General features: G+C 47.2%; 51 protein-coding genes and 1 pseudogene (2 of these 52 cut by a window edge). 35 read left to right on the forward strand and 17 right to left on the reverse strand.

Annotated features, from left to right (window positions below; translation table 11 throughout):
- The 8 genes from BUB86_RS08890 to BUB86_RS08925 all read left to right on the forward strand — a co-directional run.
- Positions 1-1,082: the 3' portion of an efflux RND transporter periplasmic adaptor subunit gene (locus tag BUB86_RS08890; protein ID WP_073208581.1), read on the forward strand. It extends 142 nt beyond the left edge of the window; the window shows 1,082 of its 1,224 coding nt (coding positions 143-1,224); the start codon falls outside the window, past its left edge; its stop codon occupies positions 1,080-1,082.
- A gap of 31 nt (positions 1,083-1,113) precedes the next feature.
- On the forward strand, positions 1,114-1,869 hold the full coding sequence (locus BUB86_RS08895) for an ABC transporter ATP-binding protein (protein WP_073208583.1): 756 nt from the start codon (positions 1,114-1,116) through the stop codon (positions 1,867-1,869).
- Between the two features lie 162 nt (positions 1,870-2,031).
- Positions 2,032-3,249, forward strand: coding sequence for an ABC transporter permease (locus BUB86_RS08900; RefSeq protein WP_073208585.1), 1,218 nt, complete (start codon positions 2,032-2,034; stop codon positions 3,247-3,249).
- A complete protein-coding gene (locus BUB86_RS08905) occupies positions 3,242-4,264 on the forward strand; it encodes a sensor histidine kinase (protein ID WP_073208586.1) in 1,023 nt (340 codons plus the stop codon). The genes BUB86_RS08900 and BUB86_RS08905 overlap by 8 nt, the downstream gene beginning before the upstream one ends.
- The gene (locus BUB86_RS08910; RefSeq protein ID WP_073208588.1) at positions 4,261-4,968 is read left to right on the forward strand and encodes a LytR/AlgR family response regulator transcription factor; all 708 of its coding nucleotides are present in this window, start codon (positions 4,261-4,263) and stop codon (positions 4,966-4,968) included. Before BUB86_RS08905 ends, BUB86_RS08910 begins: the two co-directional genes overlap by 4 nt.
- A 201-nt stretch (positions 4,969-5,169) precedes the next feature.
- Positions 5,170-6,174: a class II fructose-bisphosphate aldolase gene (locus tag BUB86_RS08915; protein WP_073208590.1), complete on the forward strand. Its 1,005-nt coding sequence runs from the start codon at positions 5,170-5,172 to the stop codon at positions 6,172-6,174.
- 363 nt (positions 6,175-6,537) lie between these two features.
- Entirely contained in the window at positions 6,538-6,945 is a 408-nt protein-coding gene (locus tag BUB86_RS08920) for a cupin domain-containing protein (protein WP_081373188.1), read from the forward strand.
- On the forward strand, positions 6,945-7,166 hold the full coding sequence (locus tag BUB86_RS08925; protein ID WP_073208592.1) for a hypothetical protein: 222 nt from the start codon (positions 6,945-6,947) through the stop codon (positions 7,164-7,166). Before BUB86_RS08920 ends, BUB86_RS08925 begins: the two co-directional genes overlap by 1 nt.
- A gap of 304 nt (positions 7,167-7,470) precedes the next feature.
- On the opposite strand, the gene tsaA is transcribed toward BUB86_RS08925, so the two are convergent.
- Genes tsaA through BUB86_RS08945 form a run of 4 tightly spaced genes read right to left on the reverse strand, consistent with a single transcriptional unit; the run spans position 7,471 to position 11,738 of the window.
- Positions 7,471-8,154: a tRNA (N6-threonylcarbamoyladenosine(37)-N6)-methyltransferase TrmO gene (gene tsaA / locus BUB86_RS08930; protein ID WP_073208593.1), complete on the reverse strand. Its 684-nt coding sequence runs from the start codon at positions 8,152-8,154 to the stop codon at positions 7,471-7,473.
- A gap of 11 nt (positions 8,155-8,165) precedes the next feature.
- A complete protein-coding gene (locus BUB86_RS08935) occupies positions 8,166-9,812 on the reverse strand; it encodes a family 43 glycosylhydrolase (RefSeq protein ID WP_073208595.1) in 1,647 nt (548 codons plus the stop codon).
- Positions 9,813-9,834: 22 nt separating this feature from the next.
- Positions 9,835-11,061 carry an MFS transporter gene (locus tag BUB86_RS08940; RefSeq protein WP_410543938.1) on the reverse strand — a complete coding sequence of 409 codons (1,227 nt, stop codon included), beginning with the start codon at positions 11,059-11,061 and terminating at the stop codon, positions 9,835-9,837.
- A gap of 2 nt (positions 11,062-11,063) precedes the next feature.
- Positions 11,064-11,738, reverse strand: a complete 675-nt coding sequence (locus BUB86_RS08945) for an MIP/aquaporin family protein (RefSeq protein WP_073208597.1) — start codon at positions 11,736-11,738, stop codon at positions 11,064-11,066.
- A 106-nt stretch (positions 11,739-11,844) separates the two neighbouring features.
- On the opposite strand from BUB86_RS08945, the gene BUB86_RS08950 reads away from it, so the two are divergent.
- The 9 genes and pseudogenes from BUB86_RS08950 (at position 11,845) to BUB86_RS17975 (ending at position 21,446) form a co-directional block, all read left to right on the forward strand.
- Positions 11,845-12,810 carry a YqiA/YcfP family alpha/beta fold hydrolase gene (locus BUB86_RS08950; protein ID WP_139261536.1) on the forward strand — a complete coding sequence of 322 codons (966 nt, stop codon included), beginning with the start codon at positions 11,845-11,847 and terminating at the stop codon, positions 12,808-12,810.
- Between the two features lie 145 nt (positions 12,811-12,955).
- Positions 12,956-13,666 (forward strand): biotin/lipoate A/B protein ligase family protein, encoded by a 711-nt coding sequence (locus BUB86_RS08955; RefSeq protein WP_073208598.1) that lies wholly within the window; start codon positions 12,956-12,958, stop codon positions 13,664-13,666.
- Between the two features lie 20 nt (positions 13,667-13,686).
- On the forward strand, positions 13,687-14,823 hold the full coding sequence (gcvT, locus tag BUB86_RS08960) for a glycine cleavage system aminomethyltransferase GcvT (protein WP_073208600.1): 1,137 nt from the start codon (positions 13,687-13,689) through the stop codon (positions 14,821-14,823).
- 58 nt (positions 14,824-14,881) lie between these two features.
- Positions 14,882-15,262: a glycine cleavage system protein GcvH gene (gene gcvH / locus BUB86_RS08965; protein WP_073208602.1), complete on the forward strand. Its 381-nt coding sequence runs from the start codon at positions 14,882-14,884 to the stop codon at positions 15,260-15,262.
- 42 nt (positions 15,263-15,304) lie between these two features.
- Positions 15,305-16,621 carry an aminomethyl-transferring glycine dehydrogenase subunit GcvPA gene (gcvPA, locus tag BUB86_RS08970; RefSeq protein WP_073208603.1) on the forward strand — a complete coding sequence of 439 codons (1,317 nt, stop codon included), beginning with the start codon at positions 15,305-15,307 and terminating at the stop codon, positions 16,619-16,621.
- Positions 16,618-18,033: an aminomethyl-transferring glycine dehydrogenase subunit GcvPB gene (gcvPB, locus tag BUB86_RS08975; protein ID WP_073208605.1), complete on the forward strand. Its 1,416-nt coding sequence runs from the start codon at positions 16,618-16,620 to the stop codon at positions 18,031-18,033. Before gcvPA ends, gcvPB begins: the two co-directional genes overlap by 4 nt.
- Positions 18,026-19,354 (forward strand): dihydrolipoyl dehydrogenase family protein, encoded by a 1,329-nt coding sequence (locus tag BUB86_RS08980; RefSeq protein WP_073208607.1) that lies wholly within the window; start codon positions 18,026-18,028, stop codon positions 19,352-19,354. The genes gcvPB and BUB86_RS08980 overlap by 8 nt, the downstream gene beginning before the upstream one ends.
- A 112-nt stretch (positions 19,355-19,466) precedes the next feature.
- A pseudogene (locus tag BUB86_RS08985) lies at positions 19,467-21,140 on the forward strand (Na/Pi cotransporter family protein); the annotation flags it as partial.
- Positions 21,141-21,170: 30 nt separating this feature from the next.
- Complete coding sequence (locus BUB86_RS17975) at positions 21,171-21,446, forward strand: winged helix-turn-helix domain-containing protein (RefSeq protein WP_262503392.1); 276 nt, start codon at positions 21,171-21,173, stop codon at positions 21,444-21,446.
- Positions 21,447-21,485: 39 nt separating this feature from the next.
- Here BUB86_RS17975 and BUB86_RS08990 read toward each other — a convergent pair whose 3' ends face one another.
- From BUB86_RS08990 to BUB86_RS09025, 8 genes are all read right to left on the reverse strand, one after another.
- A complete protein-coding gene (locus BUB86_RS08990) occupies positions 21,486-23,129 on the reverse strand; it encodes an ATP-binding protein (RefSeq protein ID WP_073208708.1) in 1,644 nt (547 codons plus the stop codon).
- 13 nt (positions 23,130-23,142) lie between these two features.
- Positions 23,143-23,361 carry a hypothetical protein gene (locus tag BUB86_RS08995; protein ID WP_073208609.1) on the reverse strand — a complete coding sequence of 73 codons (219 nt, stop codon included), beginning with the start codon at positions 23,359-23,361 and terminating at the stop codon, positions 23,143-23,145.
- 131 nt (positions 23,362-23,492) lie between these two features.
- Complete coding sequence (locus tag BUB86_RS18235) at positions 23,493-24,335, reverse strand: sigma factor (RefSeq protein ID WP_073208611.1); 843 nt, start codon at positions 24,333-24,335, stop codon at positions 23,493-23,495.
- 195 nt (positions 24,336-24,530) lie between these two features.
- Positions 24,531-24,830: a sigma factor gene (locus BUB86_RS09005; RefSeq protein WP_073208613.1), complete on the reverse strand. Its 300-nt coding sequence runs from the start codon at positions 24,828-24,830 to the stop codon at positions 24,531-24,533.
- 449 nt (positions 24,831-25,279) lie between these two features.
- Positions 25,280-25,618, reverse strand: coding sequence for a sigma factor (locus BUB86_RS09015; protein WP_073208617.1), 339 nt, complete (start codon positions 25,616-25,618; stop codon positions 25,280-25,282).
- Between the two features lie 94 nt (positions 25,619-25,712).
- Positions 25,713-27,329: a DUF2779 domain-containing protein gene (locus BUB86_RS09020; RefSeq protein ID WP_073208619.1), complete on the reverse strand. Its 1,617-nt coding sequence runs from the start codon at positions 27,327-27,329 to the stop codon at positions 25,713-25,715.
- A 171-nt stretch (positions 27,330-27,500) separates the two neighbouring features.
- Positions 27,501-27,602, reverse strand: coding sequence for a smalltalk protein (locus tag BUB86_RS17645; RefSeq protein WP_175549467.1), 102 nt, complete (start codon positions 27,600-27,602; stop codon positions 27,501-27,503).
- A 234-nt stretch (positions 27,603-27,836) separates the two neighbouring features.
- The gene (locus tag BUB86_RS09025; protein WP_073208621.1) at positions 27,837-28,334 is read right to left on the reverse strand and encodes a DNA-binding protein; all 498 of its coding nucleotides are present in this window, start codon (positions 28,332-28,334) and stop codon (positions 27,837-27,839) included.
- Positions 28,335-28,842: 508 nt separating this feature from the next.
- Here BUB86_RS09025 and BUB86_RS09030 point away from each other — a divergent pair.
- The 14 genes from BUB86_RS09030 (at position 28,843) to BUB86_RS09095 (ending at position 41,454) form a co-directional block, all read left to right on the forward strand.
- Positions 28,843-29,280 (forward strand): hypothetical protein, encoded by a 438-nt coding sequence (locus tag BUB86_RS09030; RefSeq protein WP_073208623.1) that lies wholly within the window; start codon positions 28,843-28,845, stop codon positions 29,278-29,280.
- Between the two features lie 191 nt (positions 29,281-29,471).
- On the forward strand, positions 29,472-30,305 hold the full coding sequence (locus BUB86_RS09035) for a hypothetical protein (RefSeq protein ID WP_139261537.1): 834 nt from the start codon (positions 29,472-29,474) through the stop codon (positions 30,303-30,305).
- A gap of 3 nt (positions 30,306-30,308) precedes the next feature.
- Entirely contained in the window at positions 30,309-30,821 is a 513-nt protein-coding gene (locus tag BUB86_RS09040) for a hypothetical protein (RefSeq protein WP_139261538.1), read from the forward strand.
- A 168-nt stretch (positions 30,822-30,989) separates the two neighbouring features.
- Positions 30,990-31,265: a hypothetical protein gene (locus tag BUB86_RS09045; protein WP_073208629.1), complete on the forward strand. Its 276-nt coding sequence runs from the start codon at positions 30,990-30,992 to the stop codon at positions 31,263-31,265.
- A 10-nt stretch (positions 31,266-31,275) separates the two neighbouring features.
- The gene (locus BUB86_RS17650; protein WP_073208631.1) at positions 31,276-31,965 is read left to right on the forward strand and encodes a BRO family protein; all 690 of its coding nucleotides are present in this window, start codon (positions 31,276-31,278) and stop codon (positions 31,963-31,965) included.
- A 110-nt stretch (positions 31,966-32,075) separates the two neighbouring features.
- Positions 32,076-32,465 (forward strand): hypothetical protein, encoded by a 390-nt coding sequence (locus tag BUB86_RS09055; protein ID WP_073208633.1) that lies wholly within the window; start codon positions 32,076-32,078, stop codon positions 32,463-32,465.
- Complete coding sequence (locus tag BUB86_RS17985; RefSeq protein ID WP_254795136.1) at positions 32,462-34,948, forward strand: DUF3987 domain-containing protein; 2,487 nt, start codon at positions 32,462-32,464, stop codon at positions 34,946-34,948. Before BUB86_RS09055 ends, BUB86_RS17985 begins: the two co-directional genes overlap by 4 nt.
- Positions 34,949-35,350 (forward strand): hypothetical protein, encoded by a 402-nt coding sequence (locus BUB86_RS09065; protein WP_254795137.1) that lies wholly within the window; start codon positions 34,949-34,951, stop codon positions 35,348-35,350.
- Positions 35,347-35,772 (forward strand): hypothetical protein, encoded by a 426-nt coding sequence (locus BUB86_RS09070; protein WP_073208635.1) that lies wholly within the window; start codon positions 35,347-35,349, stop codon positions 35,770-35,772. Before BUB86_RS09065 ends, BUB86_RS09070 begins: the two co-directional genes overlap by 4 nt.
- A 334-nt stretch (positions 35,773-36,106) precedes the next feature.
- Positions 36,107-36,412, forward strand: a complete 306-nt coding sequence (locus tag BUB86_RS09075) for a hypothetical protein (protein WP_073208637.1) — start codon at positions 36,107-36,109, stop codon at positions 36,410-36,412.
- A 100-nt stretch (positions 36,413-36,512) separates the two neighbouring features.
- A complete protein-coding gene (locus BUB86_RS09080; RefSeq protein WP_073208639.1) occupies positions 36,513-38,666 on the forward strand; it encodes a DUF262 domain-containing protein in 2,154 nt (717 codons plus the stop codon).
- Positions 38,667-40,094 carry a DUF262 domain-containing protein gene (locus tag BUB86_RS09085; protein WP_073208640.1) on the forward strand — a complete coding sequence of 476 codons (1,428 nt, stop codon included), beginning with the start codon at positions 38,667-38,669 and terminating at the stop codon, positions 40,092-40,094.
- 13 nt (positions 40,095-40,107) lie between these two features.
- Entirely contained in the window at positions 40,108-41,034 is a 927-nt protein-coding gene (locus tag BUB86_RS09090; RefSeq protein ID WP_073208642.1) for a hypothetical protein, read from the forward strand.
- Positions 41,035-41,100: 66 nt separating this feature from the next.
- On the forward strand, positions 41,101-41,454 hold the full coding sequence (locus tag BUB86_RS09095; RefSeq protein ID WP_073208644.1) for a hypothetical protein: 354 nt from the start codon (positions 41,101-41,103) through the stop codon (positions 41,452-41,454).
- A 30-nt stretch (positions 41,455-41,484) separates the two neighbouring features.
- Here BUB86_RS09095 and BUB86_RS09100 read toward each other — a convergent pair whose 3' ends face one another.
- Positions 41,485-42,051 (reverse strand): phosphoribosylglycinamide formyltransferase, encoded by a 567-nt coding sequence (locus BUB86_RS09100; protein WP_073208646.1) that lies wholly within the window; start codon positions 42,049-42,051, stop codon positions 41,485-41,487.
- A 6-nt stretch (positions 42,052-42,057) separates the two neighbouring features.
- A complete protein-coding gene (locus BUB86_RS09105) occupies positions 42,058-42,957 on the reverse strand; it encodes a diaminopimelate dehydrogenase (protein WP_073208648.1) in 900 nt (299 codons plus the stop codon).
- Positions 42,958-43,157: 200 nt separating this feature from the next.
- Here BUB86_RS09105 and ruvA point away from each other — a divergent pair, with 200 nt between their 5' ends.
- Entirely contained in the window at positions 43,158-43,760 is a 603-nt protein-coding gene (gene ruvA, locus BUB86_RS09110) for a Holliday junction branch migration protein RuvA (RefSeq protein WP_073208650.1), read from the forward strand.
- 30 nt (positions 43,761-43,790) lie between these two features.
- Positions 43,791-50,873 carry a cell surface protein SprA gene (gene sprA / locus BUB86_RS09115; protein ID WP_254795138.1) on the forward strand — a complete coding sequence of 2,361 codons (7,083 nt, stop codon included), beginning with the start codon at positions 43,791-43,793 and terminating at the stop codon, positions 50,871-50,873.
- A gap of 2 nt (positions 50,874-50,875) precedes the next feature.
- On the opposite strand, the gene BUB86_RS09120 is transcribed toward sprA, so the two are convergent.
- From BUB86_RS09120 to nadB, 3 genes are all read right to left on the reverse strand, one after another.
- Positions 50,876-52,273 (reverse strand): M16 family metallopeptidase, encoded by a 1,398-nt coding sequence (locus BUB86_RS09120; RefSeq protein WP_081373181.1) that lies wholly within the window; start codon positions 52,271-52,273, stop codon positions 50,876-50,878.
- Between the two features lie 33 nt (positions 52,274-52,306).
- Positions 52,307-53,776 carry an insulinase family protein gene (locus tag BUB86_RS09125; protein WP_073208654.1) on the reverse strand — a complete coding sequence of 490 codons (1,470 nt, stop codon included), beginning with the start codon at positions 53,774-53,776 and terminating at the stop codon, positions 52,307-52,309.
- Between the two features lie 289 nt (positions 53,777-54,065).
- Positions 54,066-55,652 (reverse strand): L-aspartate oxidase, encoded by a 1,587-nt coding sequence (nadB, locus tag BUB86_RS09130; RefSeq protein WP_073208656.1) that lies wholly within the window; start codon positions 55,650-55,652, stop codon positions 54,066-54,068.
- 117 nt (positions 55,653-55,769) lie between these two features.
- On the opposite strand from nadB, the gene BUB86_RS09135 reads away from it, so the two are divergent.
- Both BUB86_RS09135 and dacB read left to right on the forward strand, forming a co-directional pair.
- Positions 55,770-56,984: a carboxypeptidase-like regulatory domain-containing protein gene (locus tag BUB86_RS09135; protein WP_073208659.1), complete on the forward strand. Its 1,215-nt coding sequence runs from the start codon at positions 55,770-55,772 to the stop codon at positions 56,982-56,984.
- An 83-nt stretch (positions 56,985-57,067) separates the two neighbouring features.
- A protein-coding gene (dacB, locus tag BUB86_RS09140) for a D-alanyl-D-alanine carboxypeptidase/D-alanyl-D-alanine-endopeptidase (protein ID WP_254795139.1) crosses the window boundary here: on the forward strand, positions 57,068-57,671 show its 5' portion. The gene runs 566 nt beyond the window's last position; only the first 604 of its 1,170 coding nucleotides appear in the window; its start codon is at positions 57,068-57,070; the stop codon falls past the right edge of the window.

The raw sequence follows: 57,671 nt of genomic DNA on the forward strand, positions 1-57,671 counted from the left end.
AGACCAGCATTACAGCTACTGGAACTATCGAGCCTGTTACCAGCGTAACCGTTGGTACTCAGGTGAGTGGTATCGTGAGTCATCTGTATGTTGACTACAATAGCGTTGTGAAGAAAGGACAGGTGATTGCTGAATTGGACCGCACCAACCTGATTAGCGAGTTGAACACCGCTAAGGCCAACCTGAGCAGTGCCCAGAGTTCGCTCAACTATCAGTTCTCTAATTATAATAGGTATAAGGAGTTACACGAGAAGGGACTGGTAAGTGCCGATGAATTCGAGAGCGCCAAACTGCAGTATCTGCAGGCTAAGGAGCAGGTGAATACCTCGCGCGAGAGTGTGCAGAAGGCACAGACCAACCTGGGTTACGCCACCATCACATCGCCTATCGACGGTGTGATCCTCTCGAAGTCAGTCGAAGAGGGACAGACTGTGGCTGCATCGTTCAACACCCCAGAGCTGTTCGTGATTGCTCAGGACCTGACAAACATGCGTGTTATTGCTGACATTGACGAGGCTGACATAGGCGGTGTAAAGGAAGGTCAGCGTGTGAGCTTCACCGTCGACGCTTTCCCCGACGACCACTTTGAGGGTCTGGTGACTCAGGTGCGCCAGCAGGCTACCACCGAGAGCAACGTGGTTACTTACGAGGTTGTGATATCAGCACCCAACAAAGACCTGAAGCTTAAGCCCGGACTTACAGCTAATGTTACCATCTTCACTCTGGAGAAGAACGACGTGCTGGCAGCTCCAGCCAAGGCTCTGCGATTCCAGCCTAACGAGGCATTCCTGCAGAAGGGCGAGACAATCGACGACTGCGAGGGCGACCACAAGGTGTGGACCAAAGAGGGAACTGTGTTTAAGGCCCACAAGGTGGAGATTGGTACCACCAACGGCATCATGACCGAGATTACCGGCGGCATAAAGGAGGGTACCGAGATTCTTACAGACTTCAATATCAGCGGTGGCGCTGGCGAGGCTGAACAGCAGCAGGGCGGTAACCCATTCATGCCACGTCCACGTAACAACAATAACAAGAGTAACAACAAGAGCGGAGGCAACGCCGCTCCCCCAGCACCCTAAAGGTGAGAAGGTGAGAAAGTGAGAAAGAAAGATGGAAGAGAATAAAAAAGTAGTCATCGAGCTGCAGAATGTGAAGCGCTACTTCCAGGTGGGCAGTGAGACGGTGAAGGCTTTGAGGGGCGTCTCGTTCAAGATCTATGAGGGCGAGTTTGTTACCATTCAGGGCACATCGGGCTCAGGCAAGTCTACACTGCTGAATCAGTTGGGCTGTCTGGACACACCTACCAGTGGTGAGTACTTCCTTGATGGTATATCCGTACGTACCATGTCGAAGACTCAGCGTGCCAAGTTGCGTAACCGTAAGATTGGCTTCGTGTTTCAGAACTATAATCTGCTGGCTAAGACCACAGCTCTGGAGAATGTGGAGCTGCCATTGATGTATAATTCCGAGATCTCGGCCAGCGAGCGTCGCCAGAAAGCGATGGACGCACTGAAGGCCGTGGGACTAGAAGACCGTATGTATCACAAGTCTAACCAGATGTCGGGCGGACAGATGCAACGTGTAGCCATTGCCCGTGCGCTGGTTAACGACCCAGCAGTGCTGTTGGCCGACGAGGCAACAGGTAACCTCGATACCCGTACGTCGTTCGAGATGCTGGTGCTGTTTCAGGAACTCTACAAGCAGGGCCATACCATTATCTTTGTGACCCACAACCCTGAGATTGCCGAGTATTCGAGCCGTAATATTAATCTGCGCGACGGAAAGATTCGCGAGGATACTATCAATACGAATATCAAGTCGGCAGCCGATGCTTTGGCTCTGTTGCCTGCACCAGTGGATGACTAGAATGGAAAGGAATAGAAAGGAATTAAAAAGGAAGTGAAAGGGAAGTGAAAAGGACAAATGTTCTGTGATAACATCAAGAGCAATAGTAATGTCCCTTTAACTTCCGAGGCCGAAGGCCGATAACTTCCCTTTAACTTCCCTTTAACTTCAATATAAATAAAGATGAACATATTAAATCTTTTTAAAGTAAGCCTGAAGGCTGTGGGCAACAACAAGATGCGCTCGTTCCTCTCGATGCTGGGTATCATCATTGGTGTGGCAGCGGTTATCATCATGATGTCCATCGGTCAGGGCTCTAAGGAGAGTATCCGTGCTGAGCTGTCTACCATGGGTACCAACCTGCTCACCATCCGTCCGGGTGCCGACATGCGTGGCGGTGTGCGTCAGGATCCGTCGAGCATGCAGACACTGAAGATGGCCGACTACGAGCGTATCGTTCGCGAAAAGAAGTTTGTCACCAAGGTGTCGCCCGAGGTTACAGCAAGCGGTCAGGCCATTTATGGTAATAACAATACCAATGCCTCGATGTATGGCGAGAGTATTGACTATTTGGACATCCGACTTTGGACGATAGAAGAGGGTGAATGTTTTACTGAGGAGGACATCAAGAAGGCCGCCAAGGTGTGCGTGGTGGGAGCTACCATCGTGAAAGAGCTGTTCGGCGAGGGTGCCGAGTGTATCGGCAAGACCATCCGCTTTAAGAGCATCCCCATGCGTATCGTAGGTGTGCTAAAGGCTAAGGGATACAACTCGTGGGGTATGGACCAGGATAATGTGATTATCTGTCCGTATACCACCGTGATGAAGCGTATAGCTGCGCAGACCTACTTCTCGAGTATCATTTGCTCGGCCGTTACCGAGGAACTGAGCGATGCTGCCATCGAGGAACTCACCCAGATACTGCGCGACAACCACAAACTGAAGGAGGATGCCGACGACGACTTCACCATCCGCTCGCAGGCCGAGATGATGGAAACCATGTCGAGCACCATGGACACCGTGACCATCATTCTGGTTGTGGCTGCAGCCTTCTCGCTGTTGGTGGCTGGTATTGGTATCATGAACATCATGCTGGTGTCTGTAACCGAGCGTACCAAGGAGATTGGACTGCGCATGGCTGTGGGAGCCACCGGTCCTGTCATCTCGCTGCAGTTCCTCATCGAGTCGGTGCTGATATCCGTCACGGGCGGCTTGATAGGCGTGATGGTAGGCGTGGGCGCCAGCACGTTCGTGGCGTCGTTTGGATTCCCGTCCAGTGTGCCAGCTTGGAGCATCTACGTATCGTTCCTGGTATGTGTGTTCATCGGCGTGCTGTTCGGATATATCCCTGCGCAGAAAGCTGCTAATATGGACCCGATAGAAGCTATCCGACATGAATAGGAAATTAGGATTTGCGTGCCACTTTCTACTATGGGCTTATATGTTCCTCTCGCCACTTCCATTCTGGCGTGGAACCGGAATCACGTTCGGGCAGTACTTGATGTACTGCCTTGATCCGTTGTTCCTCATGATTGTGTTCTATCTGAACTATCTTTATCTCACTCCGAAGTTTTTCGTATCAGGCAAGCATCGTTACGATCTTCTTATTAATGTGATACTGGTTATCTCGCTGGGTATCATTCTGAACTATTGGAAGGAATTTACTAACGCTTTATATTCAGTTCCAGGCAGGCATCTGGATGCGCTCGACTACTTTTCACGTACGCTGCGTGATAGTCTTAATTTCGCTATCTTTGCCGCTGGTTCTACTGCCTTGGCCCTGGCTCGCCGCTATGTAACGGCCGATAATGCGCTGAAGGAGTCGGAGGCTGCGCGTGCCAAGAGTGAGTATCTCACCCTGCGCTCGCAGATCAATCCGCATTTCCTGCTCAACACGCTTAACAACATCTATGCGCTTACCGCTATCGACCAGGAGCGGGCACAGGATGCCATTCAGCAGTTGTCAAAGATGCTGCGTCACATGCTCTACGACAATCAGGAGAGCGAGGTGCTGCTGAGCGACGAGGTGCAGTTCCTCGAGAACTACATCAATCTCATGAAGATCCGCCTGTCGCAGAATGTAGATGTGACCTTTGTGCCACAGATAGCCCGCCCCGATGTAAAAGTAGCACCGCTTATTTTTATCTCGCTGGTCGAGAATGCGTTTAAGCATGGTATCAGTCCTACCGAGCCGAGTTTCGTGCATATTAATCTGGTATCCATGTGCAATGAGATTACATTCAGCATCGAGAATTCAAACCATCCTAAAACAAGTCAGGACCGCAGTGGTCATGGCATCGGACTCAATCAGGTGCAGCGCCGACTGGAGTTGGCATACCCTGAACATTACACCTGGACCAAAGGTGTATCGGCCGACGGAAAAATTTATACATCTACAATTCATATACAATTATGACTATTACATGTGCTATTATCGACGATGAGCCTTTGGCAGCTGGTCTGCTTGAGAGCTATGCAAAGAAAACACCTTATCTTGAACTCGCTGGTACCTACAACAGCGCCGTTGAGGCGATGAAGCATTTGCGTGAGAATCCAGTACAATTGTTGTTCCTCGACATTCAGATGCCAGAGTTGAGTGGCATTGAGTTTGCCAAGATTCTACCAAAAGACACCAAGCTCATCTTTACCACCGCATTCCCCCAGTATGCGATTGAGGGTTTCAGGGTCAATGCGCTCGACTATCTGCTGAAACCGATTTCGTATAACGACTTCCTGAAAGCCACCGACAAGGCGCTTGAGTGGTTCTCGGTGGCCCAGCGTCAGGACATCTATCGCCGCGATCGCTTTATGTTCGTTAAGAGCGATTATAAGCTGCAGCGTGTATGCTTAGATGATATCCTGTATGTAGAGGGATTGAAGGACTATGTACGTTTTTATCTTAAAAATGGCGACCAGATTATGTCGCTCATGTCGATGAAGAAACTGGAGGAATATCTGCCTAAGCCCGAATTCCTGCGTACCCATCGCTCGTTCATTGTACACATGACTGAGACCCCTCTGGTAGAGCGCTTCCGTATTGTGTTCAACGACGTACAGATTCCGATATCCGACAACTATAAGGAAGACGTCCAGAAGTACTTCGACGAACATACAATCTGATATAGCGAAGGGAAGAAGAGAAGTGAAAAGTGAAAAGTGAGTTTTACAAAATGGGGCGCTTTGGATTTCTGATTGCAAATAAAATCAAAAAATTCAGGCGTCCCTCATAAACTTTTCAGTTTTCGCTCTTCGCTTTTCGCTACTTTTTTGTACCTTTGCAGGCGTTAATATTGCAATTATTCATTTAAATTTATAAATAATATGGTTAATTACAAGGATTTAGGTCTCGTAAATACTCGCGAGATGTTCAAGAGAGCAGTAGCCGGTGGCTATGCTATCCCCGCTTTCAACTTCAACACAATGGAGCAGATGCAGGCTATCGTACAGGCTGCAGTTGAAACAAAGTCACCTGTTATCATGCAGGTTTCTAAGGGTGCTCGTAACTATGCTAACGCTACTATTCTCCGCTATATGGCCGAGGGTGCTGTAGCTTACGCTAAGGAGCTGGGTTGTGAGAATCCTGAGATCGTGCTTCACCTCGACCACGGTGATAGCTTCGAGCTCTGTAAGGATTGTATCGATATGGGCTTCTCTTCAGTGATGTACGATGGTAGCTCACTGCCTTATGAGGAGAACATCAAGATCTCTCGTCAGGTTGTAGAGTATGCTCATCAGCACGATGTAACTGTTGAGTGCGAGCTCGGCGTTCTCGCTGGTGTTGAGGATGAGGTTGTAGCTGAGGAGTCTCACTACACAAAGCCTGAGGAGGTTATCGACTTCGCTACACGCACAGGTTGCGACTCTCTGGCTATCTCTATCGGTACTTCTCACGGTGCTTACAAGTTCAAGCCCGAGCAGTGCACACGCGATCCTAAGACTGGTAAGCTCGTTCCTCCTCCATTGGCATTCGACGTGCTGGCCGAGATCGAGAAGAAGCTTCCTGGATTCCCCATCGTTCTCCACGGATCTTCATCAGTTCCTCAGGACGAGGTTGATACCATCAACAAGTTTGGTGGCAACCTGCCCGATGCAGTAGGTATCCCCGAGGAGCAGCTGCGCAAGGCTTCTAAGAGCGCTGTTTGCAAGATCAACATCGACTCTGACTCTCGTCTGGCTATGACCGCTGCTATCCGTCAGTACATGGCTGAGCACCCAGATCACTTCGACCCACGTCAGTATCTGAAGCCTGCTCGTGAGAACATGAAGAAGATGTACATCCACAAGATTGTGAACGTACTCGGTTCTGATGGAAAGCTTGCTAAGTAATTCTGTTAGAATACAATAACATCAATCCCCGCTAAGTTTCGTTTCTTAGCGGGGATTTTTTTGCCTCTCAAGTCCAAGTAGATTTGCAAATAATATTTTTTCCCCTTTTCCGCTTGTAAATCCAAAAACTTTTTGTATTTTTGGGGCGGAAACCTAGTTATAACAATATTAACCCAATGACAAAATGATAATGAGAAAAGCTACATTACGATTATTGCTTCTTGTTCTGCCCATGATGTGGGGCCTATCATCGTGTACGGAGATCGACTTTGCTGAAACAAACAATTATAAATAATGTATATCATGAAACAAATGAAACAATGGATGCTTGCCGCCATCCTGATTTGCGGCGCAGCTGCTTTCATGACAGGCTGCAATGAAGCGAAAGATAATGAAGATAATCCCGCACAGACGGTGACGAGTGAAGAACTGATTCGCACTTCGCAGAGCTGGGACGGCGTAGAACTGCCTGACTATTTTCAAGGACGCCCAGAACTGGTGGCCGTGAAGTATGTGTTCCCCGCCGGACAAAAGCTGGGCTGGCACCACCACCCTGTGATGAACTACGGCGTACTGGTGCAGGGTGAACTGACCATCATCGGCCAGGACGGCAAGGAAAAGACTGTGCATGAGGGCGAGGCCGTTGTCGAGATGGTGAACACCATCCACCACGGCGAGAACCGAGGCACCAAGCCCGTTATCCTCTACATGTTCTACCTCTCGCAGAAGGACCTGCCTCTGGCCGTGCAGCATCCGGAAATCACGGATTAATGAATAAAACAAAGCTTTGGTTGATCGCCGCTATCCTCATCATTTGCGGCGCAGGTCTGTTTGGCAGTTGTTCTAACAATGATAACTCTGTTAACACTGAGAAGTTCACCATAACCACCCTCAATGTCGACGGACTGCCACAGGCCGTGCCACTGCTGCCGACGTTTGGATTACCCTGGAGCGTAATGGTAACTATCCCGCTCTTGAGCAGGGCTCGGTGATGCAGGATGAAGGCGCCAAGGGCTGGATGCGTCAAGGCGAGACGCTCGAGAAGATGATCTACATTAATCCCCAAGGCGGCACGCAGCACTTCCTCTAACAGCCAAATTTACTATCAATCGCCAAGGCTGATGGAAGCACGATCGCTGACGAAGAAGAGGCCGATGCGTAGTCCTTATATGTGATGAGTATTTCTGATATATAATCCAGTGTACAAGCAAACTGGAATTTTACCCCACTTCTGTTATCCAGCTTTGTATGTTTCAAGTGGTTTTTGTATAACTCTTACATTATTATATTAGGTTTTTATGTGGGTAAATGAATGATGTCTACTACCGTCAGGATGCCACCTGATACCTTGAAGCGGATGTCGAGATTCAGGAAGGGCATGCCGTAGATGCGATCAGGATCGTCGTGATAGCGCGGACGCGGGTCCTGGGCCAGCGTGGCTTTGAGGGATGCTATCTCTTTTTGAGGCACACGGGCGGCCAGCGCATCGGGCAGTTCTACTCCCAGCGGCTGCCATTCTGTTTGGTCTACAAAACCGCTGCGGGCATCGGGGTGGGCATCGGCATAGGCCACGTAGGGCTTGATGTCGTAGATGGGTGTACCGTCCATCAGGTCGGCGCCACGCACGTAGATGACAGGCCCCAGCTTAGGGTCGTGCTCAACACGCTCGAAACGTACGCACGACAATCCTAGGTTGTTTGGGCGGAAGGGCGAACGGGTGGCAAACACACCCATGCGCTGGTTGCCGCCCAGGCGCGGCGGGCGCACCGTAAGGCTCTTCTGGGCATCGCGGTTGGCCGAGAACTCCCATACCAGCCAGAGATAATCAAAGTCTTCGATACCGCGCACGGCATCCATCTGGCGGTATTCGGGTGTGAATACGATACGCCCCGTCAGATCGGGAACGAGTCCGCTCTGACGGGGAATACCAAACTTGGTGGAGAATGGCGATTCGAAATGTGCTATCGGCTGTATCTCCATTCTGTTACTATTTAATTCTGGAATTCAAAGTCTTCAAGTATGCAGATAGACTTGTCCTTCGTGTCGGAGGCGAACTTGAAGTAGATGGCGTGCTTGCCCGTGAACTGCTTCAGCTCGGGCAGGTCGACAGTAAGGTCGGTAGAATTCTGCACCATGTGGGCTGTAACAGGTATGCTGCCAAGCAACTTGCCACCCTGACTCTCCCAAGGACGGTCGATCATCACATCAATCTTACCCTCAACACCCTCTGGTATCAGTCTTATCTTCATGTGCAGATTATCCTTGCCATAGGTGTTGGTGAAGTTGAAGTACTTGTAGCCTACGATGGAGCCATCGGTATTGTTGACAACGCGGTTGCTGTTGTTCTTCAGGTCGTAAGGCTTCTCGAAGTTGGTGTCGGTGCCATACGATGCTTCTATGTACGAACCGTAGAACACATTATTAGGATACTGGTGCTCGGCCACCTTGGGGCCAGTAAACCAGCATGCAATACCTGCCGAGTGGCGCTCCAGAGGATTAAGACCATTGGTGGCAAAGCCCTCAGAGTTATACTCCCCCTCGCTGATCTCTACCTTGCCGCCGGCACCTTTCTGCACTTTCACCTCGATAGGGGCTACCATGGCCTGGCGCGCATATTCGTTGGTGCCCGTCTGGCGGTGGTAGAACACATACCACTTGCCGTTTACCTGACAGATAGAACCATGGGTGTTGCCCGAAACTGTTCCGGTGGCGATGGTGTCGCCCTTCTCGTTGATCTCGCGACCACGACCATCGATGATGGTGCCACCGTAAGTCCATGGGCCCAGAGGATGGTCGCTATAGGCGTAAGCCAGGGTGTAGTTGGTGTCGGGCAGGCCGAACTCGCCATTCTCAGTCCAGCGGCTGTAGATGAACACATACTTGTCTTCGATCTTACGGATAGACGAAGCCTCGAAGAAACGGAACTTGCCAGGCTCGTTCTTGCCTGAAACCATGCCGTCAACAATCTGTGTGCCGGGTTTAACGGTGCACATGGTGGCTGGGTCGATCTCGGCAGCATACGAGTGTTCAAAGCCCCAATAACCATACACCTTACCATCGTCGTCGACAAACACGGCGGGGTCGAAACCATAGATACCGTCAACCTTCGTGGGGTCGTCGGCACTCCAGTTGCACACCTCGAAGGGGCCGTCGGGGCGATTACTCTTGGCTATCAGACTGTTGCGGAAACCAGACTGGTCGTTGGGAAACAGGTAGTATGTCTTCTTGCCGTTGCTATCGGTTACCAGTGCCACATCGGGCGCAAACAGCACGTCGGCAGTCTTGGCCGAATCGAAAGGCTCGCCCTTGGCATTCTTGTCGACTACAAGGATAATGCCGTCGTAGCGCCAATTGTTAAGTTCGTCAACCGGTGCCGACCATACTACCTGGTCGCGACCACAGTACATCGTCTTCAGGTTGTCGTGCGAACCATAGATATACACGCGCTGCTTGCCTGGGTTGTCAGGATCGTCGAACACGTAAGGTTCGCCGTCGGGTATATGCTCCCACAATGGGAGATAGGGGTTACCAACTGTGGTTTTAGTAGTGCTCGCAGACTCTGGTTGGTGAGCGCACGATGCTGCCATCGCTATGCAGCAGGCGGCTGCGAGAGTGGCTTTCAGTACTTTTGTTTTCATTTTTATTAATTTAGTTTGGTTTTTAGATGTCGTCATGTTTCTCCTCGCGGTGTACGGTGAGTCCGAATCCATAAAGGCCTACAACGATGTAGCAGAGTAGGGGGATGATGAAGGGTACAATCATGTCGGTAGCATCGGCAATGACGCCTACCAGCAGGAATCCGCATCCGCCCACAGGGGTCATCATCAGGATGCTGGATGCACTCTTGGTGAGCGATCCCATGCCACGAACAGCGAGCGAGAAGATGGTGGGGAACATCACTGCCTCGAAGAAGTAGTTGCCCAGAAGACCAATCATAGAGATACGGCCGAAGTTCATCAGTACGATCATGGTGCAAACCACACATCCACATCCGCAGATGAGCAGCATGTGCTCGGCAGGTACCCAACGCATGATGAAACTGCCACCGAAACGGCCCACCATGAAGAAGGCCAAAGCAGCTGTGAGCACCATCGATGCAGTGCGGTCGTCCATCCATCCCATGCCTGTAACATAGTTGATGAAGTAGCTGTTGATGGATATCTCGGCAATTTCGTACGAGAGCAGAGCAATCAGTCCGTAAACAAAGAACTTGTGCTTCCAGATGCGCTTTAGCGGGTCGCGGCCGTACTTGGCCTTCTCTTCCAGTCCGTCGTTATGCTTAATCTCTGGCAGCCTTACCTGAGTAAAGATACCGGCGATAAACAGCACCACGAATCCCAGTATTACGTATGGAATTTCTACGTTTCCACCGCCATCGCTGAATAGAAACTGACCAACGGCAAAGGTGGCAAACAGGCATCCCAAGCCGTTGAACGACTGCGAGAGATTCAGACGACTTGATGCCGTCTGCTTGGCGCCGAGCTCGGTAACATACGGGTTGGCCGCCGTCTCAAGGAACACCAGTCCAACGCTGATAATAAACAGGGCAATGAGGTAGGCATCGAGTGTGCCGGCCTCTGTACATGGTACAAAAAGCCACGAACCAAGCGCAAAGAGGATGAGTCCGAACACGATGCCACGACGATAGCCGAAGCGGTTGATAAACAGTCCTGCGGGGATAGCCATCAGGAAGTAACCCATGTAGGTGGTTACCTGGATGAGCGACGACTGGGTGATCGAGATGTGCATCTCGTTCTGGAAGTGCTTGTTCAGCACGTCGAGAATGGCACGGGCAAATCCCCAAAGGAAGAAGAGTGTAGTAATTAATATGAACGGCACCATGTAGTTGGCGCCGTTCACCCTAAATAATCCGTTTTCTTTATTCACTTTTATTTTTCTGTGTCAATGAGTTTCCAGATGCCAGCAGCGCATGCACCACCAACAAATGGTCCTACGATAAATATCCAAAGATTAGCCAGCGCTGTGCCGCCCTGGAAAATGGCAGGGGCGATAGAACGGGCTGGGTTTACAGATGTGCCTGTGTAGCGGATACATACCAGATGAACTAGAACGAGCGATAGACCGATGGCCAGACCGGCAAAGTTGTTGGTAGCACCATTTGTCTTGGCGGTAGCACCCAGCACCACAAGTACGAATACGCAGGTGAAGATGATCTCGGCAAGCAGTCCGCCCAGAACACTGACGTTGACCTGCAGGTCGTTGGCACCTGTGCCCTCAAGACCAGGCACATTCTCGGTTAAAATATACAGCAGCAAAGAACCGATGAAAGCACCGATTACCTGGAAAAGCATGTACATACCGCAATCCTTTCCGCTCATTCGGCCACTCAGGAAACAACCCAGTGTGATGGCTGGATTAATGTGGCAGCCGCTGACACCTCCAATGGTGTAAGCCATGGCTACAACTGCCAGTCCAAAGGCGAAAGCAGTACCTACCACAGCGGGAATGTTGTTTACAGGATCACAACCCAGACTAACAGCTACGCCGCAGCCCATCAGTACAAGCACCATAGTGCCCACCATCTCTGCTAAATACTTTTTCATAATTCTTTAGTTTTAAAAATGTTTGTTATTATGGTTTCTGCTTGCAAAGATACAAATTATTTCGTTTCGTACAAATAAATTCGCATTATTTTTGTACTTTTGCACCATGATGGATTTATTTAAAGGCAAAAAAGTATTGTATGTGCATGGCTTTGCATCGTCTGGGCAGTCGGGCACGGTGACTCGTATTCGTGAGGTTCTGACACAGGCCACGGTGATAGCACCCGATATACCCATTCATCCGGAAGAAGCTATTACATTATTAAATAAGGTGTGTGAGAGCGAGAAGCCCGACCTGATTATCGGTACTTCGATGGGGGGCATGTATGCTGAGATGTTGCGCGGCTATGACCGCATCTTGGTGAACCCGGCATTGCGTATGGGCGACACCATGAAGGAGCATGGTATGATAGGTGCACAGCACTTCCAGAATCCCCGTCAGGACGGCGTGCAGGATTTTATGGTGACCAAAGCTCTGGTTAAGGAGTATAAGGATATCACCGAGCGCTGTTTCGATGGCGTAGACAACGATGAGCAGCATTGCGTATGGGGCCTCTTCGGCGACGAGGATACCACGGTGAACACTTACGACTTATTCCGTGAGCACTACACGCAGGCTGTGCGGTTTCATGGTGAGCATCGCATGAACGACAATTCTTTTATGCACTCGGTAGTGCCGGTGATACGTTGGATTAGCGACCGTCAGGAGGGTAGGGAGCGTCCTATTGTGTATATCAGTATCCGAGCGCTGATGGATCAATACGGTAAACCGTTTAGCTCTTCACAGAAGGCCATCCGACAGCTGCTTGAGACTTATCAGCTGTATTTCGTGGCTCCGGCACTTGTTGATGCTCAGCACTATGCTGATGTAAATGCGTGGTTGTATGAGTATATCAATGTTCCTGCCTATGCACATACCATCTTTACCAATCAGCTGAATCTGCTGTATGGCGATTATCTGATTGATACTCAGAAGGTTGATGGTATGGCTACGGTGATAGAGTTTGGGTCGGATACGTTTAAGACGTGGGACGACATCATCCCATACTTTGAACGCTTAGGCGGTCAGTAAATAACTCCCCTCCTCTTGGGAGGAGGGGTTAGGGGTGGAGGAGATAAATTCTTTTTCCCTTTTTACAAAATTTAGAAGAAAACCTTTGGCGATTACATAAAAACTATATATTTTTGCAGAAAGTTTTAACGACTATACTCTACAGATGAAATATATCGCCTTACCTACCAGTGAAACTCGCCAGCTGTCATTCTATCTGGCGATGGAGGAATATGTGGCTCGTCGCATCAACGAACCCGATTGCTTTTTTATGTGGCAGGTAGAGCCTAGTGTTATCTTCGGGCGCAATCAAGTTCTTGAAAACGAAGTCAATGTGGCCTATTGCCGCGAGCATCACATCAAGATGTATCGTCGCAAGAGCGGTGGTGGTTGCGTGTATGCCGATATGGACAACCTGATGCTGTCGTATGTTGGCGATGGCGATCAGGTGGGGTTTACTTTCAACAAGTTTCTGCAGATGATGCTGCTGGTGTTGCGCAAGATGGGGGTAGAGGCTACCAGCACCATCCATAACGACATTATGATTGGCGATCGTAAAGTGTGTGGAACGGCCTTCTATCAGCTGCCTGGTCGTAGCATTGTTCATAGCACCATGCTCTACGATACCAATATGCAGCACATGTTGAATGCCATCACACCGAGTGTCGAGAAACTGGAGAAGAAAGGTATTCAGAGTGTTCGGCAACGCATCACCTTGCTGAAGGATTACGTCAGCCTGACGCTTGACGAGGTGAAGACGCTGATTCGAGAAACGCTCTGCAAAGGCGAAATCACGTTAACCCCAGAGCAAGTGGCCGAGATAGAAACGATAGAGCAGTCGTACCTGAAACAAGAATTTATACACCTTATAAAATAATCATACAACAACAATAATCTATGGCAATTAAACAAGAAATTTTTCAGAAAACCAAGCGTACTTGTCTCTACGACAAGCACTTGAAGCTTGGCGCTATGATGGTCGAGTTTGGAGGCTTCGATATGCCCCTGCTGTATCAGAGCAGCATTCTCCAGGAGCACAAGGCCGTGCGCGAACATGTAGGATTGTTCGATGTTTCGCACATGGGCGAGGTCACGGTCAAGGGAAAGGATGCCGAGCGCTACGTGCAGCACATCTTTACGAACGATATCGCAGGCGCCCCTGTTGGTAAGATCTATTATGGCATGATGTGCTACGAGAATGGCGGCACAGTGGATGACCTGTTGGTATACAAGATGGGCGAGAACGACTTCTTCTTGGTTATCAACGCTGCCAACATCGATAAGGACTGGGCGTGGATGCAGGAGAAGGCCGAAGGCTTCGATATCGATCTGCAGAACCGTAGCGATTACTACGGTCAGATCGCCGTTCAGGGCCCTGAGTCGGAACATACCGTCGAGAAAGTTTTAGGTTTAGAGTGTAAGGAACTTACTTTTTACACCTGTAAAACTGTTCTCGTTCCACACTCCACACTCCACACTCCACAAGAAATTATTATCTCCCGCACCGGCTACACTGGCGAGGATGGTTTCGAAATCTATGGCTCACACGAGTATATCAACGAGTGCTGGGACAAACTGATTGCTGCAGGCGTACAGGCTTGCGGACTGGGATGTCGCGATACACTCCGCTTCGAGGTCGGATTGCCGCTTTATGGCGATGAGCTCACTCAGGATATCACGCCAATCATGGCTGGTCTGGGGATGTTTGTGAAACTCGACAAGGCTGAGTTCATCGGTAAGGAGGCGCTTGCCAAGCAGAAGGCCGATGGACCGGCCAAGAAGTTGGTTGGTATCGAACTCTTCGACAAGGCAATCCCCCGTCATGGCTACACCGTATTAAATATGGATGGTGAGCCTATCGGCGAGGTAACCACCGGCTATCACACTATCTCATCAGACAAGAGCGTGTGCATGGCACTGGTAGATGCCGCTTATTCTAAGCTCGACACCGAGGTGCAGATTCAGATACGCAAAAAAGTGTTCCCCGGCAAAGTGGTTAAGAAACAGTTCTATAACAAGAGCTATAAAAAATAACCCCTCTCCAACTCCCCCCGAGGGGGAGAGAAAATGAAAACAATTAATATCAAATAATATGGCTAAAGTAATTGAAGGACTCTACTACTCAGAGTCACACGAATTTGTAAGAGTAGAAGGTGATTTTGGTTTCGTTGGTATCACAGACTATGCTCAGAATGCATTAGGTAATGTGGTGTATGTAGATATGCCCGATGTTGACGACGAGGTTGAGGCTGGCGAGGAGTTTGGCGCTGTAGAGAGCGTAAAGGCTGCCAGCGATTTGTATTCGCCCGTTAGTGGTACTGTAGTCGAGGTGAATGAGGCTCTTGACGATCAGCCCGAGCTGATTAACCAGGATGCCTTTGAAAACTGGATCATCAAGGTTCAACTCAGCGACAAGTCTGAGCTCGACAACCTCATGGATGCCAAAACGTATGCTACGTTTTGTGAAAAATGAAAAAATGAAAGAATGAAAAAATGAGAAATTTTCATTATTAATATGTATAAGTATTTTCCGCATACTCAGGAAGATCTGCAGGCGATGATGGAGAAAGCCGGGGTGAAAGACCTCGACGGCCTCTACGCCCAGATTCCTGATAGCATCCGCTTCAAGGGCGATTATAAGTTGCCCTCGGAGATGAGTGAGATGGAGGTTCGCCAGCTGTTCGAGAAGCTGGGCTCACAGAACTATCAGCTCACCTGCTTTGCCGGCTATGGCGTTTACGATCACTATATGCCATCGGCTATTCCAAGTCTGTTGCAGCGTTCTGAGTTCTTAACCTCTTACACCCCGTATCAGGCAGAGATATCGCAGGGCACACTCCACTATATCTTTGAGTATCAGAGCATGATGGCCGAACTGACAGGTATGGACATCAGTAATGCCTCGATGTACGACGGTACCACCGCGTGTGCCGAGGCTATGATGATGGCAGTGGCAGCCGGTAAAAAGCAGAGAAAGGTGCTGGTATCTGAGGGATTGAACCCTAAGACACGCAAGGTGCTTGATACCTATGCCCTGCATCAAGGCATCGAACTGGTTACCATCCCACTAAAGGACGGCATCACACAATTGTCAATTATCAATTCTCAATTGTCAATTAATAACGATGTGGCCGGCGTTATCGTTCAGCAGCCCAACGTATATGGTATCGTTGAAGACTTCACAGGCTTTGCCGATGCGTGCCATGAGCATAAGGCTCTGTTCATTATGGATAGTGTAGCTGCCGACTTGGCTGTGCTGAAGACACCAGGCGAGTGGGGCGCTGATATTGCTGTGGGCGATGGGCAGTCGTTGGGTATTCCTATGCTCTTTGGCGGTCCTTACGTGGGTTATATGTGTTGCACCGAGAAACTGATTCGCAAGATGCCCGGTCGTATTGTAGGTATGACCAAGGATAATCGCGACCAGCGTGCCTTCGTGCTCACCCTTCAGGCTCGCGAGCAGCATATCCGTCGTCAGAAGGCAACATCTAATATCTGTTCGAACCAGAGTTTGATGGCACTCTTCGTTACCATCTATCTCTCGTTGATGGGTAAGCAGGGTGTGAAAGAGGCTGCTCAGTTGTCATATGCTGGCGCTCATTATCTCTGCGATCAGTTGCTTGCAACAGATCGTTTCCATCTGGTTTACAATCACCCATTCTTCAATGAGTTTTACGTGACGTACGATGGTGATGTAGATACATTGCAGCAACGATTCATCGACGCAGGATTCCTGGGCGGTGTGAAGTTGGATAATGGTATCCTCTTCGCCGTTACCGAGAAGCGTACTAAGGAAGAAATTGATAACCTCGTAAAGATAGCTGCCTTATGAACAATCGATTATATGGAAATCTGATCTTTGAACTCTCAAAGGAGGGTCGCAAAGGCTATAGTCTGCCAAAGAATAATTATGGCAGTTACGAGATACCTGCTTCAATGCAGCGTGCTGAAGATGCAAAACTTCCAGAGTGCGACGAGTTGACCGTGGTGCGCCACTATACGAATCTCTCGAATAATAACTTCGGTGTTGATACAGGCTTCTATCCTCTAGGTTCTTGTACGATGAAGTACAACCCTAAGATTAACGAGGATATGGCTGCACTGCCTCAGTTCCAGAACCTGCATCCGGAGCAACCACAGAAGACTGTGATGGGTGCCTTGGCTTTGGTATCGCTGTTGGAGAAATCGCTCTGCGAGTTGACCGGTTTGGCTCACTTCACCTTTAAGCCCTATGCTGGTGCTCATGGTGAGTTGACAGGTTTGATGACGATTGATAACTATCATCGCCAGCGTGGCGATATGGCTCGTAAGAAGGTGATAGTACCCGATAGTGCCCATGGCACCAACCCTGCCTCGGCAGCAGTCTGCGGCTTGGAGATTATCGAGGTAAAATCTAATCAAGATGGCCTAGTTGATCTAGCCGATCTAGAGAGATTAGTAGAATTAGAAGGCGATTCTATCGCCGCCATGATGATGACCAATCCAAATACCCTTGGTCTCTTTGAAACCCGTATTCCTGAGATTGCCAAGCTCATCCATGATTGTGGCGGTTTGATGTATTACGATGGTGCTAACCTCAACCCTATGTTGGGTGCTTGTCGCCCTGGCGATATGGGCTTCGATGTGATGCACATCAATCTGCACAAAACGTTCTCAACGCCTCATGGCGGAGGTGGCCCTGGTGCCGGTCCTGTAGGTGTTCGCGAGGGCTTGCAGGATTGCTTCCCCTTCGTGTCACCCTATCATGGCAACTATGGCGTGATGATGCGTGCCTACGCTTATATTCTCTCGTTGGGGCGTGAGCATATCAAGGAGGTTGGTCCTCTGGCTGTGCTCAATGCCAACTACATCAAGGAGAGTCTGAAGGATGTCTATGAGTTGCCTATCGACACCATCTGCTGTCATGAATTCGTGTTCGATGGTTTGAAGGATAAGTCTACTGGTGTTACTACGATGGATGTGGCCAAGCGCTTGCTTGATTATGGCTATCATGCGCCCACCATCTATTTCCCGCTGCTGTTCCACGAGTCTCTGATGATTGAGCCTACCGAGAACGAGAGCAAGGAGACGCTCGATGGCTTTATCGCCGTGATGCGCAAGATAGCTGAGGAGGCCACAACCAATCCTGACGAGGTGAAGTCGGCCCCTCACACTACGCCTATTGGTCGTGTAGACGATGTACTTGCTGCCAAGCATCCCGTTACCACCTATCGTCAACTTAAGGCAGAAATGTTCAATGAATAAAACTGATTTGATTATCATCGGTGCGGGCCCTGGTGGGTACCGCGCCGCTGAATATGCAGCCAAGCAAGGCCTCAAGGTAGTCATCTTCGAGGGCGCAGAGGTTGGTGGCACCTGCCTCAATGTGGGTTGCATCCCCACCAAAACCTACGTGCATAGTGCCACCTTCGCTGAGGCTCGCGAGCGTATGGCCCAGGTCGTCCCCCAGCTCCGCGCTGGCGTAGAGTCCATCCTCTCGCATCCCAACATCACCCTCATCCGCGAGAAAGCTGCTTTTGTCGATGCTCATACCGTCACCTCCCCCTCGGGGAGGATGGAAGGGGGGGCCATCATCATTGCTACTGGTTCTGAAACTAAATGGCTCCCCATCAAGGGCATCGATGCCCCTCGCGTGGTCGATTCCACAGGCTTGCTCAATCTCGAAACCCTGCCCAAGCGTCTCGCCATTATCGGCGCAGGAGTCATCGGCATGGAGTTCGCCAGCGTGTTCAATCGCTTCGGTTCAGAAGTTACTGTCATCGAATACTTAAAGGAGTGCCTCCCCGCCCTTGATAGCGATATAGCCAAACGCCTTCGTAAGCAGATGGAAAAGGAGGGCATTACCTTCAATATGCAATGTGGTGTCAAGCAGATAGCTGATGGCAAAGTGTTTTTTGAAAACAAGAAGGGTCAGACGGAAAGCGTTGAGGCCGATGTCATTCTTATGGCTACTGGCCGTAAGCCCCGCACAGAAGGTTTAAATCTCGAAGCACTTGGTGTCCCCCTTGCACCTAACGGCGCCATCCCTGTGGATTCTTTCTCGTTCCTCGTTCTTGGACAAGCCAAGCGGCAAAGCCGAGCGCCTCATTCCTCGAATATCTATGCCATCGGCGATGCCAATGGAAAACAGATGCTGGCTCATGCAGCTGAGATGCAGGCCATCCGTGCCGTGAATCACATCATTGGCAAACAAGATGCTATCGACTTCAATATCATGCCCGCCGCCATCTTCACAGAGCCTGAGGCTGCCTGCGTAGGTCCAACCGAGGACCAGCTCAAGGCGCAAGGCATCGCTTACGAGTGCCGCAAGTCATTTTGGCGCGCCAATGGCAAGGCTATGGCCATGAACGAGACCGAAGGTATGCTCAAGCTGTTCACCTCCCCCTCGGGGAGGCCGGGAGGGGGGCTCATCCTCGGCTGCCATGCTTATGGCGCCCACTCAGCCGATATTGTACAAGAGGTCAGTGTCCTGATGTGTAAACACACCACTATCGCTGAATTGGCTGATATGGTGCACATTCATCCCACACTCTCTGAAATACTAAAGACTGCTGCGGAAATTTAATCCGCAGCGGCCTTGTTACATAAAAACTTAACCATTTTGTAACAGCCTATAATTAGGTAAACTAAAGAGTTTTTTGTATATTTGCAGCGTGAAATTTTAAAATGGATAACGAATGGAAATTGAAATTGTATTAAGACTATTAGGTTCGCTGGCTCTACTCATTTTCGGCATGAAGATGATGAGCGAGGCGCTGCAGAAAATGGCTGGTTCAGGTTTGCGCCATGCACTGGCCAAAATGACATCTAACAGAATAAAAGGTATGCTGACCGGCGTGTTTGTGACGTGTGCGGTCCAGTCGTCATCGGCCACTACGGTCATGACGGTCTCGTTTGTGTCGGCCGGATTATTAACCCTTGCACAAGCCATCAGTATCATCATGGGAGCCAACATCGGCACTACGCTCACGGCGTGGATCATGTCGTTGGGCTATAATGTCGACTTAACCAGCGTGGTGTTCCCCGCGTTTATCGTGGGCATGGTACTGATCTATAAACAACGTCATCGAGTGGTGGGCGATCTTCTGTTTGGGTTGGCATTCCTGTTCTGGTCGCTGGTCATGTTGAGCGATGTGGGGCGTAGTATGGACTTAGCGCACAATGCCGATGTGGTGGCATTCTTTGCATCGTTCGATACAGGTAGCTATCTCACGATACTCGCTTTTCTCGGTGTTGGCACTTTGATTACCTGTATTGTGCAGTCGTCGGCAGCTGTTATGGCTATCACCATTCTGCTCTGTTCTACCGGCGTACTACCTATTTATCTTGGTATAGCACTGGTTATGGGCGAGAACATTGGTACTACAGCAACGGCAAATCTGGCTGCTCTGGGTTCAGGTATAGCCGCTCGTCGGGCTGCCCTGGCTCATCTACTGTTTAACGTGTTCGGTGTGATATGGGTGCTCCTGGTGTTCTATCCCTTTGTAGATATGGTTTGTAGTCTTGTGGGTTACGATCCTACGATGTCGGGTCAAACCGCACTTCTACCCGTGGTGCTCGCCTTGTTCCATACCTGTTTCAATTTGCTCAACACGGCCATCCTCTTGCCACTGGTTCCTCAGATGGAACGTGTGGTTTGTCAGTTGATGCCCGATAGTAAGGATAAGACCCGCGAGCCGGTTACTCTGCGCTATATCCAAGGTGGACTGATGGCCACCCCTGAAATATCTGTGATGGAGGCTCAGAAGGAAATCTTCCATTTTGCAGAGCGCATGCAGCGGATGTTCGGCATGGTGCGAAGTCTGCTCGATGAGAAAGATAATCGGGAGTTCGACCGTCAGTTTGCCCGCATCGTTAAGTATGAAGACATAGCCGACCACATGGAAATAGAGATAGGTAAGTATCTGGAGATGGTTAGCAACGAACGCCTGTCTGACCATACTAAAGACAAGGTGCGCACGATGCTCCGACAGATAGGCGAACTGGAGTCTATTGGCGATGCATGCTACAAGATGGCTCGCACCATCCAGCATCGCAAGGAAAGTCGTGAGGATTTTACGCCTCATCAGTATCAGCGACTGCACGAGATTCTTAGCTTGGTCAACGAGGCCTTGACGCAGATGATGGTGGTTGTTTGTGGTCGACGTGAGGATCTTTCTACCGCCCCTTCTATGGAGATAGAGTGCGATATCAATGCGCTTCGCGATGAGCTGAAGGCCAAGAGCATCAGCGAAGTCGATGCCCATCAAGCCACCTATGCAGTTACAGCCCTTTATATGGATGTGGTGGCCGACTGTGAGAAACTGGGCGATTATGTCATCAACGTGGTAGAGTCGCGCCTTGGTAAGCGTTATCTTACTTTCCAAGGCCTGCAGGTAAATATGGATCATAAGTTAGTGACGGTCGACGGTACGCCCGTCAGTCTTACGCGTACCGAGTATGGTTTGTTGTGTGAGCTGATGTCGGCTCATGGTGAGTTGCGCTCCCGCCAACAGCTCATGGATAGCATCTGGGCAGGAACCATCGTTTCTGATCGCACCGTAGATGTCCACATCACCCGCCTCCGCAAGAAACTCGGCCCCTACGCCAACAACATCAACAACCGCCCCGGCTTCGGCTACTATTTCGACGATAAAATAAATAACGCTGCAGGTTAGTTCCTACAGCGTTTTTGTTGTTCCCGGTTCTGTCTAATTTCAGAACCCGATTTTGCGTTTCTCGGTTGTGTCCAGGCGCTCGTTGTCGCAGTGGTTTATCAGCATCGAGAGCGTGTCGTTGTCCTTTCCGTGCAGAATACTGTCAATAGCATAGTGGCGGGCTATGTTTTCTATCTGTCCGCCACTAAAATCATATTTAGTGGCCAGTGTGTTCACCTCCATATCGCCCAGTTCTGGTATCATCGAGTGCCAGATGTGTCTGCGGGCTTCCTCGGTTGGCTTGTCGAACTTGATCTTGTAGAGGAATCGGCGCTCAAAGGCCTTATCCATGTTCTGTTGCAGGTTGGTGGTGGCAATCATAATGCCGTCCAGCTGTTCCATCTCCTGAAGGATGATGTTCTGGAGCGAGTTCTCCATCTTGTCGACAGCATTCTCTGCCCCATTCTTTCTTTTGCCAATGATGGCATCAGCCTCATTAAATAATAAGATAGGTGTCTGTTTGGATCGCTTCACTTGTTCACGATAGCGGTCAAAGAGCGCCTTCACGTTCTTCTCGCTCTGACCTACCCACATACTCTTTAGTTGGGGCACATCTACCACCATAATGTTACGTCCCGTCTTTCGCGCCAACTGATAAACAGTCTCTGTCTTACCCGTTCCAGGTGAGCCATAAAACAGACAGGCAAAACCATTTCGGAATCCCCTTTCCTTCATGCGATCCTGAATCTTCTGATAATTCTCTGACTGCAGGAAACTGCCCAATTCATCTACCTGTCGCTGAATGTCCTTAGGAAAGTACAGTTGTTTCTCTGCCAGACTATTGTAGTCCAGCTGATCAGCCAACTTCTCTTCGGTTTCACAAATACTCATCTCAGCCAGCAGCGAGCGTTTGGCACTATCTGTAAGCTTATACCTGGTAACATCAGCCAGTCCATCTACACATCTATGTTCAATCACTTTTTTCGTTTGCAGTCTGTGCTCGCCCCTTCTCAGTTTTGCTTTTGCTGCATTAAAATCACTTCTGTTATCGAACATATCCTCAATCTGATTAAAACGGATATCATCGTCGTCATCATTTAACAGCTTATGACAGAAGAAAGACGTCATCATCTGATCGTTTGGACTAAGATTTAGTTCCTTCAGGTACTTAACGAACCCCACCTGTGGATTGTCATGAAAGAGTGTTTGCAGCTCCTCACAGAGTTCGTGCGCAGAGATTGCTCCATCACTCAAGTCTTCAAACCATAGTTCAAGCAGTTCGAACATCGCTGCACAGTCCAGCCCCTTCCGCTCGGGAATCTGATACACCTCATTATGCTTCAGACTACGTATCACCACTGTAGGAATGTCGAAGTCGTCTTCATCTCTCACATCCCTAAAGCGCAGCAATCTACGACGCACAAGTGCATCTATATCGTTGGCATAACTCAATACGCTGATTTTATGCATATCCAGATGATTTGCCAAATCGTTATAATCTACACGGCAAGGGCCTTTCTCCATACAAATACAGAATAGTATAGCCTGCCGCTCCGTGATGCCATAACTCTTGGCCAGCAATTGTATCTCTGTTTTTGCCTTCTTAATAAACTCCTTGCTCATCTTTGAGTCCTCAGACAATTCTACCACACGCTCAATAGCCTGCAGTAACGTCATATCCTTACTTTTTATTCTAGATGCCATATACATTACTATTTTAGGCAGCAAGAGCCTTAGGCTCCTGCTGTTTGGTTAGATTGAAATGTCTGATCACTCGTTCTACCTGAAAGAATAATTCCAGGTCGTCAGTGTCGAAGATGGTGATGGCATAGATACCATTGGTGCATGTAGTTACACAAAAGGATTTTTGTCTTTTGAGGAAATTTTTGATTTTTGTAACCAACTTGTCGTTTGATGTCTTAATTGTTGATGTCATAATTTTGATATTTAAGTTTGTAAATAATTTTTATTTTGGATTAAACCTATTTTACCCATTACACCACCAATATAGACGACATAAAGAAAAAATTCAAAAAAGCGGCGAAACTTTTTTGAATTTAATCAGAACTAACTAAGTTTGGTTTCCTTCACCTCTACGTCGAGATTAGGAAATGCCTGGCGAAGTGCATATAGCAAGGGCTCCACTCTGTTGGCCTCAGCATGCAGCACAATACATTCTGGATCGTCTGTGTTCATCGTCAGCAGATTTCCATCATAGTAGTGCGAACCCACAAGCGTCTTCATCAGTATGTTCATCGAGATATAAAGGCCAAGTTCGTTTTCTGGCTCACCATATTTCTGGGCTAGCTCATCTACGAGTGTCTTAACTGCAACTAGTTCTTCAGCGGAACCTCTCACGAAATAGTCGGCTTCATGAGGATCCTCTATTTCTGTTTTATATCTATACCTCTTGCCAGCTGATTTGTAATATTCGCTGGCTTTCAGTGGATTTCTGAAGATACCGTTTTTCTCGTCACCTTTATCATACATCTGGCCAAGCTTCAAGGCAGCACTCTTACTACCATTATTACAGAGTTCTTGAAGAATCGCAGGGTCATGAATAGTGATGACATCGGTATCAGGACTCCCAATGGCAATAAGAATCTCTCTGCGAATCCACCACACAGCATAAGCAATAAACTTAAAACCACGACTTGCGTCAAATTTCAAAGCAGCTTTCTCCAGGCCTGCGCGACCAGCCTTTATCAACTCTTCAATCGAAAGGCCTCTGTTTTGATATTGTATGGCGACACTCAACACAAAACGCTCATTGCATTTTACCAGTTTCTTCATCTCGTCGCAGTCTACACCCTTCTGCTGTATGGCCTTTGCCAACTCAATTTCTTCTTCGACACTTAGAAGTGGAGCCTTACCAATCTCAATTAAATACTTTTCTAATTTATTTCCCATAATCAATCATTTTTGGTTTGTTATGACTTAATAATAGACACATAAAAGAAAAAATTCAAAAAAGCACGAAACTTTTTTGAATCTATCCTTTATTTTGCAATAAAACGGCATCCCAAGACCTTTCTTCTACAGGATTAGAAGGATGCCAGCCAGCCTCCGGCGATGACGCTTTCCACGACTGGTTCTTGTTTTTCGTTATTTCTTTTCTTTGATGGCCTGGATCATGGCTTGGTGAATCTCCCATGCTCCATAGACATAGAAATTAGTGTCCGAATTAACATCATACTTCATGACTGCACGTCGCAGACCTTCCATTCCTGCATCAATTAAATCACCGAAGGCAAGCCCCTTATTCATGTGCTGTCTCGCTGAGCTGACTGTAAAGCCAGACATTGCCAGCTTCAGCTTTTTCATTTCGTCGCAATTAGTACCCTTTTCCTGTATGGCCTTTAATAGTTTGCGTCCCTCGTCAGTTGTTAAAATATCCTCTTTCATATTGTCGCTGTTTTAAGCAGCCAGAGCCAGAGGCTCCAGCTGGGAGGTTAGGTGAAAGTGTCTTGTCATTTTTTGAATGAGATAGTGTGTTGTCACCTCATCGAGATTGAAGATGATAAGGGTGTAAACCCCATTGTTAAATGAGGAAGTTAGGCAAAGTTTTTTGTTGTTGAGGTACTTTTTGATCTTGTCGAAGTAATTTTTTGAATTAGTGCTAATTGTTGTAGCCATAACTTTGAATTTTTAAATATGAATTAAACATAATTTGGGCTATTATTCCCATTGTTGTGACCTTAATATAGTCACATTTCTCAAAAATTCAATTTTAAGGCTAGTTTTTCATAGTATAATAAAAAAATGGCATCCCAAGACCTTTCTACTACAGGTTTAGAAGGATGCCTGCCAGCCTCCGGCGATGACGCTTTCCACGACTGGTTCTTGTTTTTTAGTTATTTTTTTTCTGCGATGGCTTGGATCATGGCTTGGCGGATCCACCATACGGCGTAGGCTATGAATTTATAGTCTGATTTGAGATTAAACTTCATGGCTGCACGTCGCAGGCCTTCTATACCAGCCTCTATCAATTCCATGTCGGTTACTCCTTGATCTTTGTATTGCTTCGCAATACTAGCAACAAAGCGACCATCGGCCTTTTCCAGTCGTTTCATCTCGTCGCAATCCGCGCCTTTTGCTTGTACTGCTTTTACCAGTTTAAGTTCTTCGTCGATCGATAGAACCTCTGCTTTGCCAATCTCTTCCAGATACTCTTCAAGTTTCTTATCTTTCATACTGTTATTGAAATTAAATTAGAATTGAACATAATTTGGGCTATCATTCCCATCGTTGTGACCTTAATATAGTTACAATTCTCATAAATTCAATTTATTCTGCCACTTCTTTCAATTTCTGCCAGACTTTCACCATAGCCCAGGTGTCGAGCTCGCAGTAGCGGAGGAGGGCTTCGCGACAGGCGGCGGCTTCGGCAGCAGGCATATCCTTGATGCGTGGGAAGATGGTCATGGCATGACCTCCATTCTGACAACGCTCATCGAGGTTGTGATAATCAAGCTCGGGGTCATTGGGGAAGAGGGCAGGTAGTACGCTCTTGATACTGAACGAACCGCCCATGGCAGGCACGTAATAGTCACCAGCACGGAATGGATCGATGAGATCTACGATGTGGTCGGCAATGTTCAGCAGGTGCTCGCGCAAGTCGGGATACAACTCTGCCAACTCGCGTATGCGCCCGCACTCGAACATCTTATTATATGCCAGCGTGCAGACATTCATTGGAATATCACGGCACAGCTGTTCGGCCAGCGGACGGCGTGGGTCGCTGCCATCGCTAGGAGCCAGGAACTCTTTGTGCTGATAAGGTGCCGTTTCACTCTCCTTGACCTTTGGTCGAGTCTGCTCACGCTCGGAAGAGTCCAAGCAAGTTTGGCTCTTCTCTCGCTCACTCGCAGCCTTGATATGAAGCGAGTACTGGAAGGTTATCTGTGCATACACCTTTGCTCCGTCGTACTGCGGAATGGCATCCTGCATGGTCTCGAAATCGAGGAAGTAAAGCGGATAAGAGAGTTTATCGAGGAAGCTGCGGATACCTGCTGGATTGATGTGTTCACGCCCCGTTAGTGCAGCCTCAATCTGCATATTCTGAATAGTGCCAATCGACTGGCCTCTTAAGTCCTCGAACGTGATTTGCCCTGCTTGGTAGCAAGCCAGTTTCTTGGCAAACGTGAAGCCGCCTCTACCTTTACCGCCATACACATCGAATACCGAGGGTGTGGGCACGCCATGCTTGCGCTTGCAATAGTCAAAGAAGGCACAGCGGTAGGGCTTCATGCAATGCTCTGAGAGGTCGATATCGGGCTCTGCCTCGTTGTTGATGACCTTCATGGCCTGACTCACACGGGCGGGAACCTTCAACAGCTCGTTTTCTACCATCTCGTGCAGATCGTTAATAACAAAGAGCTGCTGGATATCAAGTTCGCCCTCGCGCACATAGTCGCTGTTTAGACATACCAGATAGGTTCCTGTAACGTTGATGCCACACTGCGTCATCAACCACTTCTGATAGGCAATGTCGGGCGCATATTTCTCTAACTTGGCCTCGTGACCTTCGAACTCCGGGAAACTTGAGCTCTTCACTTCGTAGATGGCCCAACCGCCTTTCTCCTTGTGCAGGATATCGACGGCACAATAGCCGCCATCGCCTATAAACGAGGCCTCGCAGATGTTCTCTACTCCCTCGTCCATGTACTGGCGGGTGAGCTCTGTCATCTTGTTAAGATCCAGACTGCCGTCTTCCTTGTGGGTGGTCACCTCTTTGAAGTCGCCAAACAGCTGCATGGCCAGATCGCCCACCTCGTTACCTTTCTCGAAACGAGCCTGTAGCGCTTCGTCAACTTCCGCCTCTTCAGGTTTGTAGATTCTCAGCCAGAGAGCTTTAGGGCACTGGCTGAACAGCGTATAACGCGATTTTGATAATCCTTTCATATGGTTATTACGATGATTAATCAAAATATTTAAATAGGTTTCATTATTGCGCCACAAAAATAGTCATTATTCTCAAATTATTCAAATAATCGCAGCAAAAAATGGCAAAAAAACCAAAAAGGACTAGTTGGGAAAAAATCCCCCAACCCGTTGCGGGCTGAGGGATTGGACTTAGGCTCCCATGCAGCTGGTGGCGCCTAGTGCCGTCAGTATCGCCGATGCGATCGAGGCGATGAGCTGAACGATAAACTTTACGGTTTCCTTCTTGGTCATGGTTTTAATGTTTTAATGTTAGTAATAATTTCCCCTCCTGAGTTCTTAGGGGGAAGAATTGGGGTGGAGGTTCCCCTCCTCTCGAGAGGAGGGGCTAGGGGTGGAGTGATAAAGCACTGTCCCATCCTCTTTTAATAAGGTATAAGAGTTATTCTCCTCCACCCCTTACCCCTCCTCCCAGGAGGAGGGGAGTACATTGGGGCTCCTTAATCCCCGGGGCTAGGGGTGGTCTGATCAATCCCCAGGGTTAGGAGTCAGTCCGCCGGTTGGGCCGTCGTCCTCGGGATCCTCTACGTCGCCGCTGTCGGTGCTGGTAACTCGCTTCACCTCCTTGCCGTCGCGGTCGTAGCAGGCAATCTGGATGGCGGTGCTGGCCAGCTCGTCCTTCAGGTCGACCGATGGGGTGAAGATGATGCGGCGGCTGGTGATGAGACCCGTCTTCACGTCCTCCACCTTCTCGACCGACTTGGCGCGCAATCCGAATCGCATGGTGCCCAGACCTGGCAGCGCTACGCTGTGACCCTCAGTGGCCCACGCCTTGATTACCTCGCCGGCTGCATCCCAGCAGGCCTGCATCACGCCCTTGCTCACGCCGCTGCGCAGAGCGGCCTCACGGATCACCTTGTCCTGGGTCAGGGCGGTGTACAACTCTGGCATCATGATGTAGCGGTAGGTGCCAGCATAGGTGCCAATCTTCTGCAATTTCTCTTGTGCTTTAACTTTCAGTGCCATAACTTTTTAAATTGATAATTGATAGTTGATAATTGATATTTTTTTGCGGCCACACGTGAAAATTTTTACGCGTGCACGTGCGAACCATTTTTGACGATGCAAAGGTAAGAAATTCTGATTGCGGTTTTCGAATCTCTAGGCAATTGTTTTATAAAATTGTGAGGATTATGCGGTCATGAATGTTATGTGTCACGAATGTCATTAAGCCTTTCGTGCTCAAATTATAGCTAATTAGTATATAATATATATATTATATACTAATTAGAAGTAAATTGAAACATTCAACATCCAAATCGTTAATGACACTCATGACACATGACACTCGTGACCTGCTCGAAATATAATTTGTAATACATTCGGAAAACTTATAATCATCTCTCAAATTTCATGCATAAATGTGTTGGAGTTTGGGAGATAATTTGTACCTTTGCACTAATAATCGCGATTTGTTGACCATTGACACTTGAATAAAATAGGATAATAATATTAATCAATAATAATAAACGACATGGATAAAAGTTTAATGATTTTAGAGTACAAGGAGTCAATTGGACAATGGCACTACAATATGGTGTATGATCACAAACCCAAGAACCAACCCGATGCATATGGGTGGGCCTCGATAGCTTACACTGAAGAGCGTAAGGCAAGGGTGTTTACTTACATGATGGATTGCAAGATGCATCAACGTGAACGCGAGGGGCTTGAACCATATACAACCGAATACGTCAAGAAGGCGTGGAAGTTATTCTGCTACGCCTATAACAGCATCGTCAAATACATTGATATCACAAATGATTACAAGAAATACGTCTCGGATAGATTTGATGATACCAAGGCCCTTGCACGTTTGGGGCATGCTGCTTTTTCGGATGTAAAGGAGGACTATGAATTGGAGTCTGCAGAGGATTATAATCCATTGGATTTCACTGATGCTAACTTCTAAAATGTGACAAACCAATGGATTTATTTCAAATACCTAGAAACCTATTGTACGAGACTCGTACAAATATAGAGGATTTTGGTGTCAACGATGGTAGAACTGTGGATAGTTGTTTGTATCATAATTTGACCAATGATAAATACAATATATCGATAGGCATGTTTAATGATGCCTATTATATATGTACATTGGTGATGATTGACAGTACTCCAGATGAGCATATTCCTGAATATGAGAAAATTGTAACGCATAACGCCTCCGATTCTCGACATCCCTATTATAAGATGCGAAAAAAAATGGTTTATGGAATGGTGTATGTATATCTTAAATGCATAGCCAGCGCCTATGATGCAAAATACCGCAAGTTTAGAAATCGTCTCCGGTTGTCAACCAATATAGAATCTGCAATTCTATTGTCTCATACAATTGAAACTACTATTTCTGATTCTGTATTCGCTCCTCGGAAATTAACAAGGGAATTATTGGATGAAACAGATTGGAATACTCTAACAAACGGATACAAACTTGATGATGTACTGAAGATTCGGGATTTGTTTGGAAGAACTGCTTCAGAACGAATGACAGTCTTCAATGCTATTTTAAGAAAGGCTCAAACGGAAAATGCAAACTCTAACATGCAATTCGAAAGGATAAGGGCATTAAAGCAAGTGAAAGACCGTCTTTCAGACCCCCGCTATTCTTTTAGGGATGATAACGAGGAGAAGGATGCTGATATTCAAATATCGGAAAGGGTGAAAGATATCAGTGTAAAAATAGGCGAAGCCACCATCCCTCTGAAAATACTGGTAGAAGGAGTCAAGAAGAGGGCCCAGCTCAAAGGCTTGGAAGCGGCTATAGAATTATTTGAGAACTTGAATAATATTTTGTGTGGTGTGCCTGAATGGGGTAAAAATGTGCCAGAATTGGAAAAGTACTTCATAGAGGCTCGCGAGAAACGAGAGGCAAAAGCACGAGGCATTTTAATGACTGGCAATCACGCCACGTACAACGAAAATAATAATAAGTAAGTTATGGCAAGAAGAATAATAATGACTGGCGACGAGGCGCAGTATATTGAGCGTCGCGGGGCTAATGCGCAAGTTGACGACGACCGCGAGATACGTATGGAGGGTAGGCACGCACGCTACGAAGAATCGTCGGTAGCGCAGGTGGCTCATTTTCCGGTAAACAACAATGAAGCAATTGGCAAGCAATGGTTCGACTTCCTGATACATCGCGGATTTATAGCCCCCGATACTGAGATGGCTTGCTGGCAGTATCTGATGGGATTCTCGACTAATCAGCCTACCGACATCAAACCGATAGAGTGGCTGAAGACTGTTGAGACCGCCAGGTTGATGCTTGTAAAGGTAAACAGTGAGGTCCTGGAGAAGAAACATATGACCGTGGTACGTATGAATGAACTGGCAGCACAGTGCTTTACCAAGCAAGGTAAATCGTTGAAATTATCTAAACCAAGAATAGAATTGTCGGCCGATGCTGATGCTATTGAGAATTTTATTCCGACCATTTCCGACCTTTAGCTGAAATACCTATAAACACTAAAGTTTCAATATAATTCTCCCGACTATTTCCGACTGTGAAATGGTCGGGAGATACCTTTTATTTTCTTACTTTCCATACATAAAAGTTCCTAACTTTGCACTGTCGAAAAGACAAAACATTAATAACAATTTAAATTTTTAGTTTTTATGGAAAGTAAAATTCTGAGAGTAAAAAAGTGCGGAGTTATGACTACCGTGCAAAGTGAGAAGAGTGAGAACGGTGTGCTGCAGAAGCGCACGCTGGTTCTGCAAGAACTGGGTGGCAAGTACGCTAATAGCTATGTGGTAATAGCGCTAGGTAACCTGGCGACTATCGAATGGGGCGAGAATCAGCTGGTAGTAGCCGATTTGAGATTCCAGACTCATGAATACAACGGACAAGTGTTTATGGATGTTGTGGCTAACGAGATTGTTAAACTTTAAACGGATAAAAATGGAAATTCAAGTTTTTAAGAACGAGATGTTCGGCGAGGTTCGAACATTGATTAATGAGAAAGGTGAGCCTTTCTTTGTAGGTAGTGATGTAGCTGGGGTGTTGGGATATAGTGACCCGCAGAAAGCTGTTAAGATGCATGTAGATGACGATGACAAGCTAACCCGACGAATTGTCGTATCAGGTCAGAATCGAAGTGCAATCATCATCAACGAATCAGGTCTCTATTCGCTAGTTCTTTCTTCAAAGATGCCGCAGGCAAAGGAGTTTAAGCACTGGGTAACCAGTGAGGTGCTGCCACAGATCCGTCAGACGGGTGGTTATCTGCCAACAAGGAACCCTCGCACGGGCGAGGCGCTGACCGACAACGAGATAGTAGAGGCGGCCAATAAGATTCTGGCTCGCACCATATCGCGCGCCAATCTACCAGCCGACGATTGCTTCACGGTATCGCAGATGGCCGATATGCTTGGCATCACCGCCAATATGCTTAACCACTTTCTGGTAGACAAGGGCGTTCAGTTCTGGAATGGATGCCGCTACAAACTAAAGGCAAAATATGCCGATTGTGGATATGATGAGATTCGCTATTTCTTCTACCACGGACTTGAAGGTCAGGGCAAGCAGCGCCCCTACATGGTGTGGACACCAGAGGGCAGAGACTTTGTAGTATCATTGTTTAATAAATAAAGTCTACTGACATTACGGATTAATTAACTTGAGTTCGAAGCGAAAGAAGTCTTCACGTGAAGATGGCCATCGGATTTCTGAAACTTCTGCTCGCAAAAACTTAAGTAAGAATGAAAACAAGAAAAAGCAATATTTTAGGAGAGCAAGTTATGGTTGAAGGTCTGATGGCCTTCGGCAAGTTGGAGAACGGACAGCGCACATTGGATTTCCAGTGTTGCGAGGATGTGGTGGCTGAGGCATTTCAAGGCGACTTCCACGTGCAGGGTATGCGCGATGGCAATGTCTACATGACCGAGCGCCCCAAACGACACAAAAAACAACCGATATTCCGCGACGACAACTGTTCGTTGAGTCACGGACGTAATGGAAAATACTACTTTGTATTTACTATGGACGAAGACCTGATAGACCGTCTGCCACAGCAGTTGGTTCAGCAGGCAGGCAACATCGCCCGCAAGGTATTAAAGGAGATAATTTTTGACAAGGAGGTGATGGGATGAGTGGAAAAATAGCTGTAAACTCAAAGCATACGGGCGACCCTAAGAAGGACCATCGCGGCTATGCCGAGACCATGACAGGAGAGCTGCTGGACCAGCTGCTCTCCGAGCCCTGGCTCAAGAAGATGGTGGCCGACATCCGAGGTGGCAACGAGCGGCAGAAGGACAATCTGCCCTATATCTGTCCGCACTATTCGGCCTTTAGGAATAATCATCGCGCACAAGCTGATATCATCCCCGAGACATTCACGTTTATGACGTGCGTGGATGTCGATGAAAAGGAACTGGTGGATAAAGCTATCAAGCGTGCGCTGGAGTTGAATCAGGATGAGTGTTCTGACTGGAAGGACCTGGTGCTACGCATAGAATATTCGGCCCGCAAGAAGGTGCATATCTATATTCGCATTCCAAAAGGTTTTACAATTGCCGAGGCGCAACAGGCGTTTTGTGCTGAGATTGATGTGCCTTATGATGAGCAATGCATCACACCCGAGAGGTTTATCTATGTGACGGGCAGGGATGAGGAGGTTTATCGTTCGCCGCATTGGCTGGAGCCGCTGAGCGATGAGGAAATAGCTGAACTCCGCGAAGCTTATCTGCAGCGTGGGCTCGATGTGGATGGAAGAAAACTTCACGGTACGGATTCTCTGCGCCCCTGTCATCTCGAGCGTAGTCGAGAGATTTCTTGGACAAGCCAAGCGGCAAAGCCGAGCGCTCCATGCGCTTCGCTTAGTCGAGATGACAATGCAGCTGAACTGGCGACCGCCGAATCATTGGCGAAGTTTGATTTGTGCGCCAAGGAGGCGGGGCTGGATCCAAACTCGATGGATATCTGGGGCGAGCGCAACTGGCACTCTAACCTGTTGGCGGTGCTGTCGGTGGGTGTGGGCAAGTTGATGTCGAGAGAGCAGCTGTTTGCCGTGGTAGGCGAGCGGTTGAAGAACTACTCGCAGACTGATGACTGCCGTACCCTTATCAACTATTTCTACAACAACTACAACGCCGACAAGGGCTTTATGAATGCCGGTCTGCGCGAGATTAATGCCAAGGCGCAGCAGATGCAGAGCCAAGACCAGACCGACGACGATGAACTTGAGGCTGATCAGACCACCCCAGGCCCCTCCTACTCAGGAGGGGAACTCTGCGCGAAGCGGCTGCCGCAGGGGATTAAAGACTCGGTTGATGCCGTTGGTCCAGCCTTGGCCATGCCCGTCATCACAGCCATCTGTCCATGCATCGGAGCGCTAGCAACGGGCGTAAAGCTCGATGTTCACGGGCAGAAGCGCGGCCTGAACCTCATCAGTTATATTGTAGGTGAATTTGCCTCGCGCAAAGGCGATATCGACCCCGTGGTTGATGCCTGGATGAGCGAGGTGTCGGCTGTAGACGAGCTGTATTTGATGCAGGAAGCCGAGTTCAGAAGCAAGAAAAAGGCTGCGAAAAACCAGAAGACACAGCCCGAGGAACCCAAGCTGCCTGTGCGTTATATTGCGCTGAACAACACGGTGGCCAACCTGGCCGAACGACTGGGTAATGTAGAGGGCAAGCATGCTTTCTCGTTCACCCCTGAAGCCGATACCGTGGCGCAGAAATGGAAGTCGAGTATGTGCGATTTCTCGGTGATGCTACGCCAGAGCTACGATGGCTCTAAGTACGACCGCGAGGCTAAGAGTGCTGACGCTGTGAGTGTACATATCAAGCACCTGCTATGGAACGTCACCATGTGCGGCACGCCCGATGCGCTCTATCGTGTGGTTACCAACTACACCGATGGATTCCAGAGCCGTATCGCCTTGGCGCAGACGCCCGACAATACCTATTCTCCACTTGAGGATAAGCCTTACGTGCTCACATCGAAACAGACGGAGCGCATACAGCAGATAGCCCATCTGCTACCGCTGATAAACGGCGAAGTGGTGCTGCCGAAATTGGAAGCAAAAGGTCGAGAGTGGCTGGAGAAAATCAGACTCGAATCGATGATGAATGATGACCGCGTAAAGGCTCGCGAGCGTTTCCGTACCTGCGTAACCACCCAGCGAATGGTGTGCTGCCTGATGCTCTGCCGCGTGTGCGAACAACTCATTCAGAAGCATGGATTTAACGGCGCCGAAATGCAGTTGAAGCAGAACCCGAATCTGTGGAAGGAAATGCTACTGAAAGTTCAGACACCAGCCATGCTCGACACCTATGATGTTATCGCCGATACGCTGATTGATAATGCGCTCTACTTCTTCCGCGACCGTATTGAGAACGCATATCGCAGTCGCGATTATGCCATTAGAAACGAGCGCCGGCGCATTGGTAAGAACGATACGATATACGAGCGCTTGGATATGGAGTTTACCACCGATATGGCCTTGCAGCATAGCGTTAGTGTAAACGGAGCAGGTGTGTCGAGAAACCAAGTTCGCCAGATGCTGAAGAACTGGAAGAACCAGGGACTTGTAGTGCAGACGGAAGCCGGCCGATATAGAAAGGTGTCATGAATGTCATTAAGCTTTTTCGATATGGAGATAAAAAATGATAAAGCATGCTTTGTGCAGCTCTGGCTACGGCTGGAGCGCACAAGGTGCCTGCTGGCGGGGCAGTACAAACGGTTCTGCATCCGCAATGTGTTGAAGTCGTGGTTCGGTCCGTTGGCCACCGATAACATTATCTGGGAAGTATGCCACAACGTGGTGGTGAACGACGAGCAAGTGTGCGGCAACGACACTCTGCCGCCGCCCTCGCTCTACCCACGCAAGCATCGAGAACTGCTGCGGGCCATTGTTGCCGTAAGTCTCGGCATCAGCCTCCGCAAGGTTGACCTCAAAGCCCTCGACGCCGCGTATAGCGTGGCCTTCCCGAATAGTACACCAATTAATATTAATAAAAAGAAAAGAGTATGACACCAAGAGGAATTCGTAACAATAATCCACTGAACATTCGCAAGAGTAAGGATAAGTGGAAAGGCCTGCGAGCCCAGCAGACAGATGCATCGTTCTGTCAGTTTGAATCAATGGAGTATGGTTGGCGTGCCGCCTTCTGGCTGCTCACCCGCACCTACTACCACACGTACCGCCTGTTTACCATCCGCGCCATCGTCCAGAAATGGGCGCCGCCGCACGAGAACAACACGCGAGCATATATAGATAATGTGAGCCGCCTCACCGGCATCGCCCCCGACGAGCCCATCGGCATCCCATCGGATCAACCCGCCCGTTGGATGGCAGTAGCCACCGCCATGGCCATCCAAGAAACCGGCACCGCCGCTCTCGATTACTTTGCCATGCTGCGCGGCTGGACCCTCTGCCGCCAAGATTGCAGATAAACACCAATCCTATTAAGTTATACCTCAGCCTGCAACGGGCTGGGGGAAATTTATTTAGTCCAAACTAGCCCATTTGGGCAAACTTATTATATTTTTTCTGCTTATTTTTGCTTTTTCTAGAGAATAATGACTATCTTTGTGGCGTCAATTAAAAACCTAGTTCAATGAGCTACGATATTTACATGCCATCATTAAAATTCTTGCCCGGCAAATTGAATTTTCCGGCAAGGGTTGCTATGTTATTGGCGTAACAATTAAAAAATGTAGACAATGACAAAACAAGATGAATTCTAAATACATTTAAATATTTGAGAGAAAAAACTATATTAGAAATATGGAAACAGTAAACAACATTATCTATTTCGAATCAGACGAGGAGTTTACCGACTTCTGCGTTGCTCCCTTTGCAGTTATTAAGACTTCTGAAAAGGGAACAATGTATTATGAAGGAGAGTATTCAGATGAATATAAAAAGTGCCTTAAAGAAGGCAAGACGTTCATCATAAAGGATGAGAACTCTCAAGTATTTAAACGCAAATGCGTAACAAAACGCGTTCCAATCGCAGGAGTTCGCACAAGAAAAGATGTTGCAATCCAACTCGCAGTTAAAGGCATAGAGCAATACTTCGGTGAAGAGTAGAGAACAGTCGTGGAACTCACCCTCATCATCTTTAATCTCGACGAGATCGAAACACACTTTCTCGTTCAGAAAATGACAAGACAAAAATGATTATTAAGGTATGAAAGCTCCTAAAGAATATACAATACAAGAACTTCTCGGTAAAATCAGCGAAGAGAAGATACAGTTCAAAATCCCAGGATACCAAAGAGGGTATAAGTGGACTAAGACACAGGCCGACCAGTTGATAGATGACCTGATATCGTATGGTACTCAACAAAAATTGATAGGCTCTGATTATAGTTACCAAGCACAGAATCAAAAATCCGCATCTGCTTATTATCTCCAGCCCATTTCTGTGTGTCCAACAGCAGAAGACGGAAATGTGTATGATGTTATCGATGGCCAACAGCGTCTCACCACTATCTGGCTTCTCTTGTATGCCTGCCATAAGAATAAAAACAAAATAGACAATATTGAATGCCCACAATTCAGTTTGGAATATGAGTCCTTCGCAAGTTGGCAAGATGAATTTAATGGTATTGAGAACGATGACTTTGATGCATTCAAGTGCAAAAGCCTGAACCATTTCCATATTCATGAGGTGTTTTCTACATTCATCAAGAGAGTGGGTAATCTCCAAAAAGGCAACAAAAACAATAAGGTTAAAGCAAAAACTATTTATCAGATACTTCTTTACAATACGAAGATTATCTGGTCGGACATTTCCTCGGATGGCACAACTAACCAAGATTCCATTAGGACTTTCACCAATCTCAATAGTGGTAAGATACCACTGACATGCGGTGAACTGATTAAAGGTCTTGTACTGCAGGAAAACAAATTCCGCAAAATCCAAGGCAGCACCAATGACACGGTTAAGGATGAAGACCAGCGCCTGCTCCTGGCCATACAGGATCTCATCAAAAAATCACGGGAATCAAAGGCTCTGTATGACAAGATTGCCCACGAATGGGATGAGTTTGAGCGTGAACTGCATGACGAAAAGTTGTGGCAATTTATCTACAACAAGGAGGCCAACTACATCTACGACACCCGCCTGGAATACATCTTCAACTTAATAGAAAAGACTGACAAAGGCGATGACTCTATGCACTCGTTTTATAAACTTTATGATAGAGTGACTGAAAACCCTGTCGAGGAAATCAAGCTGTTCTGGGACAATGTTGAGAAATACATGGCTACCATTAGGGAATGGTACAAGGACAAGGAGTATTATCATCTCATCGGTTATCTGGTGGCCACTACTCCCTGGATATCGGTAAATGACGATAAACAGAAAAACAAGATTATAGACAAGACTGTCATATCCTATCTAATAAACGGTTTATATGGGGACAATGGAGACAAGTGGAGTAAGTCAACACTAAGAGATAAGATAAAGAAGCTCATCATAAAGTCATTGATAAACGTTAAAGAAGATAGCCCAGAAAGCGATGACGGCCAGTTAGACCCTGACATCCTTGACAATTTGCGTTATAATCAAGACAATGATGCTATTTGCCGTTATCTTCTGTTCTTCAACATCCATACTATTCTGATGCAAGAAGGCGAAGAGCGTTTTCCTTTCAACAGATACAAGGAAGAAAGATGGGATATTGAGCATATAGCTTCGCAGACAGATTTCAATTCACTGAAGAAGGACAGCAATGAAGCAAAACTCTGGGCCCTGCATATCATCCAGTATTTTACAGGATTGAAAGTGGATAATTATATCGAAGAAGGACGTATTTCCAAAGGTAAGAACACTTTTATTGGAAAGAAGGTGAGAGAACTTCCTGAAAATGACCTGAATAAGCTCCAAGAATATATAAACAATTCTTTCCAAGATTCGGATTCTGACAAGAAAAAACTATGCCAGTCATTAAAGGAATATCTTTGCGGAAATAGCGATATGCTATCGATTCAGCAACAACTGAAGGATCTTGGCTTGGGTGCAACAATGCCCGACGAAGAGAAGGATAAGATAGGTAATCTGACGCTTTTGAACATGAGTATCAATCGAGGATATGGTAATGCCATTTTCCCAGTGAAACGCATGACTATCCAGGATGAATTGCAGAAAGGATATTTCGTTCCTCCGTGTACGCAACGGGTATTCCAAAAAGCATACAGTCGCAAGTTCGACCAGCTATATGTATGGAATGAACAAGATGCAGAGGCTTATTTGGAAAGCATGAAAGAGGCTATCAATACTTTCAATGAAATTAAAGGTACTTATGCCGAGTATAAATTAACGAAAATTAATTCATAGATGGAAGCAAAAGAGTATAATTTCTGGTCATTGACGGAGAGCTATTATCTCGTATTTCCACGTATTCAGAGAGACTATGCGCAGGGACGTCAGACCTTCAAGGCCACTCAGGTAAGAAAGGCCTTTATCGAATCGTTGAAGGATGCTTTGTCAAAGACAAATTCTGCTATTAATCTGGATTTTGTCTATGGTGTTCAGAAAAAGGACGTTAAGGCTGACGAGACCAAGTTCATTCCCTTGGACGGTCAACAACGTCTGACCACACTGTTCCTGTTGCATTGGTATCTGGCTTATAAGACAAACAAGCATGATGCCTTTAAAGGCCATCTTTCTGGCAAAGATGGGAAAGTTCGTTTTGTGTATGAAACCCGTGACTCAGCAAAGGAGTTCTGTGAAAAGATGATTAAGAACTGTATAGAGAATGGTAATCCGCAGCAGTCCGTCAGCTGGAATATCAAAAATCAGAACTGGTTCTTGACCATGTGGACAGAAGACCCAACCGTACAGGGTATGCTCACAATGCTGGATGCTATGGATGATGCGTTCATAGAAGATAAATTGGAAGATTATTGGGAAAAGCTGACGAACAAAGGTTACATCCGATTTTACGTATTGCCTTTCGATGAAAACTATTCTCTTGGTGAAGACCTTTATATCAAGATGAATGCACGCGGATTAGCCCTAACTACATTCGAGAATTTCAAGGCAAGCTTTGAGGAAGAATTATTAGTTGAAGACACCAAGCTATTATTTATAGAAAATATTGATACCAAATGGACGAATATGTTCTGGTATCCTATGACCCCTGACAAAGGCGACCCTCCAGCAAAAGTGGATACGGAGATGATGCGATTCATACGAATGCTGCTCAGCTTCGAATACGCACTCCGTAAAGACAAAAACGAAAACGAGAACAATGGCGAAGACGATACTTCGGGTATGAGCCAAACTGCAGAGCTGAATACCACATCACCACAATACAATGAAGGTGACATGGTCTTCGATGACAAGACTTTCGGAGGCCTGTTGGTGAATGCCAAGGGTAAAGACTTCATCCCCGATGATGAGCAGAACTATGTCTTCTTGGTGGACAAAGGCATTCTCAATGATGACTCTGCAAAATCTATAGTTGAAGGCTTTCGAGTTGTTGGTGAACGCTGGGATGATAACAAACATCAATGGAATGATGACGTGAGTCCCATTAATTTCAATGATGTATGGGACACGTTCTGCAAGAAACCAGACTATAAGACTCAGCTCCTAATATGGGCCATCATTATTGCACCAACAAATGATATAGATAAAGTTCGGTGGTTCCGCCTCTGTCGTAACCTTGTGTGCAACACAATCATCAACGATAAGAAGGATATGAGATGGCTTATTAAAAAACTATACGACTTAAAAGACAAACCAAATTTTGGATTATAAAAAGAAATTGAAGATGGCAAACAATAATGAATATGCTCCTCAGAATTTCAACCAGCAATTTGAGGAAGAGAAAAGAAAGTACGAACTGTGTAAAGATTCAGCTTGGTCAGAAGCCATTAGTCAGTGGGAAGACGAACCGTGCCTTGAAGGCCGCATTAAATTCTTGCTTGACTATAGTAATGGCAATGTGGAGGATTTCAAGAAATACGCAGAAAGGGCTGTGGAGTTGTTAAAGGACGAGAATAACCGGTTTGAACGCCTGCTCCTGAACCAGAATGGCAGTTCTTATCCATGCCAATTGGAAAATATGAAAGTATCGAAGGAGAAAAAAGACTCGTTCAAAATAGAACACATAGAGCAATTCTCTTTTTCTAATAAGGGCAAAGGTGATCGTGACTTTGGATGGCATCGTCTGTTAAATGATAATCCTGAAGAATATACAACCCCTCGTAAAGATAGTCTTGTCAAATGTCAAGAGGCCGCAAAGAATATCATTTGTAACAACTTGCCTGAAGAAACGGAAATAGAACCTAATTCAGACCTAGAAGAGTGGAAACAGCTCCTTGTTAAATGTCCAAAACTCATCCGGTACTGTACAGGCACCATTATATATAAAGTGACATACGGGGATGGGGATGGTACTAGCTCCTATTACCTGTCAACAGACACACGTGACCATTTGCTCGGCAAGCGAAATAAGATATCTGAACTCTATACCAGATATTTATACGAAACCATCCACGAAGATAACGATGATTGGGAATATGTTACATGGTCGTTCAAGGAAGAAAGTCAAGAAATTGATTCCTATCTCAAAAAGGGCGAGATCGAAATTCGCAGACAGAAAAACAAATGGAGTTTTAAAGGACAGCTGTCATTTAATGAGTGTATGTCTGTTGATGATTTAGCATACGAATTGAAAAAATCAATAATTATTTAGCCTCTAATTTTGAATTTTCGAGAGAAGTGACTATGTTACATTTGTTGAACAAAATACGAATAAGATATGGATACAAAACTAAAGCAACTGTTAAATGAGGACTTCGACGGGTTCTTGAAAGAGATCGGTCAAGAGCATTTGCTGAGTGCAGATGAAGAGGCGGCATTAATCACAGCTGTGCAAGAGAAAGGACTGGAGTGTGAAGAAGCCGATCGGTTGGAAAAAGGAAATCTAAGGTTTGTGCTTAGCTTGACGGGACAGTATCGGAATCGTGGTTTGTCACTGGTGGAGTTGATTACCATTGGAGCAGAAGAACTAAGGAAGTCGATACTGAGCTACGATCTCAACAGCGACACCAAATTCCTTACTCATTTCATTGCTTTGACGCGAGTGCGTTTCGAGAAAGAGACTTCCAAGTGACAGAAACCTAATAATAAAAGCGCTGTAAAACTACAGAGCTTTTATTACTTCTTCTACTACCTTGGGGAAGTATTTCATTTCTAGTTGGTGCTCTTTCTCGGCGATGTCATCGACGGTGTCGTCGGGAGAAAGGGCTACCTTGTATTGGGCGATGATCTCACCGGCATCGCATACGGGGGTGACCCAGTGGACGGTCATGCCGGTCTCGGTTTCGCCAGCAGCCTTCACGGCCTCGTGAACATGGTGGCCCCACATGCCCTTGCCGCCATACTTGGGTAATAGGGCGGGGTGGATGTTGATGATGCGGTGTGGATAGGCATCGATCAAGAAACTGGGAACCAAAGGCAGGAAGCCTGCAAGCACTATAAACTCGATGTCATATTTCTTAAGCAGAGGCATCATAACATCGGGATTGTTGAGCTCTGCTTTAGGTGTGACAGCCGTGGGAACACCCAGGTTCTCGGCACGAACCAATGCGTAGGCATCAAACTTATTGCTGACTACGAGCGCGCAATTTACACGCTCGGAGCCAGCAAAATATTTAATCAGGTTCTCGCAGTTAGTACCGCTGCCTGATACGAAAATGGCAATATTCACTACTTATTATACTAAGTGTTCGATGAGATCTGCACGATCGCCGGGAAGCATATCGATGACAGGAATCTCGACCATGGTGTAACATCCGGGCTCAAGGCGCATAGATGCACGAGCCACATTGACAAGTACCTGACCGGTGAGGGCGGGGTTGTTGATGCTCATATTGAACTCAAGACGCTGGTTCTGAGTCTTACCGCTAACACCCTTGCGAACCAGATTAACACCGTGCCCCATGTCGCGAACATCGTCGACGCTCTCTACCTGGAATACGTGAGTCTCATCGCTAGCGAAGTATGGATCGGCCTTGATGGCCTTGGTAACCTCTTCGAGTTTTGCACCATCCTCGAGCTCCACATAAACCATACGACGATGGATGCCCTCGCCAAGAGGAATGGTCATAGAAAGTGCGTTCTTAACGCCCTCCTTAGAGCGAACGCAAACACTGTGGCCCATCGACATACCAGGACCGAAGTTGGTATAGCTCAGACCCTTTGGAGCCAAACTCTGCATCAAGGTGCGAACGATAGAGTCGGAACCTGGATCCCATCCTGCAGCAATCACGCTAACGGTGTTAGTCTCCTTGTTCAGCTTCATGAGGCGCTCACGGTAGCCACGAATCTGGGTATGGATATCGAAAGAGTCGACTGTGTTGATGCCAAGAGGCAGAATCTGATTAGCATACTCCTCGCAGCTACGTGTTGGGGTGGCCAGAATGGCTACGTCTACATCTTTTAACTCGCGGATGTCCTTAACAACGTCGTACTGTGCTAGTTCAGCTGGCTTGTTTTCGGCACCGTTACGACGAACGATACCTGCTACTTCAAAGTCGGGAGCAGTCTCGAGAGCCTCGAGAGCGTACTTACCGATGTTGCCGTAACCTACTACGGCTGCTCTGATTTTTTTCATATTTTTATTCTTCTTTTGTTGAATTTTCGTTGTTTGCGGTGGCAAAAGTAATGCTTTTATATGAATTACGTAACAAAATGACGGCTAAAATTATCTAAAAACTTTCATTTTGTGATAATTTGCAACTTAATGCGCTCAAAATACAATAAATTGTAACGATTACGCGTTTAAAATAATGTATATATACAAAATTGAAAGTTATGATAGAATACATTAAGGGTGAACTGACCGAGTTAACCCCTGCTTTAGCAACCATCGAGGCCGCAGGAATCGGTTATGGTCTGAACATATCGCTCAACACGTTCAGCGCCATTCAAGGAAAGAAAGAAGTAAAGCTCTACGTCTACGAGTCAATCCGCGAAGACGCACATCTGCTATATGGGTTTGTGAACAAGAAGGAACGCGAGATGTTCCTGTTGTTGATAACCGTGAGTGGAGTGGGGGCCAATACGGCCCGAATGATGCTGTCGGGCATGAGTGTGGCCGAGCTTTGTAATGCCATATCAACGGGCAATGCAAAGCTGATACAGGGCATTAAGGGTATAGGCAAGATGACGGCCCAGCGTATTATCGTAGATCTGCGCGACAAGATTGTGACATTAGGTATATCGGACGAGATACCTGCGGGTGGACAGATGGCGGCACCTGTAAACAATCAGGTGAAGGACGAGGCTATTGCTGCCCTCACCATGCTTGGTTTTGCCCCGGCTCCAACGCAGAAGGTGGTGCTCCAGATACTGCAAGCGCAGCCTGATGCCCCTGTAGAACAAGTGGTAAAACTGGCTCTGAAACAAATTAAGTAATTTAATTTGAGGCGGATCGTAGGGATTATTGTGGCTTTTTTGTTCGCGTGCGTAGGTACGTGGGCGCAAAAGCAAGACTCGCTGAAGGCGCGTTATCGCATTCAGAAGACGGCTCCTGTGTTTGTGCACGATCTGGACAGCGCTGCCATCGACCTGAAGATGCCATCCAACATCCGCCAGACCGTTGAGTATAACGACTCGCTGAACGTGTATTATATCGGCACCAAGTTAGGCGACTCGTATCTGAACGCTCCCATACTGATGACGCCCGAGGAGTATCGCAAATGGGTAGAGAAACGGGCGCTGAACGATTTCTTCCACAAGAAGAATGCTGAGAACACCAAGAACGCCGGCAAGGATAAGTTCGACTTTACCGATATGCACTTCGACCTGGGGCCTGCTGAGAAGATTTTCGGTCCAGGCGGCGTGCGCATAAAAACTCAGGGAACAGCTGAACTGAAGATTGGTGGTAACATCAAGAAGACCGACAACCCGTCGCTGCCCATCCGTAACCGTAAGACCACAGCCTTTGACTTTGACGAGAAGGTAAACCTGAACCTGAACGGTAGAGTGGGCGACAAGGTAAACATGAATCTGAACTATAACACCGATGCCACATTTGATTTTGACGCGCAGAACCTGAAGCTGAAGTACGAGGGTAAGGAGGATGAAATCATCAAGCTGGTTGAGGCTGGTAACATCAGTTTCCCGTCGAATAACTCGCTGGTTAAGGGTGCTAGCAGCCTGTTTGGCTTGCGTACCGATATGCAGTTTGGCCGACTGAAACTGCAGACGGTTCTTTCGCAGAAGAAATCATCGACCAAGAGTGTATCGTCGAAAGGCGGAACACAGACTACTGCCTTCGAACTGGATGTGGCCGATTATGAGGAGAACCGTCACTTCTTCCTGTCGCATTACTTCCGCAATCGCTATGATCAGGCCATGTCGACCTTGCCCAATCTTACCACCGGCATCGAGATTAACCGTGTGGAGATATGGGTTACCAACAAAACCGGTAATACATCGAATACCCGTAATATCATAGCTGTTGCCAACCTTGGTGAGAGTGGTCAGCGTGTGCCAAGTAACAATACCGATGGGCTGTATAACATGCTGAGCACCCAGTATGCCGAGGCACGCGATATAGACCAGACTAACACAGTGCTTGCGAATATTCCAGATTTCGAGAGCGGACGAGATTACGAAAAACTGTCGAGTGCCCGATTGCTCACATCGTCGGAATATACCATCAACAAGGCGCTGGGCTATGTGTCGCTGAAGTCGGGACTACAGACCGACCAGGTGCTGGCTGTAGCATTCGAGTTTACATTGGGCGGTGTGACCTATAAGGTGGGCGAGTTTGCTGCCGACATCACCGAGACATCGAAGGCCCTCTACGTCAAGGCGTTGAAGAATACATCAAACAATCCGCAGCAGGCTAACTGGGACTTGATGATGAAGAACGTGTATTACCTGGCTTCGAGAGTAGAGAAAACCAAGTTCCGTCTGGACATCAAATACCAGAGCGACACCGCAGGTGTTTATCTGACCTACATACCCGATCAGCGCGTGAAGAGTACCACCCTGCTGAAGATGCTGGGCTGCGACCGTCTGGACAATAACAATAAGCTGCACCCCAATGGCTATTTTGACTTTGTGGAGGGCTATACCGTAAGCGACGGTCGTGTGTTCCTGCCATCGGCTGAGCCCTTTGGTAGCTATCTGCGCAAGCAACTGCAGAGTAGAGGAATGTCGACATCGGAAGCCGAGAAGTACGTGTTCAGCGAGCTGTACGACAGTACCAAGACCGTGGCTAAGCTCGTAGCCGAAAAGGATAAGTATATGCTGATAGGTCAGTATAAAGGCTCGTCGGCCAATGTCATTTCGCTAGGAGCGTATAATGTACCTCGTGGTTCGGTGGTAGTAACGGCCGGTGGTGTGGTGCTGACTGAGGGTACTGATTATTCTGTTGACTATTCGGCGGGCGAGGTGACTATCCTGAACCAAAGCATCATAGATGCCGGTACCAATGTGAATGTGTCGCTCGAGTCGGATACCGAATACGGCATGCAGCGCAAAACCATGTTGGGACTTAACTGGACATACGACTTGTCTAAGAATCTGCAGATAGGCGGTACCATTATGCATCTGCATGAACAGGCTCTGACATCGAAGGTGAATATGGGCGAAGAGCCGCTGAGCAATACCATCTGGGGATTGAACATCAACTGGAAGCAGGAGTCGCAGTGGCTCACATCGATGCTGAACAAGATACCGTTCCTGCACGTCAAACAACCATCGCACATCTCATTTACGGGCGAGTTTGCCCAGCTGATAGCCGGTACTGCCCGTGGTACTCAGGACAATGCATCGTACGTAGACGACTTTGAGAATACCAAGAGCTATCTCGACATGAGCAATCCTAAGGAGTGGACGCTGTCGAGTGTACCGTCGATGTTTCATGAGAGTAGCGATAAGACAGGTGTTACTAGTGGCTACAACCGAGCCTTGCTGGCGTGGTATAATGTAGACCCGATTTTTACCCGTCGCAGTTCTACGCTGACGCCTGCCCACATCAAGAGCGACCTGGAGCAGTTGTCGAACCACTATGTGCGCGAGGTGTATGTCAAGGAGCTTTATCCTAACCGCGACCAGAGTACCTATAATGGTGCTACCTCGACGTTGCCCATACTGAATCTGGCTTACTACCCACAGGAGCGCGGCCCGTACAATCTATCGCTCGACCTGAATAACGATGGAAGGCTACGTAGTCCTGAAACCAAGTGGGGCGGCATGATGCGTAAGATAGAAACTAACGATTTTGAGCAGGCTAACATTGAATATATCGAGTTCTGGTTGCTCGATCCGTTTATCTATACACGCCAGAACGGGACTGCTGCGGACTATGCTGGTGACTTGTACTTTAATCTTGGCGAAGTCTCAGAGGATATATTGCGTGATGGCAAGAAATTCTACGAGAGCGGTATGCCTGTTGATGGTAGTCAGAACTTTACCACCACCCAGTGGGGTAAGATACCTGTGCAGGCCACCCAGACTTATGCTTTTGCCACTACAACGGGGTCGCGCAAGAAACAGGATACGGGTTATAACGGACTGACCGACGAAGAGGAACAACAGTATGGGGCTTACAGCCAATGGCTGAACTCTGTGGGAGCGATTGTTACCAACGATAGTATCATGCAATCGTGGCGCCAAGATCCTGCTGGCGATGACTATCATTACTTCCGTGGATCGGATTTCGACATCGAGCGCAAGAGTATTCTGGATCGCTACAAGCGTATCAACAATCCCCAAGGCAACTCGCCTGAGACTGAGGACCAGACAGAATCGTATGATACCAGCTATAAGAGCGGTCCGGATGTGGAGGATATCAATCAGGACTATACTCTGAATGAATATGAGCGCTACTACCAATATAAGGTGCATATATCGCCTGAGATACTGGATGCCTATCGCAATGGTGCAGCTCCTGCCGATTGCTTCATTACCGATATGCGTACTAGCAGCGTGAAACTGCGTAATGGTGATACCACCAGCGTTAACTGGTATCAGTTCCGCATACCGTTGGCCGAATATGAGCGCAAGGTGGGCTCTATCAGCGACTTTACCAGCGTGCGCTTTATGCGTATGTTCCTGTCGGGATTCCAGAAACCCATTGTGCTGCGTTTTGGTTCGCTCGACTTGGTACGTGGTGAGTGGCGTATCTACAAGCAGAGCTTGAGTAATGGTGCCGAGAGCGGAGTGCTGGAGGTGAGTGCAGTAAACATCGAGGAGAACAACGATAAGACGCCGGTTAACTACGTTCTGCCTCCAGGCATCAGTCGTGTAACCGACCCCTCGCAGCCGCAGTTGGTAGAGAATAATGAGCAGGCGCTGAACATGGTGGTGAAGAATTTGCAGCATGGTGAGTCGAAAGCCGTGTATCGTAATATTAACCTTGACCTGCGCCAATACAAGCACATGCAGATGTTTGTGCATGCCAACCATCTGGTGCCCGATGCTACGCAGTTAAAGGACAACCAGTTGGCCGTGTTTGTGCGCATGGGTAGCGACTATAAGAACAACTACTACGAGTATGAGATACCGCTGGAGCTTACGCCCGACCGCAGTGACTATAGCAAATACTCAAATGCCGACCGCATGCTGGTTTGGCCGCAGGATAATATGCTTGATGTAAACCTGAATGTGTTTACCCAACTGAAAAAGGCACGCAATCAGGCCAAGGCTCAAGGCATAGGCAGTTTTAACCAGTTGTACAGCGATTACGACCCCGACAGACCAGGAAACAAAATCAGCATACTTGGTAATCCGACGCTGGGCGAGGTGAAGGTGATGATGATTGGCGTGCGTAACATTTCGGGCGATGTGAAGTCGGGTGAGGTGTGGGTTAACGAGCTGCGACTGATGGATAGCAATAACGATGGCGGATGGGCCGCATCGGGCACTATGAATGTGCAACTATCGGACTTCGGTACCGTCAACCTTTCGGGCCGGTATATCAGCGATGGCTTCGGCGGACTTGAAGAGAGTGTCACTCAGCGTTCTACTGATACACAGAAGGAATACTCGATAACAGCCCAGTTTGAACTGGGTAAGTTCTTCCCTGAAAAAGCTAAGGTCTCAGCTCCACTTTACTACTCGGTGAGTCATCAGGAAACACGGCCGCGCTACAATCCGTTAGACTCGGATATGCGACTGAGCGATGCGCTGGAGAGTGCAGCTAACCAGCACGAACGCGACAGTATAGAGAGCATTGCCGTGACCAAGACTCGCAACACTAACTTCTCGCTGTCGAACCTGCGTTGGGGATTAAAGACCAAACGCCATCCAATGCCTTACGATCCTGCCAACTTCTCGTTTTCATATAGTCACTCGCATCGTAATACATCGGGCAAGACTACCGTCTATGAGAAGGAGGATCAGTGGCGCGGTGCCCTGAACTACAGCTACTCGCCGGTATATAAATCGTGGGAGCCGTTTAAGAAACTGAAGGGTAAGTCGAAGTGGCTTAACCTGCCCAAATCGCTTAGCTTCAACTATCTGCCACAGAGCGTGACATTTAACACCGAGATGACCCGTAACTACTACGAACTACAGGAGCGCGACCTTGAGAGTATCGAGAATCAGAACCTGCCGTTAACATTCTCGGAGCAGTTCTTGTGGAATCGTGATTTCTCTTTGCGTTGGGACTTCACCAAGAATTTCCACTTCAGCTTTCAGTCGGCCACACGAGCTGAGATAGAAGAACCCTACACACCTATCAATAAGGACCTTTATCCTGATCAGTATGTGGCCTGGAAGGATTCGGTGAAGCAGAGCATACGTAACTGGGGCACACCGCTCGACTATCAACAGCAGGTTTCTGCATCTTATCAGCTGCCTCTCAACAAGTTGCCGATATTTGATTGGCTCAATGCCGATGCTTCGTACACCGCCAAGTATACATGGGTTCGTGGTACAGAAATGGAGGATGGAACTAGCCTTGGTAATACGATTACTAGCAATCGTAATGTCACCGTCAATAGTGCGCTGAACCTTGAAACGCTCTATAATCATATACCGTTCCTGAAGAAGGCTAACGAGCGTTTCAAGAAATCGGCATCGTCTAAGAAGAATGCTAATAGCAAGCAGAATACCAAGAAGCCGGCATCGCCTTCAAGGTCTGTTGCCACCCAGAAACCTGGTGTAAAGGATTCAGTAAAACTGAAGCGTAACATTGAAAACGACTGGTGGTACAAACCTGCTCAAAGTGTGGCCCGATTTCTGATGATGGTTCGCAGTGTGAACATCAGTTATCGTGAACAATACGCCATGCTTCTGCCTGGATTTATGCCTAACGCTGGCGATATGTTGGGACAGAATAAGTCGGGGGGTGCATTGGCTCCTGGTCTTGATTTTGCATTCGGACTTGTGGGTGACGGTTATCTGGATAAAGCCATGGGTAACGACTGGATGTTGAAGAATAATAGCGTGTCGACGCCTGCTAATATCAATATGAGTAAAGACCTACAGGTTAAGGCGGTGCTTGAGCCTATACGTGATCTGAAGATTGACCTGAGTGCCTCGCGCACCGATAATCGTGCCAAGAGCGTTCAGTATATGTACGATGGTATGCCGACAACCTTAAGTGGAACCTTTACTATGACCACCATCTCGCTGCGTGGGGCATTGGCTGGTATGGGTAATGCCAATAATGGCTATCGCTCGGCAGCATTCGACCACTTCCGTGAGCTGATACCCGAGTTTCAGCAAAGGGTAGGGGGTGAGTACTCGGCCGAGGTGCTGATACCGGCATTCCTTTCGGCTTATACCTCGGGGGCAGGTAATTCGCTCGATATCTTCCCCGCCATCACCCGCTTGCTACCTAACTGGAGTATAAGATATGGTGGACTGTCCAAATTATCTTGGGTACACGATCACCTGAAGAGTCTTAATATCAACCACGCCTATAAGAGTGTGTATAATGTGGGTAGCTATGTTAATAGTAGCTACTCTACGGTTAGTATCAATGAGGCTTTCTCGCCCCTGCTTGGGGTGGATGCTACATTCCAGAATGACCTCACTGCCAAGATTGAATATCGTACCACCCGAGTGCTCAACCTATCGATGACCAGCATTCAGCTAAACGAATCGCTGAGCAAGGATTGGGTTTTAGGTTTGGCATATAAGATACACGATTTTAACCTGTTTGGCGACAAGGGTAATCGCCGTGTGAGCAAGGCTCAGAATCCTAGGAAATCTAGCAGTGCTAGCAATTCTAGCAGTGCTAGCAATTCTAGTAATTCTAGTAATACTAGAAAAACTAGTAAAACCAGCAAAACCGGCGTTAACCACGACCTCAATCTGCGCCTCGATGTCTCTCTGCGCAAGCAGGCCGCCATCACCCGTGATATAGCTTCAGGTGTATCGTCGGCTTCAAGCGGTAATTCTGCCTTTAAACTCTCGTTCATGGCAGATTACACGCTCTCACGCCTGCTCACGCTGACAGCTTATTTCGATAGTCAAACTAACACCCCATTGCTGTCAAGTAATAGTTATCCTACTACTACTTACGACTTTGGCCTCTCTATGAAGTTCTCGCTGACCAGATGATTTTATTGTGCACTGAAACGCTGTACAACAGATTCTAGTTTGGCCTTGATATCGGCATCAGGATAATCGTACGGTGTTACACACACTATTTTCAAATCATAATTACTGAACACTTCCTTACAATAGTCCAGGATATCCTGTTTGGTGATTTCATGTTGGAAGTAATTGTACGGTTGGAGTCTTTTGATGAGTGGCGTAGAATTGATGAAATTTTCCTTGATGCAGGAATAGGTATCTAAGACAACATCTCTACGGATATCGGTCAACGCCTGCTGTTGGAGTTCCTTCTGTTTCTCGATCGACAGTGTGTCCATATTAATAGGCAACTCGTTATGCATGATATCATATAGTTTTTTAGTAATATCATCTATGAAGCCTGTAAACTGGTTCTCGTCTCCATATAGTTCAATTCCTTTGATGCAGTTTATTTCGAGAAGAGGTCTTTCAAATAGTTTATCGGTTTCATCTATAGACGCAGTTGTAAATCCTCCAAAATATGACTTTAGAATATCGCAAAAGCGGGTTTGTATTACCGTTTTTCTTAGATAGTCCAAATTCCTTGTCTCTGAAAGCGCTGTACGAGGTTTCATGAACCAGAATTTAATATTAAATGTGAAACTGTCATACTTCAACATCATTAACTTATTGTCGCTCAGTATGTTCTCAGCTTTTTTAGGAGCAGGCATACTTGGACGACTGCCGAATTTCTGCTTGATCATATCTACAATATCGACAGGTGCTTTGCCAAACACATACAGACACTGATTCTGTGGCGCGTACCATTTCTGGTAATACGCTTCTAACTGTTGGATTGTGATGCTGCGGATGCTCTCAACTTGTTTGTTTATCCACTCGTCGGGAGTACATCCATACACAAAGACTGCTTTGATGTAGTCTTCTTCAGCTTTGGTAAGATTGTATCTTTTGTTGGAGATTTCTGTTGCGAGAAGCTCCTTCTGGCGTTCCAGCTCTGATACTGAGAAACGGGCAGCTCCTGCAATATCGGCAAGCATCTCCATACAAGAGTCAGCGTAGGCGTGCTCATCATTCAATCGAAGCAAACTGAATTCTGTACACTTGTGTTCAATTTCAGAAGTGTAGGATGCACCCTCAGAAAGATGGACTTCCCTGGAGGAAAGCATCCTTTTTAATAAAAGCGAGATACCTGGAATTCCGTCGTCGTGGTTAGTTCCAGTTTTTTGAATGAGTCTCATTTCCAGTTTGTCATATGGGATGCTGTTGTTGCATATATAATAGCGGAAACCATTGTCCAGAACCCCTTGGTAGATGTTTGACGAGTCGGTTACGATGAAATCCTCATATCTGACGCCCTTGGGCTGTGCCGATGTATGGATGGCAATGGCGCATATCATCGATAATAGTAAAAGCTTTGTATTCATATTGATAGTCTTAACTCAATTTTGCTGATTATGTTATTTTGATTTGTTGTTGTAACGTTGCAGTAGGGCGTTCAGTTTCTCAGTAATCTCTTTTTCAGGATAACCATACGGAAGAATACATTGTATCTTCAGTGTAGACTCATTGATGAACTTCTTGCAGTAATTCGAGATATCTTTACCGCTGAGTTCATACGACAAGTATGCATCTGAATCCTCTTGTTTGTATATAGGTAAGGAATGAACGAAACAGTTTATAATTGGTAACGATTCGTCAAGGGTGTTGTCTTTTCCATTTCCTTCTTTTAATTTGGTCTTAGCCTCAGAACGACGCTGTTCTACCAAACTCTCTTTAAGTGTGTCTGCGGCCATGGAAATCTGGACACCATTATTCCTGACATCATCCAGAAAAACGGTCATGCTGTCTACAAGGGCCTGTAAGCCGCTTTCCGGGTCTTCGTCATGAATGTTATATGCAAATCCCATCTGCATTGAAAAACGTTCATCTACCAGACCTTTAACAAATGAGTTTATGTGCTCCTTCTTATTCTTTTCTATTTTATCGGATAGTGCTTTACTGCCTTTTTTCAGCGCATAGTAATCTCTGAAGAATTTGGGACTTTCCTTCTCCGATGTTGTCAGAAGAGGTTGATCAAAATAGAGTATGATGTTACATGTTGGGCTTCCTACTCTGGAAATAGTAAAATTCCTTTGTTGATAGTCTAATGTTGGTGGTGTTGGAGTAGGCTGGCTTGGGTGGTTGCCGAATTGACGTTTTATCATCTCCTCAATACCGTCGGGGATTTTGCCGGAAACCACAAGACATTGTCTCTGAGGCTGGTACCATTTCTTATAGAATGCTTCAAGCTGGGACTGTGTGATCTTCTTTGTACTGTTCAGTCTCTTTTCCCTCCATTGTTCGAGATCGCATCCATACGTGAAAGCTGCAAAGAGGGCATCCACTATTCTTGCTCCCGACATGTATTTTCTGTTGGTGAGCTCGTGCAATACCCTTTCTCTCTGCTCTTCTATGTCCATGGCACAAATGCTGGCATTATAGGCTATTTCAGATAATATCGCCATACATGAATCAGCATATGCTCGATTGCTCTTCAGCTGGTACAATTCGTATGCCATAAAATAAGGAGCTGTGTACCCATTGAAACCTGTACCATAATCCTTACCGAGTTTATTCAGATAGCTTCTTAAGGTACCTCCTATAGCTAATTGCCGATTGGCGGTTAACATCATGTGCTCCAGAAAGTGTGAGATTTCGATGGTCTCTCCGTCGTAATGATCTCCGCCTTTCTGTACCAGACTCATCTGAAAATGATCCATAGGCAGCTTTACGATGTAATACTGAAAGCCGTTGTCTAACGCACCATGAATCACTTTGGAAGAGTCTTTGAGAAGGAAATCCTCATACCTGATATCGTCAGATTTCGCAAACGCCTGCATTCCATGAACACAGGCGAGCATAACTAAAACCAATTTTAGCTTTTTCATTATTTAATTTATTGTTAGATAGTTAAAATTCATAATCCAGTATTTTAAGTTCTGACGATGCAAAGGTATGTTAATCCTTACAGTTACACGATTTATATGCTGATTGTATAACCGTTTTTTATCAAAAGAAACAAAACTGAAAAATATACTTGCTTGATAGTAAGGCGATTACATTTCGGTGTTTTCCATTTGTAACATGCAAATGTATTGTGTGTGTATCAGGGTTAAAAATATGATTAATTAAAAAAAAGCATAGCTTTCGCATGATGGAAGCTATGCTTTTTTTATTTTACTTGTCGTAAGCATGTACGGGATAGTCGGTGGTGTAGTGAAGACCACGACACTCCTTGCGCTCCAGAGCCCAACGGGTGATGAGGTAGCCCACGTTGATCATGTTACGGAGCTCACAAATATCCTTCGATGCCTTCACGCGTTTAAAGAGTCGCTCGGTCTCTTCGTAGAGCATGTCCAGACGGTCCCAGGCGCGATGAAGGCGCAGGTCGCTTCGTACTATACCTACGTAGTTCGACATTATCTGATTGACCTCTTTTACGCTCTGGGTAATCAGCACTTTCTCCTCGTTGGTGAGTGTGCCCTCATCGTTCCACTCGGGCACCTTTTCGTTGAAGTCGTAGAAGTCTACGTGCTCTAGTGAGTTGCGGGCTGCTGTCTCGGCATAAACCACTGCTTCGATAAGTGAGTTTGATGCCAATCGGTTACCACCATGCAGTCCGGTACAAGAGCACTCGCCGAGAGCATAGAGGCGCTCGATAGAGGTCTGGCCGTTCAGGTCGACCTTGATACCGCCACACATGTAGTGGGCTGCAGGACGAACAGGGATATAATCGGTGGTGATATCGATCCCCATTGACAGACACTTCTGGTAGATGTTGGGGAAGTGTTTACGTGTCTCTGCTGGATCCTTGTGGGTGACATCGAGACATACGTGGTCCAATCCGTGAATCTTCATCTCCTTATCAATGGCACGGGCCACGATATCGCGTGGTGCCAGCGACAGGCGCTCGTCGTATTTCTCCATAAACGTCTCGCCGTTGGGCAGTTTCAGTATACCGCCGTAACCGCGCATAGCCTCGGTAATAAGATAGGCAGGATGAGTCTCGTTAGGATTGTGAAGCACCGTGGGATGGAACTGTACAAACTCCATGTCGGCCACTGTTCCCTTGGCACGATAAACCATTGCAATGCCATCGCCAGTAGCAATAACTGGGTTAGAAGTTGTGAGGTATACAGCACCGCATCCACCAGTACACATCACGGTTACCTTACTAAGATAGGTATCCACCTTCTGAGTATCAGGGTTCAGTACATAGGCACCATAGCAGTTGATGTAGGGAGAACGACGTGTTACCTTAGCACCAAGGTGGTGCTGGGTGATAATCTCTACGGCAAAGTGGTTCTCTTTGATGTCGATGTTCGGATCGCGGCGAACGGCTTCCATCAGACCGCGCTGAATCTCAGCACCAGTATCATCTTTGTGATGCAGAATGCGGAACTCTGAGTGTCCGCCTTCACGGTGCAGATCGAACTTGCCATCGCTGGTCTTATCGAAGTTTACACCCCAGTTAACCAGTTCACGAATCTGCTCTGGGGCCATACGTACAACTTGTTCTACGGCCTTTGGATCGCTGATGTAGTCGCCAGCAATCATGGTGTCTTCAATATGCTTTTCAAAATTGTCGAGCTCAAGATTGGTAACCGATGCCACGCCACCTTGAGCAAACGATGTATTGGCCTCGTCGAGTGATGTCTTGCATATCATGCATACCTTACCCTTGCCCGAACGAGCCACTTTTAATGCGTAGCTCATGCCTGCTACGCCGGCTCCTATCACCAGGAAATCATACTTATAAACCATACGGATGATGTTATATGTTGTAATTCTGCTGCAAAATTACTTAAAATTTCGAATATTCTTTGCATCTTGGCGATTTTTTTGTATCTTTGCACAAAACATTACCAAACTATTACAACGATGAAACGACTAGGGCTTATATTGATGTTATTGGTTCCGATGGTGGCACTGGCACAGCAGGCAACCATTGGTGGAACCGTTGTTGATGAGAAAACGGGGCGCCCGTTGCCCCAAGTTAGCGTTTCAGTGGGCCGTGTGTCGGTGGTTACCAACGATGACGGGGCCTTCGTATTAAAACTTGGTGAAACACCAAAAAGCATCACCGTGTCGCATTTGGGCTACAAGACCAAGCGAGTAGCCCTAGAATCAGGAAAGACAGAGCTGTTGAAGATAAAACTTCAGCCCACTGTGATACAACTGCGTGAAATCGTGGTAAGAACAGGCGATCCGCGTGAGGTGGTTGAAATAGCCATCAAGAAGATTCCTGATAACTATAGCCGCAAGCCCGAGCTGCTTAAAGCCTTCTATCGTGAAACGGCGATGAAGCGCAAGCATTTTATCTATGTGGCCGAAGGCGTGGAGGATATGTATAAGACACCATATACGCGCGGTGTAGGTAGAGACAAGGTGGCTATTGTGAAAGGTCGCCGTCTGCTGAGTCAGAAACAGGGTGATACTCTTGGCCTGAAGGTGATGGGTGGACCTGTGCTGCCTGTTCAGCTTGACGTGGTGAAGAATAATGACCTCCTGTTGAATCAGGAAGAGCTGGATGCATATAGTTTCAGCTGGGGTGTGCCCGAATATATTAATGATCGACTGCAGATGGTGGTGCTGATAGAGCCCAAATACCCAAGGGAGTGGGCTTTGTATCATGGCAAGTTGTATATTGATGACGAGCGATTGGCCTTTACCCGTATAGAGCTGAGTCTGGATATGAGCGATAAGCTCAAGGCCACCAAGACCATGTTGGTGAAGAAACCTTTAGGTGTAAGATTCAAACCTCGTGAACTATCGTGTGTGGTTGACTATCGCTATACAGATGGTGTAACGCGTATTAGCTATCTGCGCAACACGTTTAAGTTTAACTGCGATTGGAAGAAACGACTGTTCAGTACATCGTTCACGGCTACTTGCGAGATGGCAGTGACCGAGAGCGAATCTGAAGACGTAAAGCCGATAGTGAGCCGAAACTCGTTTGACTCGCGCGATGCATATTATGATAAGGTAGAATACTTCTTAGACCCTGAATACTGGAGCAACTATAATATCATAGAGCCTTCAGAGTCGCTTGATAAAGCGATACGTAAGCTGGTATCAACATATCAGCGAAACTAAGAGAATTTCGATTAAAAATGAAAATATTAAAGAGTTACAGAAATAGTATATTTGCACTTTTATGGATTGGCTCAATAGGCAGTATGCAAGCGCAGACTGTCGATGCGCTAAGGGTTGATACAACCCAGGTAGACACGGCTAAGGTAGAATTGCCTTGGCCGCAAAACTTACAAGCCCGATTGGATACACTGGTTAGTAGCCCCATGTTGCAATACACGCAACTGGGACTAATGGTTTATGACCTGACTGCCGACTCGACGCTGTATACATTTAACCACCGACAGACGATGAGACCAGCTTCGACCATGAAGTTGCTTACATCTATCTCAGCATTAGATCAGCTTGGTGGTAAATACGAGTTCAAGACATCGCTTTATTACACTGGAAGCGTAAAGGATAGTGTTCTTATTGGAGATCTATATTGTGTGGGCGGTATGGACCCGTTGTTTGATAACACCGATATGGTGGCATTTACTGAGCGAGTAAAGACGCTTGGTATACATACAATCCAAGGAAAGATCATTGCGGTCACCAGTTTTAAAGATCAGGACCTGCTAGGTGAAGGATGGTGTTGGGATGATGATAATCCTACGCTGACACCATTACTGATAGATAAGAAGGATGAGTTTATCAGTAGATTCACTAAACAGTTGGTGAGTGATAGTATATTTTTCGACGGCTCTGCTA

The sequence above is a fragment of the Xylanibacter ruminicola genome (genome assembly GCF_900142525.1).
In the GTDB taxonomy this organism is placed as follows: Bacteria; Bacteroidota; Bacteroidia; order Bacteroidales; family Bacteroidaceae; genus Prevotella; species Prevotella ruminicola_A.

Coding starts and splice junctions, on each gene's coding strand:
- BUB86_RS08895 (WP_073208583.1), top strand. CDS start 1,114: ATGGAAGAGAATAAAAAAGTAGTCATCGAGCTGCAGAATGTGAAGCGC.
- BUB86_RS08900 (WP_073208585.1), top strand. CDS start 2,032: ATGAACATATTAAATCTTTTTAAAGTAAGCCTGAAGGCTGTGGGCAAC.
- BUB86_RS08905 (WP_073208586.1), top strand. CDS start 3,242: ATGAATAGGAAATTAGGATTTGCGTGCCACTTTCTACTATGGGCTTAT.
- BUB86_RS08910 (WP_073208588.1), top strand. CDS start 4,261: ATGACTATTACATGTGCTATTATCGACGATGAGCCTTTGGCAGCTGGT.
- BUB86_RS08915 (WP_073208590.1), top strand. CDS start 5,170: ATGGTTAATTACAAGGATTTAGGTCTCGTAAATACTCGCGAGATGTTC.
- BUB86_RS08920 (WP_081373188.1), top strand. CDS start 6,538: ATGACAGGCTGCAATGAAGCGAAAGATAATGAAGATAATCCCGCACAG.
- BUB86_RS08925 (WP_073208592.1), top strand. CDS start 6,945: ATGAATAAAACAAAGCTTTGGTTGATCGCCGCTATCCTCATCATTTGC.
- tsaA (WP_073208593.1), bottom strand. CDS start 8,154: ATGGAGATACAGCCGATAGCACATTTCGAATCGCCATTCTCCACCAAG.
- BUB86_RS08935 (WP_073208595.1), bottom strand. CDS start 9,812: ATGAAAACAAAAGTACTGAAAGCCACTCTCGCAGCCGCCTGCTGCATA.
- BUB86_RS08945 (WP_073208597.1), bottom strand. CDS start 11,738: ATGAAAAAGTATTTAGCAGAGATGGTGGGCACTATGGTGCTTGTACTG.
- BUB86_RS08950 (WP_139261536.1), top strand. CDS start 11,845: ATGATGGATTTATTTAAAGGCAAAAAAGTATTGTATGTGCATGGCTTT.
- BUB86_RS08955 (WP_073208598.1), top strand. CDS start 12,956: ATGAAATATATCGCCTTACCTACCAGTGAAACTCGCCAGCTGTCATTC.
- gcvT (WP_073208600.1), top strand. CDS start 13,687: ATGGCAATTAAACAAGAAATTTTTCAGAAAACCAAGCGTACTTGTCTC.
- gcvH (WP_073208602.1), top strand. CDS start 14,882: ATGGCTAAAGTAATTGAAGGACTCTACTACTCAGAGTCACACGAATTT.
- gcvPA (WP_073208603.1), top strand. CDS start 15,305: ATGTATAAGTATTTTCCGCATACTCAGGAAGATCTGCAGGCGATGATG.
- gcvPB (WP_073208605.1), top strand. CDS start 16,618: ATGAACAATCGATTATATGGAAATCTGATCTTTGAACTCTCAAAGGAG.
- BUB86_RS08980 (WP_073208607.1), top strand. CDS start 18,026: ATGAATAAAACTGATTTGATTATCATCGGTGCGGGCCCTGGTGGGTAC.
- BUB86_RS17975 (WP_262503392.1), top strand. CDS start 21,171: ATGGATCATAAGTTAGTGACGGTCGACGGTACGCCCGTCAGTCTTACG.
- BUB86_RS08990 (WP_073208708.1), bottom strand. CDS start 23,129: ATGGCATCTAGAATAAAAAGTAAGGATATGACGTTACTGCAGGCTATT.
- BUB86_RS08995 (WP_073208609.1), bottom strand. CDS start 23,361: ATGACATCAACAATTAAGACATCAAACGACAAGTTGGTTACAAAAATC.
- BUB86_RS18235 (WP_073208611.1), bottom strand. CDS start 24,335: ATGGGAAATAAATTAGAAAAGTATTTAATTGAGATTGGTAAGGCTCCA.
- BUB86_RS09005 (WP_073208613.1), bottom strand. CDS start 24,830: ATGAAAGAGGATATTTTAACAACTGACGAGGGACGCAAACTATTAAAG.
- BUB86_RS09015 (WP_073208617.1), bottom strand. CDS start 25,618: ATGAAAGATAAGAAACTTGAAGAGTATCTGGAAGAGATTGGCAAAGCA.
- BUB86_RS09020 (WP_073208619.1), bottom strand. CDS start 27,329: ATGAAAGGATTATCAAAATCGCGTTATACGCTGTTCAGCCAGTGCCCT.
- BUB86_RS17645 (WP_175549467.1), bottom strand. CDS start 27,602: ATGACCAAGAAGGAAACCGTAAAGTTTATCGTTCAGCTCATCGCCTCG.
- BUB86_RS09025 (WP_073208621.1), bottom strand. CDS start 28,334: ATGGCACTGAAAGTTAAAGCACAAGAGAAATTGCAGAAGATTGGCACC.
- BUB86_RS09030 (WP_073208623.1), top strand. CDS start 28,843: ATGGATAAAAGTTTAATGATTTTAGAGTACAAGGAGTCAATTGGACAA.
- BUB86_RS09035 (WP_139261537.1), top strand. CDS start 29,472: ATGATTGACAGTACTCCAGATGAGCATATTCCTGAATATGAGAAAATT.
- BUB86_RS09040 (WP_139261538.1), top strand. CDS start 30,309: ATGGCAAGAAGAATAATAATGACTGGCGACGAGGCGCAGTATATTGAG.
- BUB86_RS09045 (WP_073208629.1), top strand. CDS start 30,990: ATGGAAAGTAAAATTCTGAGAGTAAAAAAGTGCGGAGTTATGACTACC.
- BUB86_RS17650 (WP_073208631.1), top strand. CDS start 31,276: ATGGAAATTCAAGTTTTTAAGAACGAGATGTTCGGCGAGGTTCGAACA.
- BUB86_RS09055 (WP_073208633.1), top strand. CDS start 32,076: ATGAAAACAAGAAAAAGCAATATTTTAGGAGAGCAAGTTATGGTTGAA.
- BUB86_RS17985 (WP_254795136.1), top strand. CDS start 32,462: ATGAGTGGAAAAATAGCTGTAAACTCAAAGCATACGGGCGACCCTAAG.
- BUB86_RS09065 (WP_254795137.1), top strand. CDS start 34,949: ATGTCATTAAGCTTTTTCGATATGGAGATAAAAAATGATAAAGCATGC.
- BUB86_RS09070 (WP_073208635.1), top strand. CDS start 35,347: ATGACACCAAGAGGAATTCGTAACAATAATCCACTGAACATTCGCAAG.
- BUB86_RS09075 (WP_073208637.1), top strand. CDS start 36,107: ATGGAAACAGTAAACAACATTATCTATTTCGAATCAGACGAGGAGTTT.
- BUB86_RS09080 (WP_073208639.1), top strand. CDS start 36,513: ATGAAAGCTCCTAAAGAATATACAATACAAGAACTTCTCGGTAAAATC.
- BUB86_RS09085 (WP_073208640.1), top strand. CDS start 38,667: ATGGAAGCAAAAGAGTATAATTTCTGGTCATTGACGGAGAGCTATTAT.
- BUB86_RS09090 (WP_073208642.1), top strand. CDS start 40,108: ATGGCAAACAATAATGAATATGCTCCTCAGAATTTCAACCAGCAATTT.
- BUB86_RS09095 (WP_073208644.1), top strand. CDS start 41,101: ATGGATACAAAACTAAAGCAACTGTTAAATGAGGACTTCGACGGGTTC.
- BUB86_RS09105 (WP_073208648.1), bottom strand. CDS start 42,957: ATGAAAAAAATCAGAGCAGCCGTAGTAGGTTACGGCAACATCGGTAAG.
- ruvA (WP_073208650.1), top strand. CDS start 43,158: ATGATAGAATACATTAAGGGTGAACTGACCGAGTTAACCCCTGCTTTA.
- BUB86_RS09120 (WP_081373181.1), bottom strand. CDS start 52,273: ATGAATACAAAGCTTTTACTATTATCGATGATATGCGCCATTGCCATC.
- BUB86_RS09125 (WP_073208654.1), bottom strand. CDS start 53,776: ATGAAAAAGCTAAAATTGGTTTTAGTTATGCTCGCCTGTGTTCATGGA.
- nadB (WP_073208656.1), bottom strand. CDS start 55,652: ATGGTTTATAAGTATGATTTCCTGGTGATAGGAGCCGGCGTAGCAGGC.
- BUB86_RS09135 (WP_073208659.1), top strand. CDS start 55,770: ATGAAACGACTAGGGCTTATATTGATGTTATTGGTTCCGATGGTGGCA.